This window comes from Sulfitobacter guttiformis (assembly GCF_003610455.1).
GTDB lineage: Bacteria > Pseudomonadota > Alphaproteobacteria > Rhodobacterales > Rhodobacteraceae > Sulfitobacter > Sulfitobacter guttiformis.
Window position 1 is genome coordinate 1,083,657 of sequence record NZ_RAQK01000001.1, and the last position, 55,259, is coordinate 1,138,915.

General features: G+C 55.8%; 64 protein-coding genes, 1 tRNA gene and 1 riboswitch (1 of these 66 only partly in view). Of the genes, 30 read left to right on the forward strand and 35 right to left on the reverse strand.

The genetic code is table 11. The features are described 5' to 3' along the window. Positions 1–236 precede the first annotated feature (236 nt). The 5 genes from rplA to C8N30_RS05320 all read right to left on the reverse strand — a co-directional run bounded on the left by rplA (position 237) and on the right by C8N30_RS05320 (position 3,521). Positions 237–932 carry a 50S ribosomal protein L1 gene (gene rplA / locus C8N30_RS05300; protein WP_025063463.1) on the reverse strand — a complete coding sequence of 232 codons (696 nt, stop codon included), beginning with the start codon at positions 930–932 and terminating at the stop codon, positions 237–239. Between the two features lies 1 nt (position 933). Further along, the gene (rplK, locus tag C8N30_RS05305) at positions 934–1,359 is read right to left on the reverse strand and encodes a 50S ribosomal protein L11 (RefSeq protein WP_025063464.1); all 426 of its coding nucleotides are present in this window, start codon (positions 1,357–1,359) and stop codon (positions 934–936) included. A gap of 347 nt (positions 1,360–1,706) precedes the next feature. Beyond that, on the reverse strand, positions 1,707–2,240 hold the full coding sequence (gene nusG, locus C8N30_RS05310; protein WP_025063465.1) for a transcription termination/antitermination protein NusG: 534 nt from the start codon (positions 2,238–2,240) through the stop codon (positions 1,707–1,709). A 224-nt stretch (positions 2,241–2,464) separates the two neighbouring features. Further along, positions 2,465–2,662, reverse strand: a complete 198-nt coding sequence (gene secE, locus C8N30_RS05315) for a preprotein translocase subunit SecE (RefSeq protein ID WP_025063466.1) — start codon at positions 2,660–2,662, stop codon at positions 2,465–2,467. Between the two features lie 79 nt (positions 2,663–2,741). Then, positions 2,742–3,521, reverse strand: coding sequence for a hypothetical protein (locus C8N30_RS05320; protein ID WP_025063467.1), 780 nt, complete (start codon positions 3,519–3,521; stop codon positions 2,742–2,744). A 271-nt stretch (positions 3,522–3,792) separates the two neighbouring features. On the opposite strand from C8N30_RS05320, the gene C8N30_RS05325 reads away from it, so the two are divergent. The 13 genes from C8N30_RS05325 (at position 3,793) to C8N30_RS05385 (ending at position 13,611) form a co-directional block, all read left to right on the forward strand. Then, positions 3,793–4,857 (forward strand): type III polyketide synthase, encoded by a 1,065-nt coding sequence (locus C8N30_RS05325; protein WP_025063468.1) that lies wholly within the window; start codon positions 3,793–3,795, stop codon positions 4,855–4,857. Next, on the forward strand, positions 4,857–5,354 hold the full coding sequence (locus C8N30_RS05330) for an isoprenylcysteine carboxyl methyltransferase family protein (RefSeq protein WP_025063469.1): 498 nt from the start codon (positions 4,857–4,859) through the stop codon (positions 5,352–5,354). The genes C8N30_RS05325 and C8N30_RS05330 overlap by 1 nt, the downstream gene beginning before the upstream one ends. Further along, positions 5,300–6,031, forward strand: a complete 732-nt coding sequence (locus tag C8N30_RS05335; protein WP_147419679.1) for a hypothetical protein — start codon at positions 5,300–5,302, stop codon at positions 6,029–6,031. The genes C8N30_RS05330 and C8N30_RS05335 overlap by 55 nt, the downstream gene beginning before the upstream one ends. Before the next feature lie 5 nt (positions 6,032–6,036). Beyond that, positions 6,037–6,135: riboswitch (TPP riboswitch) on the forward strand. Positions 6,136–6,198: 63 nt separating this feature from the next. After that, entirely contained in the window at positions 6,199–7,014 is an 816-nt protein-coding gene (gene thiD / locus C8N30_RS05340) for a bifunctional hydroxymethylpyrimidine kinase/phosphomethylpyrimidine kinase (protein ID WP_025063471.1), read from the forward strand. Continuing rightward, positions 7,011–7,991, forward strand: a complete 981-nt coding sequence (locus C8N30_RS05345; RefSeq protein ID WP_025063472.1) for an FAD-dependent oxidoreductase — start codon at positions 7,011–7,013, stop codon at positions 7,989–7,991. Before thiD ends, C8N30_RS05345 begins: the two co-directional genes overlap by 4 nt. Next, positions 7,981–8,178 (forward strand): sulfur carrier protein ThiS, encoded by a 198-nt coding sequence (gene thiS / locus C8N30_RS05350; protein ID WP_025063473.1) that lies wholly within the window; start codon positions 7,981–7,983, stop codon positions 8,176–8,178. The genes C8N30_RS05345 and thiS overlap by 11 nt, the downstream gene beginning before the upstream one ends. A gap of 3 nt (positions 8,179–8,181) precedes the next feature. After that, a complete protein-coding gene (locus tag C8N30_RS05355) occupies positions 8,182–8,943 on the forward strand; it encodes a thiazole synthase (protein ID WP_025063474.1) in 762 nt (253 codons plus the stop codon). After that, positions 8,940–9,536, forward strand: a complete 597-nt coding sequence (locus C8N30_RS05360; protein ID WP_025063475.1) for a thiamine phosphate synthase — start codon at positions 8,940–8,942, stop codon at positions 9,534–9,536. Before C8N30_RS05355 ends, C8N30_RS05360 begins: the two co-directional genes overlap by 4 nt. Further along, positions 9,533–10,495, forward strand: coding sequence for a HesA/MoeB/ThiF family protein (locus C8N30_RS05365; protein WP_025063476.1), 963 nt, complete (start codon positions 9,533–9,535; stop codon positions 10,493–10,495). The genes C8N30_RS05360 and C8N30_RS05365 overlap by 4 nt, the downstream gene beginning before the upstream one ends. A gap of 17 nt (positions 10,496–10,512) precedes the next feature. Further along, on the forward strand, positions 10,513–11,460 hold the full coding sequence (locus C8N30_RS05370; RefSeq protein WP_025063477.1) for an ABC transporter substrate-binding protein: 948 nt from the start codon (positions 10,513–10,515) through the stop codon (positions 11,458–11,460). Next, on the forward strand, positions 11,457–12,140 hold the full coding sequence (locus tag C8N30_RS05375; RefSeq protein WP_025063478.1) for a TenA family protein: 684 nt from the start codon (positions 11,457–11,459) through the stop codon (positions 12,138–12,140). The genes C8N30_RS05370 and C8N30_RS05375 overlap by 4 nt, the downstream gene beginning before the upstream one ends. Continuing rightward, positions 12,137–12,889 (forward strand): ABC transporter ATP-binding protein, encoded by a 753-nt coding sequence (locus C8N30_RS05380; RefSeq protein WP_025063479.1) that lies wholly within the window; start codon positions 12,137–12,139, stop codon positions 12,887–12,889. Before C8N30_RS05375 ends, C8N30_RS05380 begins: the two co-directional genes overlap by 4 nt. Beyond that, a complete protein-coding gene (locus C8N30_RS05385) occupies positions 12,877–13,611 on the forward strand; it encodes an ABC transporter permease (protein WP_025063480.1) in 735 nt (244 codons plus the stop codon). The genes C8N30_RS05380 and C8N30_RS05385 overlap by 13 nt, the downstream gene beginning before the upstream one ends. Before the next feature lie 854 nt (positions 13,612–14,465). Here C8N30_RS05385 and C8N30_RS05390 read toward each other — a convergent pair. The 5 genes from C8N30_RS05390 to C8N30_RS05410 form a co-directional block, all read right to left on the reverse strand. Beyond that, positions 14,466–14,541 (reverse strand) — tRNA-Trp (locus tag C8N30_RS05390). A 633-nt stretch (positions 14,542–15,174) separates the two neighbouring features. After that, on the reverse strand, positions 15,175–15,450 hold the full coding sequence (locus C8N30_RS05395) for a hypothetical protein (RefSeq protein WP_025063481.1): 276 nt from the start codon (positions 15,448–15,450) through the stop codon (positions 15,175–15,177). Positions 15,451–15,453: 3 nt separating this feature from the next. Further along, on the reverse strand, positions 15,454–15,633 hold the full coding sequence (locus C8N30_RS05400) for a hypothetical protein (protein ID WP_037967998.1): 180 nt from the start codon (positions 15,631–15,633) through the stop codon (positions 15,454–15,456). Positions 15,634–16,034: 401 nt separating this feature from the next. Further along, complete coding sequence (gene tuf, locus C8N30_RS05405; RefSeq protein ID WP_025063453.1) at positions 16,035–17,210, reverse strand: elongation factor Tu; 1,176 nt, start codon at positions 17,208–17,210, stop codon at positions 16,035–16,037. Positions 17,211–17,357: 147 nt separating this feature from the next. Continuing rightward, positions 17,358–17,999, reverse strand: coding sequence for a hypothetical protein (locus tag C8N30_RS05410; RefSeq protein WP_232222837.1), 642 nt, complete (start codon positions 17,997–17,999; stop codon positions 17,358–17,360). A 129-nt stretch (positions 18,000–18,128) separates the two neighbouring features. On the opposite strand from C8N30_RS05410, the gene C8N30_RS05415 reads away from it, so the two are divergent. Next, on the forward strand, positions 18,129–19,481 hold the full coding sequence (locus tag C8N30_RS05415; protein ID WP_037968000.1) for a cytochrome P450: 1,353 nt from the start codon (positions 18,129–18,131) through the stop codon (positions 19,479–19,481). 6 nt (positions 19,482–19,487) lie between these two features. Here C8N30_RS05415 and C8N30_RS05420 read toward each other — a convergent pair whose 3' ends face one another. From C8N30_RS05420 to C8N30_RS05430, 3 genes are read right to left on the reverse strand one after another with little or no spacing between them, the layout of a single operon-like run. Then, positions 19,488–20,660: a M48 family metallopeptidase gene (locus C8N30_RS05420; RefSeq protein ID WP_025063485.1), complete on the reverse strand. Its 1,173-nt coding sequence runs from the start codon at positions 20,658–20,660 to the stop codon at positions 19,488–19,490. After that, positions 20,657–21,928: a DUF898 family protein gene (locus C8N30_RS05425; RefSeq protein ID WP_025063486.1), complete on the reverse strand. Its 1,272-nt coding sequence runs from the start codon at positions 21,926–21,928 to the stop codon at positions 20,657–20,659. Before C8N30_RS05425 ends, C8N30_RS05420 begins: the two co-directional genes overlap by 4 nt. A gap of 31 nt (positions 21,929–21,959) precedes the next feature. Then, a complete protein-coding gene (locus tag C8N30_RS05430) occupies positions 21,960–24,263 on the reverse strand; it encodes a DNA topoisomerase IV subunit A (RefSeq protein ID WP_025063487.1) in 2,304 nt (767 codons plus the stop codon). Between the two features lie 197 nt (positions 24,264–24,460). Between C8N30_RS05430 and C8N30_RS05435 the strand changes: the two genes are divergently transcribed. From C8N30_RS05435 to C8N30_RS05460, 6 genes are all read left to right on the forward strand, one after another. Next, positions 24,461–25,048 carry an SH3 domain-containing protein gene (locus C8N30_RS05435; protein ID WP_025063488.1) on the forward strand — a complete coding sequence of 196 codons (588 nt, stop codon included), beginning with the start codon at positions 24,461–24,463 and terminating at the stop codon, positions 25,046–25,048. Positions 25,049–25,121: 73 nt separating this feature from the next. Then, on the forward strand, positions 25,122–25,949 hold the full coding sequence (locus tag C8N30_RS05440) for an SDR family NAD(P)-dependent oxidoreductase (RefSeq protein WP_025063489.1): 828 nt from the start codon (positions 25,122–25,124) through the stop codon (positions 25,947–25,949). Between the two features lie 64 nt (positions 25,950–26,013). After that, positions 26,014–26,211 carry a twin transmembrane helix small protein gene (locus C8N30_RS05445; RefSeq protein WP_025063490.1) on the forward strand — a complete coding sequence of 66 codons (198 nt, stop codon included), beginning with the start codon at positions 26,014–26,016 and terminating at the stop codon, positions 26,209–26,211. A gap of 4 nt (positions 26,212–26,215) precedes the next feature. Next, entirely contained in the window at positions 26,216–26,788 is a 573-nt protein-coding gene (locus C8N30_RS05450; RefSeq protein WP_025063491.1) for a cob(I)yrinic acid a,c-diamide adenosyltransferase, read from the forward strand. A gap of 181 nt (positions 26,789–26,969) precedes the next feature. Beyond that, positions 26,970–27,728 carry an electron transfer flavoprotein subunit beta/FixA family protein gene (locus C8N30_RS05455; protein WP_025063492.1) on the forward strand — a complete coding sequence of 253 codons (759 nt, stop codon included), beginning with the start codon at positions 26,970–26,972 and terminating at the stop codon, positions 27,726–27,728. Beyond that, positions 27,728–28,654, forward strand: coding sequence for an electron transfer flavoprotein subunit alpha/FixB family protein (locus C8N30_RS05460; protein WP_025063493.1), 927 nt, complete (start codon positions 27,728–27,730; stop codon positions 28,652–28,654). The genes C8N30_RS05455 and C8N30_RS05460 overlap by 1 nt, the downstream gene beginning before the upstream one ends. A gap of 62 nt (positions 28,655–28,716) precedes the next feature. Here the strand turns inward: C8N30_RS05460 and C8N30_RS05465 are convergent, their stop codons facing one another. Continuing rightward, the gene (locus tag C8N30_RS05465) at positions 28,717–29,526 is read right to left on the reverse strand and encodes a DUF6473 family protein (RefSeq protein WP_025063494.1); all 810 of its coding nucleotides are present in this window, start codon (positions 29,524–29,526) and stop codon (positions 28,717–28,719) included. 160 nt (positions 29,527–29,686) lie between these two features. Between C8N30_RS05465 and C8N30_RS05470 the strand changes: the two genes are divergently transcribed. Next, positions 29,687–30,562: a 3-hydroxybutyryl-CoA dehydrogenase gene (locus C8N30_RS05470; protein ID WP_025063495.1), complete on the forward strand. Its 876-nt coding sequence runs from the start codon at positions 29,687–29,689 to the stop codon at positions 30,560–30,562. Between the two features lie 71 nt (positions 30,563–30,633). Here C8N30_RS05470 and C8N30_RS05475 read toward each other — a convergent pair whose 3' ends face one another. Genes C8N30_RS05475 through C8N30_RS05505 form a run of 7 tightly spaced genes read right to left on the reverse strand, consistent with a single transcriptional unit; the run spans position 30,634 to position 35,990 of the window. Continuing rightward, positions 30,634–31,503, reverse strand: a complete 870-nt coding sequence (locus C8N30_RS05475; RefSeq protein ID WP_025063496.1) for a lysophospholipid acyltransferase family protein — start codon at positions 31,501–31,503, stop codon at positions 30,634–30,636. A gap of 58 nt (positions 31,504–31,561) precedes the next feature. Beyond that, positions 31,562–31,831, reverse strand: coding sequence for an HPr family phosphocarrier protein (locus C8N30_RS05480; RefSeq protein ID WP_025063497.1), 270 nt, complete (start codon positions 31,829–31,831; stop codon positions 31,562–31,564). Positions 31,832–31,843: 12 nt separating this feature from the next. Then, positions 31,844–32,236 (reverse strand): PTS sugar transporter subunit IIA, encoded by a 393-nt coding sequence (locus tag C8N30_RS05485; protein ID WP_025063498.1) that lies wholly within the window; start codon positions 32,234–32,236, stop codon positions 31,844–31,846. Continuing rightward, positions 32,233–33,129, reverse strand: coding sequence for an RNase adapter RapZ (gene rapZ / locus C8N30_RS05490; protein WP_025063499.1), 897 nt, complete (start codon positions 33,127–33,129; stop codon positions 32,233–32,235). The genes C8N30_RS05485 and rapZ overlap by 4 nt, the downstream gene beginning before the upstream one ends. Continuing rightward, positions 33,126–33,557: an HPr kinase/phosphorylase gene (locus C8N30_RS05495; RefSeq protein ID WP_025063500.1), complete on the reverse strand. Its 432-nt coding sequence runs from the start codon at positions 33,555–33,557 to the stop codon at positions 33,126–33,128. The genes rapZ and C8N30_RS05495 overlap by 4 nt, the downstream gene beginning before the upstream one ends. A gap of 3 nt (positions 33,558–33,560) precedes the next feature. Then, a complete protein-coding gene (locus C8N30_RS05500) occupies positions 33,561–35,279 on the reverse strand; it encodes a sensor histidine kinase (RefSeq protein ID WP_198021484.1) in 1,719 nt (572 codons plus the stop codon). Positions 35,280–35,288: 9 nt separating this feature from the next. Next, positions 35,289–35,990 (reverse strand): response regulator transcription factor, encoded by a 702-nt coding sequence (locus C8N30_RS05505; RefSeq protein ID WP_025063502.1) that lies wholly within the window; start codon positions 35,988–35,990, stop codon positions 35,289–35,291. 416 nt (positions 35,991–36,406) lie between these two features. Between C8N30_RS05505 and C8N30_RS05510 the strand changes: the two genes are divergently transcribed. Then, the gene (locus C8N30_RS05510) at positions 36,407–38,005 is read left to right on the forward strand and encodes a phosphoenolpyruvate carboxykinase (protein WP_025063503.1); all 1,599 of its coding nucleotides are present in this window, start codon (positions 36,407–36,409) and stop codon (positions 38,003–38,005) included. Between the two features lie 86 nt (positions 38,006–38,091). Here the strand turns inward: C8N30_RS05510 and C8N30_RS05515 are convergent, their stop codons facing one another. Both C8N30_RS05515 and C8N30_RS05520 read right to left on the reverse strand, forming a co-directional pair. Further along, the gene (locus C8N30_RS05515; protein ID WP_025063504.1) at positions 38,092–38,808 is read right to left on the reverse strand and encodes a hypothetical protein; all 717 of its coding nucleotides are present in this window, start codon (positions 38,806–38,808) and stop codon (positions 38,092–38,094) included. Positions 38,809–38,878: 70 nt separating this feature from the next. Then, positions 38,879–39,781 (reverse strand): LysR family transcriptional regulator, encoded by a 903-nt coding sequence (locus tag C8N30_RS05520; RefSeq protein ID WP_025063505.1) that lies wholly within the window; start codon positions 39,779–39,781, stop codon positions 38,879–38,881. A 172-nt stretch (positions 39,782–39,953) separates the two neighbouring features. Here C8N30_RS05520 and C8N30_RS05525 point away from each other — a divergent pair, with 172 nt between their 5' ends. Next, positions 39,954–40,316 (forward strand): helix-turn-helix domain-containing protein, encoded by a 363-nt coding sequence (locus C8N30_RS05525; RefSeq protein ID WP_025063506.1) that lies wholly within the window; start codon positions 39,954–39,956, stop codon positions 40,314–40,316. On the opposite strand, the gene C8N30_RS05530 is transcribed toward C8N30_RS05525, so the two are convergent. Continuing rightward, positions 40,317–41,084 carry a sulfite exporter TauE/SafE family protein gene (locus C8N30_RS05530; RefSeq protein WP_025063507.1) on the reverse strand — a complete coding sequence of 256 codons (768 nt, stop codon included), beginning with the start codon at positions 41,082–41,084 and terminating at the stop codon, positions 40,317–40,319. It abuts the gene before it with no gap. A 145-nt stretch (positions 41,085–41,229) separates the two neighbouring features. Between C8N30_RS05530 and C8N30_RS05535 the strand changes: the two genes are divergently transcribed. From C8N30_RS05535 to C8N30_RS05545, 3 genes are all read left to right on the forward strand, one after another. Next, positions 41,230–42,912, forward strand: a complete 1,683-nt coding sequence (locus C8N30_RS05535) for an acyl-CoA dehydrogenase family protein (RefSeq protein WP_025063508.1) — start codon at positions 41,230–41,232, stop codon at positions 42,910–42,912. A 79-nt stretch (positions 42,913–42,991) separates the two neighbouring features. Beyond that, a complete protein-coding gene (locus C8N30_RS05540; RefSeq protein WP_025063509.1) occupies positions 42,992–43,516 on the forward strand; it encodes a TetR/AcrR family transcriptional regulator in 525 nt (174 codons plus the stop codon). Next, positions 43,513–43,908, forward strand: a complete 396-nt coding sequence (locus tag C8N30_RS05545; RefSeq protein ID WP_025063510.1) for an META domain-containing protein — start codon at positions 43,513–43,515, stop codon at positions 43,906–43,908. The genes C8N30_RS05540 and C8N30_RS05545 overlap by 4 nt, the downstream gene beginning before the upstream one ends. On the opposite strand, the gene recO is transcribed toward C8N30_RS05545, so the two are convergent. From recO to folK, 11 genes are all read right to left on the reverse strand, one after another. Next, complete coding sequence (gene recO, locus C8N30_RS05550) at positions 43,892–44,617, reverse strand: DNA repair protein RecO (protein WP_025063511.1); 726 nt, start codon at positions 44,615–44,617, stop codon at positions 43,892–43,894. The genes C8N30_RS05545 and recO overlap by 17 nt on opposite strands. Next, on the reverse strand, positions 44,617–44,946 hold the full coding sequence (locus C8N30_RS05555) for a DUF1491 family protein (protein WP_025063512.1): 330 nt from the start codon (positions 44,944–44,946) through the stop codon (positions 44,617–44,619). Before C8N30_RS05555 ends, recO begins: the two co-directional genes overlap by 1 nt. 67 nt (positions 44,947–45,013) lie before the next feature. Further along, on the reverse strand, positions 45,014–45,985 hold the full coding sequence (gene era, locus C8N30_RS05560; RefSeq protein WP_025063513.1) for a GTPase Era: 972 nt from the start codon (positions 45,983–45,985) through the stop codon (positions 45,014–45,016). Beyond that, a complete protein-coding gene (gene rnc, locus C8N30_RS05565; protein WP_025063514.1) occupies positions 45,982–46,668 on the reverse strand; it encodes a ribonuclease III in 687 nt (228 codons plus the stop codon). The genes era and rnc overlap by 4 nt, the downstream gene beginning before the upstream one ends. Continuing rightward, positions 46,665–47,501 carry a signal peptidase I gene (lepB, locus tag C8N30_RS05570; RefSeq protein ID WP_025063515.1) on the reverse strand — a complete coding sequence of 279 codons (837 nt, stop codon included), beginning with the start codon at positions 47,499–47,501 and terminating at the stop codon, positions 46,665–46,667. The genes rnc and lepB overlap by 4 nt, the downstream gene beginning before the upstream one ends. A 72-nt stretch (positions 47,502–47,573) precedes the next feature. Continuing rightward, positions 47,574–47,975: a holo-ACP synthase gene (acpS, locus tag C8N30_RS05575; protein WP_025063516.1), complete on the reverse strand. Its 402-nt coding sequence runs from the start codon at positions 47,973–47,975 to the stop codon at positions 47,574–47,576. A gap of 4 nt (positions 47,976–47,979) precedes the next feature. After that, complete coding sequence (locus tag C8N30_RS05580) at positions 47,980–48,729, reverse strand: pyridoxine 5'-phosphate synthase (protein ID WP_025063517.1); 750 nt, start codon at positions 48,727–48,729, stop codon at positions 47,980–47,982. Continuing rightward, entirely contained in the window at positions 48,722–49,405 is a 684-nt protein-coding gene (locus C8N30_RS05585) for a DUF2062 domain-containing protein (RefSeq protein WP_025063518.1), read from the reverse strand. The genes C8N30_RS05580 and C8N30_RS05585 overlap by 8 nt, the downstream gene beginning before the upstream one ends. After that, positions 49,402–51,555, reverse strand: coding sequence for a RelA/SpoT family protein (locus C8N30_RS05590; RefSeq protein ID WP_025063519.1), 2,154 nt, complete (start codon positions 51,553–51,555; stop codon positions 49,402–49,404). The genes C8N30_RS05585 and C8N30_RS05590 overlap by 4 nt, the downstream gene beginning before the upstream one ends. A 42-nt stretch (positions 51,556–51,597) precedes the next feature. Then, positions 51,598–51,951, reverse strand: coding sequence for a DNA-directed RNA polymerase subunit omega (rpoZ, locus tag C8N30_RS05595; protein ID WP_025063520.1), 354 nt, complete (start codon positions 51,949–51,951; stop codon positions 51,598–51,600). Positions 51,952–52,021: 70 nt separating this feature from the next. Then, positions 52,022–52,630 carry a 2-amino-4-hydroxy-6-hydroxymethyldihydropteridine diphosphokinase gene (gene folK, locus C8N30_RS05600; protein ID WP_025063521.1) on the reverse strand — a complete coding sequence of 203 codons (609 nt, stop codon included), beginning with the start codon at positions 52,628–52,630 and terminating at the stop codon, positions 52,022–52,024. 103 nt (positions 52,631–52,733) lie between these two features. Here folK and C8N30_RS05605 point away from each other — a divergent pair, with 103 nt between their 5' ends. From C8N30_RS05605 to rnhA, 4 genes are all read left to right on the forward strand, one after another. Beyond that, the gene (locus tag C8N30_RS05605) at positions 52,734–53,291 is read left to right on the forward strand and encodes a LabA-like NYN domain-containing protein (protein WP_025063522.1); all 558 of its coding nucleotides are present in this window, start codon (positions 52,734–52,736) and stop codon (positions 53,289–53,291) included. Positions 53,292–53,420: 129 nt separating this feature from the next. Continuing rightward, positions 53,421–54,371 carry a 4-hydroxy-3-methylbut-2-enyl diphosphate reductase gene (ispH, locus tag C8N30_RS05610; RefSeq protein WP_025063523.1) on the forward strand — a complete coding sequence of 317 codons (951 nt, stop codon included), beginning with the start codon at positions 53,421–53,423 and terminating at the stop codon, positions 54,369–54,371. A gap of 95 nt (positions 54,372–54,466) precedes the next feature. Continuing rightward, the gene (locus C8N30_RS05615; protein ID WP_322787438.1) at positions 54,467–54,937 is read left to right on the forward strand and encodes a DUF3429 domain-containing protein; all 471 of its coding nucleotides are present in this window, start codon (positions 54,467–54,469) and stop codon (positions 54,935–54,937) included. A 74-nt stretch (positions 54,938–55,011) separates the two neighbouring features. Beyond that, a protein-coding gene (gene rnhA / locus C8N30_RS05620) for a ribonuclease HI (RefSeq protein ID WP_025063525.1) crosses the window boundary here: on the forward strand, positions 55,012–55,259 show its 5' portion. 208 nt of this gene lie beyond the right edge of the window; 248 of the gene's 456 nt are visible here — the first part of the coding sequence; the start codon lies at positions 55,012–55,014; its stop codon lies beyond the right edge, outside the window.

Consider the following 55,259-nt stretch of genomic DNA (forward strand, 5'->3'; position numbering starts at 1 on the left):
CGTGCGCTATGATGCAAGGCTTGATCTAGTCGGGTTAGACAGGAATGTGAAGCGTCAAATCTTCAAGAATGCTATTCTTGATCAAGCCGGGCCCTGACACGCCAATCAACATCTGACACAAAGACTATCTTGATAAACAGTTGTTGCGATCAAACCGGATCTTAGGCTCCCGCCACAGCTCAAAAAAAAGGGCGCCCCTACCGGAGCGCCCTCTTGGATTTAACGTCCCTGAAATATCAGGAGATGGCTTTTTCAACTGCAACAGTAACGCCAGGGCCCATTGAGGAGCTGAGCGAGATCTGCTGAAGATAGGAGCCTTTGGCGCCGGCTGGGCGCGCTTTTGCGACCGCGCTTACGAACGCACGGATGTTCTCAACCAGCTTTGCTTCGTCAAAGGATACTTTGCCGACGCCTGCATGAACGACACCGCCCTTTTCAGCTTTGAACTGAACTTCGCCGCCCTTCGCCGCTTTCACAGCTGCAGCAACATCCATTGTCACAGTACCGACTTTAGGGTTCGGCATCAGGTTACGAGGCCCCAACACTTTACCCAGACGACCAACAACGGGCATCATGTCAGGTGTTGCGATGCAACGGTCGAATTCGATCTTGCCGCCCATGATGATATCCATCAGGTCCTCGGCGCCAACGATATCGGCTCCCGCTGCTGTCGCTTCATCAGCTTTCGGACCGCGCGCGAATACCGCAACGCGAACATCCTTACCTGTACCATTAGGCAAGCCCACAACGCCGCGAACCATCTGGTCTGCGTGACGCGGGTCGATCCCGAGGTTCATGGCAATCTCGATCGTCTCGTCGAACTTGGTGTTCGAGTTTGCCTTGATCAGAGATACCGCTTCTTCAACTGTGAGGTTCTCTTTGCCGACGAATGCTTCGCGTGCGGCGCGGATACGTTTTCCAAGCTTTGCCATATTACTTAACCTCGATGCCCATGGACTTTGCGGAGCCCAGAATGATTTTCATTGCTGCTTCCACATCGTTTGCGGACAGATCGACCATCTTGGCTTCTGCAATTTCGCGCAGCTGCTTTGGCGTGATGGAGCCCACGTTCTCACGCGATGGCGTCTTGGCGCCAGACTTCACTTTTGCCGCTTTTTTCAGGAAGTACGACGCAGGTGGCGTCTTGATGTCCATAGTGAAGGACTTGTCCTGATAGTAGCTGATCACTGTTGGGCAAGGTGCGCCCGGCTCCAGGTCTGCTGTCTTGGCGTTGAACGCTTTACAGAATTCCATGATGTTGATGCCGCGCTGACCCAACGCCGGACCTACCGGCGGGGACGGGTTTGCTTGACCCGCTTTAACTTGCAACTTCATCGTACCGACGAGTTTCTTGGCCATTGGCCTTCTCCTTTGTCATCGGCAAGGTCTCCCCTGCCCTACAAGGTCACAACGCGCTGTGACCGCCATTTAGCGTGGTGCGGCCCAAGGCATCGCGATGCCCCTACCTCCCACGAACGATTCGCCGCTCAGCAATGCTGATCGGCGCAAGAGCCTGCTCACTAGAACACTTGGGCGCTCTAATCAAACGGTATCTTGTAGTTATAATCTCATTGCCGCACCCCTACGCACCCAAAACCCGAAACAGGGGAACGACCGATAGAACTCATAGCTGCCCCAGAGGGCAAAGGCGCTGCAGACGAATGGCGACAAAGCGCTGAACCACCCGTTCGCACAGCGCGCGCCAATCAGATTTGTTTGTTTACCTGAGTAAAGTCCAGCTCGACGGGTGTCTCGCGGCCAAAAATAGAAACCATAACCTTGATCTTCTGGTTCTCTTCATCGACCTCTTCAACCATACCGTCGAAGTCTTCAAACGGGCCATCGCCAACTTTGACGCGCTCCCCGATCTCGAAGTGGATGAGGGTCCGCGGTGTCTCTTCACCCTCTTGGACACGGCCAAGGATCGCTGTTACCTCAGCATCACGCATCGGCATGGGGCGCCCTTGAGGGCCCAGAAAGCCGGTCACGCGATTGATGGAATTGATCAGGTGATAACCGCGGTCGGACATTTCCATGTGTACAAGAACATATCCTGGCATGAAGCGACGCTCGGTCGTCACCTTCTTGCCGCGGCGAACCTCGATCACTTCCTCGGTTGGTACCAGTACTTCGTCAATCTGGTCCTCAAGCTGCTGCTCAGCAACTGTGGTGCGGATCTGCTCGGCAATCTTTTTCTCGAAGTTCGACAGGACGCTGACCGAATACCATCTTTTTGCCATTTGATCTTTCCGTCCTTGTCCTAAGTGCTGAGCACTTGCGAATTCCTAAAAACACTAAGGGGCAAAAGCCCCAGCCGCCTGCAACGAATATCAATGCGTAACTCGAATCAAATCATACGCGCCACAGAACAGATCTGCGGACTAGCCCACGCGCCCTTGGGATTCAAGTGTTGGAAAAGATATTTGAGGTCAAACAACCTTCAACCGCATAGCTGTAGCCGGCATTAGCCAAACATAGTCAGCACGTACTGGAGCCCGCCGCGGATCACAATATCAACCAACGCAAAGAACACAGCCGTCAACGCAGCGAGAATAAAGACCATCACTGTGGTCAACATCACCTCGCGGCGCGTTGGCCAGACAACCTTTGCGACTTCTGCGCGGGTTTGCTGAATGAACTGAAGCGGATTGGTCATGGCCATGGAATACATCCTGAATTATCGCTGGAACAGCACTTAGCCGCAGAAGAGCCGTGTTTCAAGACTTCAAATGCCACCAAGGCTAGGCGCTTTTTTCATTCAAACTCGCCAAACGTCGCTTTAGCGCTTCGTCGTGACGCGCGTCGGCTGTGGCCAAGTCACCAAAGTCCGGCAGATAAAAGCCATCAACCGTCCCTTCGGGGAAGCGGTCGAGCACGGCATCCCAGCGCATGGCAAATCTGTCAAGACGCGCGTGCAACACGGCAGCACGCGCGGGCCTGCGGCTGGCATACCAGCGATTTGCCTTAACCACACCGTGCCAGAATCCATCATATCCGGCGATCAAAAAGACGCCTACCGTTATAAATACAAGAACCAGCATGAGACCAAGAATCAGCCAGGGCCGCAAAAGCACCAACAAGGCAAAGCCCGCCAGCGCGATATGCGCCGCTGTGGGCCGATAGCCGCGGATACGGTCGACAAGAGGGCTGGTTCGGGACGGCTTTACCATTGATTCCCTCTGTTTTGATTTTAATGGCGCGCTGCGCACAATCGCCGCGCCCTTGCGCCGAAAGGAAAACCAGCGTTTCTTCCGGATGGGGTCGATACGAACTGAATCATCTGGCCGCTCGAGTTCGGGCAGGGTGTCGGCCTTTCGACGGACGCGTGTCGGAGTTCTCGCCTCCAACGGTGCCTCGTCGACGTGAACCTCACCTGCCTTGGCAGCGGCATGCACAGGTGTACGGCTTTGGACAGGCGTCTCCTCGGTTAAAATCGACCGGATCGCACTTAATGATTGCTCATCAAGCCCTGTTTCAGCTGCTTCGCTATGCTGGGGTGATGTTTTAGGTGCTGCTGTCATCTACTCATACCAATTGCCCGAAGATCATTACCGGCTGGTATGCGGGCCTTTTACGGCACTTCAATGAAGAGGATGTGACGCTAAAATGGCATTGTTTTCAGGCAGCCTCCAATGCGATTCTTTCGGGCGCATTGTGCCGGAAACACCAGGAGGTACGGATTGCCATTTCATGCGTTAAATAAGCCTAGGCCGTGCTGCACTAGCTAAATCTCGTATCTTCAACTGGATCATCAAAGCGACACGTCGGGTTTTTAGATTAAAAGGTTTTTTGATGTCAGTTTATTTACACGGTCTTTCGACCGCCCTCCCGCCCCATTGCCTCACCCAGTCGGAGGTAAAGGAGCGCGCCGCAGTCATATTCAGTCAAAAGTACCCACAATTTGACCGACTCTCAAAAACCTTTGAAACCGCGGGTATCGACAGACGATACTCGGTTGTGCCGATTGACTGGTTTTCCGCCGAACACGGATGGTCAGACCGCAACACCGCCTTCATAAGCGGCGCAAAGAGCATGTTTATAGCGGCCGCACAGCGCGCGCTCGAAGACGCGGGCTGGTCGGGTGCCGAGGTCGATTGCGTTGTTACAGTGACCTCCACAGGGATCGCGACACCTTCGTTAGAGGCACAGGTTTTCGGCGAAATGGGATTTCGCGAGGACATCATGCGGGTTCCAGTCTTCGGCCTTGGCTGTGCAGGGGGCGTATCGGGGTTATCGACAGCACAGATACTTGCTGCGGGGCGTCCGGGGTCCAAGGTTTTGCTGGTTGTGGTAGAGGCATGCTCCCTTTCCTTCCGCGCAGACCGCCTGCAAAATGCGGATATCATCGCAACCGTTCTATTTGGTGATGGATCTGCTGCCGCGTGTATTTGTACCGATTTGCCTGCGGCGGGGAATGTTGTAACGCTGGGGCGGGGTCACCAAAAAATCTGGCCGGATACACTCGATATCATGGGCTGGGATGTAGACGAGGCAGGATTCGGTGTGGTATTTGACCGCTCTATTCCCGCGTTTGTTTCGGCAGAATTCGCGGTAGCCACAAAGGGCGCCCTCGAAGCAGCAGATCTCGATCATGTTCAAATTGACCGCTACGTCTGTCACCCGGGCGGTGCAAAAGTAGTAGACGCTATAGAAGACGCACTTCACCTTGAGCATGGATCCCTCGATGCCGAGCGGGACACACTGCGCACTACGGGAAACATGTCGGCCCCCACCGTCATGTTTGTGATAAAGGCCGTTTTGCAAGCAGGCCACACGGGCCAGATGATGTCATGTGCTCTGGGTCCAGGATTCACTGCATCCTTCCTTCCCTTTCAGGTCAGCGCGCAGGCCGCATGATGCAAACAGCAACCTTTCTGTTTCTCGCCTTCATCATTATCCAGCGCCTTAGCGAACTGGTTATTGCAAAACGAAACACCGCAAAGCTCCTGCCCAAAGGGGCTTATGAGGTTGGGGCCGCACATTATCCGGTAATGGTTGCGATGCACACTGCATGGATCACCTGTTTGGTAGTTTTCGGATATGACGAGGCGGTAGACTTGACTTGGCTCGGTGCTTTTGCAGTTCTGCAAGTATTGCGCCTTTGGATATTGGGCAGTCTGGGCAGACGCTGGACCACTCGGATCATTGTCCTCGAAGGACCGCTCGTTGTCCGGGGTCCTTTCAAGTATTTTGCTCATCCCAACTACATGCTTGTCGTGGCCGAGATCATCGTGGCACCAATGGTAATTGGGCTTGGCTGGGTTGCGGTGATATTCACAATACTCAATGCAGCTATGTTGTGGGTCCGGATCCGGATCGAGCACAACGCTTTGGCCCCATTCAGAGCGACGTAGAAGTGTTTTCGGGAATCGGTTTTGGTGCGCAAAAGATTGGATTGGCGGCACTGACATTTCCCAAGATCGTAGCCACATTCATTTTGGTCCTGACCATTTTGATTGGCGCAAGCGTTCCCCGCGTCACATTCGACGATGACATCCACCGTGTGTTCTTGTCTGACAGCCCCCTTTCAGATGCCCAGCGCGCGTATGAAAAGGACCAGTCTCCGCCGCTCGGCACCGTCTTAATACTGGTAAAAGCCGAACACGCTTTCACTGCGCCCCAGATGTCGGATCTGCGCGATCTTACGCTCGATCTGGAATTTCTGGAGGGTGTAGCAGCAGTTGCTTCTCCTTTTATCCTACGTTCGCCACCGGAAGCGGATGCCCCTTCGGGCAAGCCTCTTTTCACGTACGAAATTCCGGATGATTTCGGTACTGACCTGACCGCCTTCAAGGAAATAAACACCGGCCTTCCGACATTTCTCGACAATTCGCTGACAGACTGTAATATCGGCATCCCCAATTCAGCAGCTACACTATATCCACAAACTTCGGAAAATTCGCCGACTTTTGGCCTGCGATCTAAACATAATCACAGGGCAAAAGTGCTCCTGTTCGAAACCTTACAGCCGGTGCAACTCCGGAAGAAATGCAATTCCAAAATATTTGACACGGATTTTTCTTACCGCTAGACGTGGTGCATCCGTTGGGGTGCCTGACAAGGCTGAGAGGCGAAAGCTGACCCATCGAACCTGATCCGGGTCATTCCGGCGTAGGGAACGGAGTAAAGCTTTGGCATTAATGCCATATTTCCCTCCTGTTTTCTATGCTGCTGGCCCTTTTGCAAAATGGGGCTGCTATGTTTTCTCAGGCACTAACGATTGCGGGCTCCGACAGTGGTGGCGGCGCGGGCATTCAGGCCGATCTCAAGACTTTCAGCGCTTTAGGCGTTTATGGCGCCAGTGTGATCACGGCAGTGACTGCGCAAAATACCCGTGCGGTCACAGCCGTCGAAACGCTGTCCCCTGTCATGATTTGCGCCCAGATAGATGCAGTCCTTGGCGATCTAGCGATAGCAGCGGTAAAAATCGGCATGCTGGGCGATGCGGACGCGATTGATGCTGTGGCAGGCAGGCTTGCCAATAGCGCGGTGCCGATTGTCCTTGATCCTGTGATGGTCGCTAAGTCGGGTGATGTCCTTTTGGCAGTAGAGGCTGTCGATAGCTTGCGCGCGCGCATGGTGCCTTTGGCCACACTATTGACCCCGAACTTGCCGGAGGCCGCATGCCTGCTGGGAACAGACGAAGCGGTGGACGAGTATCAAATGCTGGAACAAGGACGTACGCTTCTAGCCCTTGGACCCCGTGCGGTTTTGATGAAGGGGGGGCATACCAGCGGCAAAAATTGCGTTGATTTGTTGATTACGAAAGATGATGTGATCAGGCTGTCAGCTCCACGGCACGCCACACGCAATACACATGGCACGGGCTGCACGCTGTCAGCGGCGGTTGCCGCAGGGCTCGCGCGCGGGATGCCCCTGCCAGACGCCGTCAGGAAGGCCCATGCCTATCTGCAGGCAGCCATTGCGGCTGCGGATCTGCTGGACGTTGGCAATGGCCATGGCCCTGTCCATCACTTCCATGCGCTTTGGACCTGTGAAGGTTTCCCGCAATGACAGATGTAACCATCCTTGGCGCTGGCGTAGCAGGTTTGTGGGCCGCACGGTCATGCCTTTTGCGCGGTATTCGCCCAAGATTGCTGGACCGGACCGGCGCGGCAGGGCGGCATAGCTGTTCGTGGTGGGCGGGCGGAATGCTTGCTCCGGAATGCGAAGGAGCCACGGCAGAGCCGCCCGTAATGCGCCACGGACGGTTAGCAGCATCACTGTGGCAGGGCGTCACAAATGTTTATAAACGTGGTACACTGGTCCTTGCACCCGACAGGGACCGTGCCGAATTGGGCCGTTTCGCCGCGCGCACCAGCGGCCATACGGTCTGCGACGCAGCCGCAATTGCATCTCTCGAACCTGATCTGGAAGGCTGCCATAAACGTGGGCTTTTCTTTGAGGGCGAGGCACATCTGGACCCGCGACAGGCCCTCACTGATTTAGCCGACAGCCTCGAAGCATCGGGCGTTCGCGTCGAGATTGCCGATCTGCACCCGCGGGACATTACCGGACTGATAATTGATTGTCGCGGGCTGGCGGCCGCTGAGAGTCTGGATGGCTTGCGTGGCGTGCGCGGAGAGATGATCATTCTGCAAACGGACGAAGTTACGCTGAACCGCCCTGTACGCCTGCTGCATCCGCGCCATCCCCTTTATGTGGTTCCGCGTGCCGGTGGATTGTTCATGCTGGGCGCCACCCAAATCGAGAGCGAGGCACGCGGCCCCATAACAACACGATCGGCGCTGGAGTTATTATCAGCAGCCTATGCCCTAGATCCACGATTTGCCGAAGCCGCGATCGTCGAAACAGGGGCGGATCTGCGACCGGCCTTCTCCGACAACGTGCCACGTGTCGTGCGACGCGGCCAAGTTTTGCACCTCAACGGGTTGTTTCGACACGGCTACTTAATGGCACCTGCATTGGCTGAACAGGCGGCAGAATTTCTTTTAACTGGTGTAAGGGGAGACCTATTCCATGAAGATTGAAGTGAACGGTGAAGTCCGCGAGATCGCGTCAAATAATCTGGATACTGCACTTGCCGAGCTGGGTTGGGGCGAAGCGCGGGTGGCGACAGCCTTGAACGGCAGCTTTGTGCCCGCCGCCATGCGCGCGACGGCCGCGCTGTCGAACGGTGACCGTCTCGAAGTTTTAACTGCAATGCAGGGGGGCTGAGACATGCGCGACTTTTACGGCGTCACCCTACAAACCCCGATGATGTTGGGCACCGCACGCTATCCCTCGCCCAGCGTGATGGAGGCCGCCTTTATAAGCAGCGGCGCATCCGTCGCCACGGTATCGTTGCGCCGCGAGCGCGGTGCAGGGCAGGCTTTTTGGGACATGGTACGAGGGCTGGGTGTGCATCTGCTGCCCAATACTGCAGGTTGCCATTCTGCGCGCGAAGCAATCACCACAGCGCAGATGGCAAGGGAATATTTCCAAACCGACTGGATCAAACTGGAAGTTATCGGCCACGCCGATACCTTACAACCTGATCCTTTCGGGCTGGTGGAGGCGGCAGAAGCGCTCTGCGCTGACGGCTTCAACGTATTCCCCTACACCACCGAGGATCAGGTACTGGCGTCGCGTCTGGTGGAGGCAGGTTGCCGCGTACTCATGCCATGGGGCGCACCAATCGGATCGGGAATGGGGCTGAACAATATCCATGGGTTACGCACGCTGCGCGCTGCGTTTCCCGATGTCGCGATGGTGATTGATGCGGGTCTTGGCCTTCCCAGCCATGCGGCACAGGCCATGGAGCTGGGATTTGACGCAGTACTGCTCAATACAGCAGTGGCCGAAGCGGACGATCCTGTCGCGATGGCCCGCGCCTTTGGACTGGCAGCACAGGCGGGCGCGTTGGCTGCCACCGCCGGTCCCATGGGCCAACGCGATATGGCCGCACCCTCGACCCCTCTGATCGGAAAGGCATGGCTATGACGCTACCGCGCTTCTATCCCGTTTTTGACAGTGCTGACTGGATTGCTCGCGCCGTACCCCTCGGAGTGCGGCTGGTGCAATTGCGCATGAAAGACCAGCCCGATGATACTTTGCGCGCACAGATCATTGAGGCGCTGAGCCTGTGCCGGCGCCACGGGGCCGCGCTGGTTGTCAACGACCACTGGCAACAGGCGATTGATCTGGGCGCTGACTGGCTGCATCTAGGGCAGGAAGATCTGGACACTGCAGATATGGCCGCGATCCGCCGCGCAGGTCTTAAAGTGGGGGTATCTACCCATGACCATGCGGAGCTGGATCGTGCGCTCTCGCTGGCGCCCGACTATATCGCTCTTGGCCCCGTATATCCCACAATCCTCAAAAAGATGAAATGGACCGAGCAAGGACTTGACCGGCTGACAGAATGGAAAGGCTTGATAGGGGATATACCGCTTTGTGCAATTGGCGGGATGTCAGTGGCGCGTGCTGCTGGTGCATTTGCCGCCGGTGCAGATACTGTTGCGGCGGTTACCGACATCACGCTCAATGCTGATCCCGATGCCCGTATAGCGGCATGGCTGGATGTGGCGGGATGAATCGCTACGCACGCCAAATTGCGCTGTCGCAAGTTGGGCCCTCTGGTCAGGCGCGGCTGCGGGATGCCCATGTTTTGGTGGCGGGAGCAGGCGGCCTGGGTATGCCGGTGCTGCAATATCTGGTGGGCGCCGGCGTCGGCACGATCACACTAATCGACGGCGATTGTGTGGCGATTACAAACCTGCACCGCCAGCCGCTATACCGAATGAGCGACGTCGGCCGCCCCAAAGTGGATGCCGCAGCACAAGCGATGAAGGCCCTGAACCCCGAGGTGACACTACACGCAATATGTGAATGGCTCACACCGCAGAATGCGCCGCTTCTGGTCGCTCAAGCGGATCTGATCATTGATTGTGCCGATACTTTCGCGGCGAGCTTTACGCTCTCGGATGCAGCCCATCCGTTAGGCAAGCCGTTGATCAGCGCCTCGGCTCTCGGGCTGTCAGGCTATGTGGGGGGATTTTGCGGACCGGCCCCCTCATTGCGGGCAGTCTTTCCTGATTTGCCCAGCAGTGCTGCCACGTGTGAGACAGCAGGAGTCCTTGGACCTGTCGTGGCCATAATCGGCGCGACACAGGCGCAGATGGCACTGGCGGTTTTGCTCGAATTCTCACCTTCTCCGCTGGGTCAGATGATGATCGTTGACACTGCAAACTGGCGGATGTCCGGTTTTCGATTTGATGGCGCACCCGAGCCTGCCTCGCCTGCACCTTTCATCGCGCAAAGTCAGATCAGGCCTGAGGATTTCGTGATCGATCTGCGCACTGAAGCAGCCCTGCCCTTCAGTGCTGCGGCGTTGCACCTGTCCAGTCGGTCCCTGCACGATCTGGAACTACCCACGCCAGATACTCGCATTGTGCTGGCCTGCCGCACAGGCCTGCGCGCGCATCACGCCGCTGCCGATCTTCGTAAACGTTGGGCGGGTGATATTGCCCTTCTTGCCGTGACTGAAATTTAATATCCCTGGAGTACCCAATGAAACATTTTCTAGCAGCCCTCACCCTAACCCTTACGACGACGCCTGCATTTGCGCAAGACAAGATGACCATTATGCTCGACTGGTTCGTAAACCCAAATCACGGGCCGATCATCATCGCGCAGGAAAAGGGCTACTTTGCGGAAGCAAACCTCGAGATAGAAGTAATCACGCCCGCTGATCCCAACGATCCACCGCGTATGGCCGCAGCAGGGCGCGTTGATCTTGCGGTAAGCTATCAACCCGAATTACACCTGAATGCTCGTGACGGTCTGGGGCTGGTTCGGGTCGGGACACTGATCGAGACACCGATGACATGCCTGGTCGTGCGTGGAGATGGCCCCGTGGAATCCGTGGCTGATCTGGCGGGTCGCAAGGTAGGGTTTGCCGTGGCGGGCCTCCAAGAGATGCTGTTGGACGCAATGCTGCTCCATAATGGCGTAGACCCTTCGGAGGTCGAGCAGATAAACATCGGTTGGTCTATTTCGCCCGCATTGATGTCGGGTCAGGTTGATGGAGTTATCGGCGCATTCCGCAATTTCGAATTGAACCAGATGGACCTTGAAGGCATTGAGGGACGTTGTTTTTACCCCGAGGCCGAAGGTGTACCGTCTTATGACGAGTTGATCTATGTTGCGCGCGCCGACACGCTTGAACCTGAAAAGATCGCTCGCTTCTTGCAGGCGACCGAACGCGCCGTCGCCGATATTCTGAATGATCCCCAAGGCATGGCAGAGGTGTTCTTTTCCACCAGTGCCGAGTTGCGCAATGAATTGAATGTGCGCGCATGGGCAGATACGTGGCCGCGTTTTGCCAGCCGGCCCGCTGCCGTTGATCATGGCCGGTATAACCGTTTCGAGGCCTTCTTGCTCGATCAGGGGAGTATCGATGCTTTGATACCGGCAAGCGATCTGGTTGTGGATGTGACCGCTGCGGTGCCAGAGTGAGCGCGCCGGATTATGGGGACACCTTCGCTGTTTGGCGAGCAGGTGCAGGTAACCTTTGGACCGATTACACCTGTCACGCCTTTGTCAAAGCTCTGGGGGAAGGCGTCCTGCCGCAAGCAAACTACCTCCATTATCTTCGGCAAGATTATGTATTCCTGATACACTTTGCCCGCGCATGGGCGCTGGCTGCAGCAAAAGCGGACACGTATGCCGAGATGGCTGCTGCCAGTGCAACAGTCTATGCGCTAATCCACATAGAGATGCCCCTCCATGTTCAAACCTGTGAGGCCCACGGCATTGACCGCGCGACCCTTGAGGCGACACCGGAGGCTGCGGGAAACCTGGCCTATACCCGCTACGTCCTCGAAGCCGGATACTCCGGTGATTTCCTCGACCTTTTAGCGGCACTCGCACCCTGTGTACTCGGATATGGCGAAATCGGTCTGCGACTTAAGGGAACCACTGGCCCATATGCGCCATGGTGCGCTTCCTATGGCAGCGACGAATACCAAGCGTTGTGCCGCGACGTGGGCGCGCTATTGGACGGCGCAATGCATCGGCGTCTGGGTGGCGAATGGCGCGATCTGCCGCGTGCCAAGTCCCTTCAGTCGCGATTTACCACAGCGACGCAGCTCGAGATCGGGTTCTGGGACATGGCACAGCATCCGGATAGAACATGAGCGCACCCGCAATCCGGATCAGCGGCAGGCTGCATACAGGCCCCAAGCAGCATATCGCGGACTTTGACATAACGTTGCCATCGCGATGTTGGAGCGTCCTGTTAGGCCCTTCGGGTGTTGGCAAAACATCGCTACTGCGATTGATCGCTGGCTTGCCCTGTGCGGCGAACTTGGTCGGTAAGATCACGGCAGCTGACGGCGCGCCGATCGCCTCCCACCGTGTCGCGATGATGGCGCAAGATGACCAATTGCTGCCTTGGGCCAGCGCACTGGACAACACGACGATTTGTACACGCCTGCGCGGAGAGAATGCGCAGAAAGAACGCGCGACAACCTTATTGGCACAAGTTGGCCTTTCAGGGTTGGAGCATCGGAAACCCGCGCAATTATCTGCCGGACAACGACAGCGCGTGGCCTTGGCACGAACTCTTTATGAGGACCGCGATATCATTCTTCTAGATGAACCTTTTTCGGCTCTCGACGTAACGACCCGTCAAAGCGTGCAGGATCTTGCCGTGCGCCTTTTGGCTCGTCGCACTGTAGTTCTCATCTCGCATGATCCAGCAGAAGCCATTCGTCTGGCTGATGCTGCATGGCTGATCACACCTGCAGGTATTACATCCTGTGCCCTGCCTTCCACCACTATCCCGCGCAACGCCGCCGCCAAAGAAACGCTCGGTGCGCATGCAGCGCTTTTGAATCACATGCGCGTTTTATTCGCTGGAGAGACCCCCCGATGCGGCGCTTGAGCCGTGCTGCAAGCGCGCTTATTTTCGCGGTGATATTGTGGCAAGCCGTCATCCTAGTTACCGATGTGCCGCGATTTATCTTGCCGGGCCCTGCGCTGGTGGGGCAAGCCCTCTGGGAAAATGGCGCGTTGATCCGCGAAAATGCACTTTGGTCTGCGGGGAACCTCGCACTCGGCCTTGGTATCGGGATCATTCTCGGGATCGAGACGGCGCTTTTGCTCGCGCTGTCTCGACGTGCGCGGTGGCTGGTGCACCCTTTGCTCGTCGCCGCTCAGGCCGTACCAATCTTTGCACTCGCGCCTGTGATTACGCTCTGGTTGGGGTACGGGATGCCCTCCAAGATCGTGACTATTGCGCTTGTTACATATTTTCCGATTGCATCGGCGATGTTCGACCGGCTGATGGCCCTACCTTCGGGTCTGGTAGATCTGTCCCGGCTTTCTGGCGCGGATAGGTGGCGCGAAACGCTGTTGCTGCGCCTGCCTTATGCGGTTCCCGGGCTGCTGTCAGGGCTTCGCCTTGCGATAGTCTATGCGCCATTGGCCGTGCTGATAGGAGAATGGGTCGGATCGTCACAAGGGCTTGGGCATCTGATCCTAATGTCGAACGGTCGTGGTCAAACGGCGCTAATGTTTGCCGCTCTGATTGTGCTCTCGTGCCTGTCCCTTTGTCTTTGGCTTGCTGTTGAGGCACTCTCAAGACTGGCAACCAAATGGCTTTAAAGTAATAGAACCAGTGTACGAAACACTTAAATAGATCAAAAATTGGGTGGGGGTGCCTCCGCTGGAATGTAATGGGTCAACCTTTTCCAAACGTTCTGCAACGCTTTTGAGAACATATTAGATACTGCGGGCGCTGCAGACAGCCTTTTGGACGCCTGCAAATGAACGCGGTCCCGGCTTTTCTTTTTCCTCGACAGGTAAGACCAGCCAACACAATGCGGATCCCCTCTTCAGCTGAGTAAGTCTGGCGTAAACTGCAAAGGATGTTGTTCACCACCTGTTCGGAGCCATCTTTCGCTGTTCATGGCTGCTCCGTCATTTCGATCAGATAGACGATAAGAAAACCAGAAATTCTCCGTTATTCAAATCTTCAAATTTGCCCCATGAGTGCTGATATCAGGCATTGAAGGGAGCTAAACCTCAGGGCATCTGGTCTGCGGACAACTGCATTGCGTTTTAGTGCGTAACGACACCAAGATTATCAGGCGCGTTCTTGCACCCCCTCAAAAATTGCATACCTACTTCTGGACAGCAGTGCAGCCTACCCGTTCACGCGGTGCAAATATTATCTCGACGGAATTTCGCTATCCGTTTAGGCCCAATTGCCGCACTCTATTTCTTCAGTATATGCTGTTAGGGGAATTGTACGAAAGCGTCGCTTGCCCAAGCCGAATTGATCCAAGCATCAATAGCTTGCTACAAAAACGGTGCGCCCGATAGTTTCGGTTTACACTAATTCTAATTTACGGATGTATACAGAAATGGTTTTGATAAGAAACCGATCCAAAAAACCTAAAATCGCTCAACCTGCGATCACGTCCTCAAAACACTTCTGATAAGAACGTTGGTAAAATTGGCAGGGGCTGAGGGACTCGAACCCACGACCCTCGGTTTTGGAGACCGATGCTCTACCAACTGAGCTAAACCCCTATGCCGATGATCTGGGTAGTCCGGATTGCGCGCAGGATCAAGAGGGATAGCGACCACAAAGCTTGAATTTGATGCATAAGTTTGTCGATAGACTTGCTGGTGACCATCTTTATTAGGCTACGCTGTGACTTCGAGAGAATTTGGGGCTTTGCACGATTCCTGCACCAAAGCGCTTTGGGATCTCTACATGTGTCATCCCAACTACATCGCCCCGAATTTGCTCTGTATGTAGCCCAAACACGGGCGCTGACTTTGCCAGTTAGCGTAAACCCCTCGAAAATTTTCTGTTAAGTTCGGAAACGATAAATACCCCCAAAAGTGCTGATCGAGCATTTTCTACGCCGGATTACTATCGCTCAATTCTTGTTCTAGGCACGTCCTCTTTGATAGTGCAAAATATCGACCTTGTGAGCTTCATCTTGTCACACTGCGGGCTGATCTCACCCCCCCGCCATCGCTAATTCAATACTTACTAGCGTTAGCAATTCGTGCCGCATTTTCCTTAGACCGCCTTTACAAGGCGTGCCCATTGCCAGCCTCTTATAAGGATCAACATCACAAGCCCTCCATCGCGCAAATGAAATTCTGGCAATAGATTCCAAAGGATCGCCGATCAACTCAGGATGGCACATATCAGCAGCAACTACGTCTTTTGAGACCTATTTGGACCTCCTGCCGCGCACCACGCAGAACGCGGAGGCGCGCTGCCATCAGATGCGCACTCACCACAGTGCTTAGCGACCATTCCGGTTTCGTTGAATTCATCGCCGAAAACGCAACCGCGCCTGAGGTGAATAGCGGATGCCCCGCCCCCTCGACATGAGAACGTCGCAGTCGCGCGGCCGCGATGTCGCGCAGGGCGAGCACTCCCTCGCCGCTTACACCGTGCTTAAGTGTGAAGAATACCATTCGTCAGTCAGACATATTTTCTTCAATCACATTCGCGATGCGTTTCTTGCGGATCAGATGCTCGCTTACGAGCAGCGGGATCAAAAACTCGAACGCGCCGCCAGCCCACATGCGCCGGTCAGGGCGCACCGGCGGCATAACCCCAAAAAGGCTGGGATGCCCGTCAGGACCCAGAATTGCCATGAGGACGGCCGGTGGAAAGAAAAACCAATGTGATGGCGCCGGCAGCATGTCGCGCATTTGCAGCTTTGCAAAATGGGCACGCCTTGCCTGTTTGATCAAATTGGTGACGGATTACACCCGTATAAAAGGGGCATTCTAAAACCATATTCACGCCTAATATAGTCACAGGCTTTTGGTTCACATCCGCCCGCCTGACAAGAAAAGCTTCAGTAACGCCCTGATCAGGAGCGCGAAAAAATATCGGCCAAATGTTCGAGAATTACCCTCGGTAAAAGAAAAATCTGCTATCTATCCGTAAGGGCCAGAATCTCTACTGACTATAAGCTTAAAAACAAAGGCCCCCCCATTCGGGGAGGCCTCTGCATTTACGAGATCGCGGAATGGCCTTGCGACCGCCTCGCTTACTCGGTGATTTTTGACACAACACCCGCGCCAACAGTGCGGCCGCCTTCGCGGATCGCAAAGCGCAGACCATCTTCCATCGCGATCGGTGCGATCAGCTCTACGTTGAACTGAAGGTTGTCGCCCGGCATAACCATTTCAGTGCCTTCTGGCAGCTGTACAGTACCGGTCACATCCGTCGTACGGAAGTAGAACTGTGGGCGGTAGTTCGCAAAGAATGGCGTGTGACGGCCACCTTCCTCTTTGGTGAGGATATACGCCTCTGCAGTGAACTTGGTGTGTGGCATAACCGACTTTGGCTTACACAGAACCTGACCACGCTCAACGCCTTCACGGTCGATACCGCGCAGCAGAACACCAACGTTATCACCAGCTTCACCACGATCCAGCAACTTGCGGAACATTTCAACGCCTGTGCAGGTCGTTGTTTTGGTGTCGCGGATACCAACGATCTCGATGCTGTCGCCAACGTTGATCACGCCACGCTCGATACGGCCTGTCACAACTGTACCACGACCGGAAATCGAGAACACGTCTTCCACCGGCAACAAGAACGGCTGGTCAACAGCACGTGCAGGTGTCGGGATGTACTCGTCAACAGCGGCCATCAGAGCAACAATCGACGACTCGCCGATTTCTGGCTGGGTGCCGTTCATTGCATGCAGCGCGGACCCGGGGATGATCGGGATGTCGTCGCCGGGGTACTCGTACTTCGAGAGCAACTCGCGGATTTCCATTTCAACCAGCTCGAGCAGTTCGGCGTCGTCGACCTGATCAACCTTGTTCATGTACACAACCATGTACGGAATACCAACCTGACGACCAAGCAGGATGTGCTCGCGCGTCTGTGGCATCGGGCCGTCTGCTGCGTTCACAACAAGGATCGCGCCGTCCATCTGCGCCGCACCGGTGATCATGTTCTTCACATAGTCCGCGTGGCCGGGGCAATCGACGTGCGCATAGTGGCGCGACTCTGTCTCATACTCGACGTGGGCTGTGGAAATCGTGATGCCGCGTGCTTTTTCTTCGGGCGCGCCGTCAATCTGGTCATAGGCTTTGAAATCACCAAAATACTTCGTGATCGCAGCTGTCAGTGTCGTCTTACCGTGGTCAACGTGGCCAATCGTGCCAATGTTGACGTGCGGTTTGTTACGTTCAAACTTTTCCTTTGCCATGGTGGGCGCCCTTCCAAAAGTTCAAGGACCCAACGCGGGCCCGTATTGCATATGGCGCGCGGCATATTTGGTCTGGCAGGTAAAATCAAGCGGGTCTTGTCATCCCGCCCGCAGTTTCGCTCAAAACTGCCGCCATCATAACCGCGCCTATTCTTCCAGACTGTCCACGGTAGCAGCATTAAGCGTCTCGGGCGCGTCATCACCCGCGTCCGTCGTAGCAGCAGCCTTCGAGGGCTTGCCGTTAAACCAGCCTTCTTCGCGGTTTTTACGCACCAGAAATGTCTCGATTTGCTTGACCGCGTTCTGACTGAGATTTTTAAACTGCTCCTCGGCCGTCTTCGTATAGCCGGATCCGACAAGCGGCCCCTGATCAAGCGATTCAAATACTGTGATCTGATGCGCGGTGGGCGTCAGCTTTTTGTTCGCGGCATCGTCCCAGACAGTAATTCGGATGATCATGGCCGATTTTGGCGCCGCAACCACGGGCACACCCGGAGGGGCCAGACAATAGCCCTCGATCGAAATCCCGAAATGGTAAAGGCGGTCACCTGTGTAGCGGTCAAACCGTTCGGCTACTGCAGATTGTAGCATTGTGGTCATCACGTCTGTTTCCAGTTCGCGACAAAGCGGCACTTTTTGCACCTTAGGTGCGACCACGACATTGTGCTTCAAGCTGAAATCACCCAGCGGCACAGCAGCCTGTCCCAGATCGGAGGCCCCGTTACATGCAGCAAGAATACCTGCCACAATCAATGCACCTACTACCCGCATCGTTCTGATCCGACCCATCCGATCCTCCGTCAAAGTTCAATACCAGCGATACCGCAACCCTCAAGAGGGCGCAATGCACAGCACCTCCGCATTGGAAGAGGACGCCCGCCGCCCTACCTTCGCAACATTCCTTGCAAGGATCCTGCGATGCCGATGACCCAGTTGCCTGTCCGCGTGCCCTTGATCGACTTCGATCCGGGTTTTTTCAAAGCCATCGCCAACATGCGCGAAAACATCCTGTTGGCCATTCCCGCACAGGCGTTGGAACAACCGATCTTTTCGGGCCGCACAATGGTGCGCTGGCACATGATCATGGAGCCCGTAGCGATCAAACGGGTATTACTGGATGCCGTGGATGACTACCCCAAGTCCAATGTCACCAAAACGTTGCTAGGGCCTGCTATCGGGGACTCTCTGTTTATTGCTGAAGGCGCGCACTGGCGTTGGCAGCGGCGCGCAACAGCACCCGCCTTTGCACACCGCAGCGTTGCCGCCCTCGGCCCCGTAATGAGCATGGCCGCCGAACAGGCCTGCACCCGTATCGCAGCCGCGGGCCCAAGGGCTGTTGATCTGGCGCAGGAGATGGTCACGACGACCTTTGACGTGATCGCTGATGTTACATTCTCCGGCGATGACATGATGGACCGCGCTGCCGTACATGATGCGATCGAGGGCTACATCACACAGGCGGGGCGGATCAGCATCCTTGATCTGCTGGGCGCGCCTGCGTGGGTGCCTCGACCAGGGCGGGCCGACGCCACACACCTTCTCGAACAGACAAAAGTGACTGCCGATGCAGCAATCGAGCGGCGCCGGGACAAAGGCCCGCGAAATGTGCCCGACCTGCTGGACCTTCTGCTTGCAGCTGAAGATCCCAAATCAGGCCGCACCATGACCACGTCGGAACTGCGCGACAACCTGTTGACCTTTATCGTAGCGGGCCACGAAACCACGGCGCAAACGCTGGCGTGGGCGCTGTATCTGATGGGTCACGACACGGGCGCACAGAACCACGCACGCGAAGAGGCACAGCAGGTGCTGCAAGGGCGTATTGCGGGGGCCGGTGATCTGGCTGCCTTGCCCTACATCCGCAGTATCATCGACGAAACGCTGCGCCTTTATCCGGCGGGCGGTCTGCTGTCACGTACAGCGCAGGCTGACGATACCCTATGTGGCACCGTAATCAAAAAAGGCGAGACGGTGATGATCCCCGTGTATGCCCTTGGGCGGCATCGGGATTTATGGGAGGATCCCGACGCATTCCGACCTAAGCGTTTTTTGGATCGCAAGGCGATCGACCGTTACGCGTATCTACCGTTCGGCGATGGTCCGCGTGTTTGTATCGGCGCGTCCTTTGCCATCCAAGAGGCTGTGATTATCCTTTCCACCCTACTGTCGAGGTTCCGCTTTGAGGCAGTAAAAGGGCGCACACCAGATCCAAAAATGCTGATCACTTTGCGTCCTGAAGGCGGCGTCTGGATGACCTGTACGCCAGTATGACCGCCCTCAATCCAATGGCGGCGGCAGCAGATTTGGGGCGCAAACTGATTTGAGCGCCCGCCACGCTTTCGGGCCTATAATTTCTCCGTATTTGGTATCGTCACGGGCTGCTTCACGTGCGAGGGCGATGCGACTGCCCAACGTTGGGTGGCTCACGAAGTGGGAGATGACACCCTCCGCATCTCCGTATTCTTCGCGCAGCCGCTGAAACATATCACCGAGGGCGGCGGGCGAAACACCAGCATTTTCCAGCATGCCATAGGCAAATGCATCTGCTCCACTTTCGGCACCCTGACTGTAACTTGCGCTGATCAGCTGCTCTGTCAGGAACAAAACCGCAGCGCCACCTGCAAAATCACCGAACAGAAGACCCAGTATCCCTATAGATCCTGCCGAACGCAGGGCATGCCGCGTAGGGTCGCGGTTTTCCACATGCCCCACTTCATGGGCCAACACCGCAGCAATTTCATTAGGGCTTTGCGCAGCGTCGATCATCCCCCGGAAAAACACAACATACCCGCCGGGCAGGGCGAACGCGTTTACCATCTCGTGATCGAGGACGAAGACCTTGATCGCATCCTTCGTATCCCTCTCGACGCCCAGCGCCACCAACATCTGCTCAAGCGCGGCGAGCCCGTCGTCGCTTTCACAAGTCGGCAAAGGGGGCAATCCACTGCCCGCCAGCGCACGCCGGATCTGCCCGAATGTTGCCTCTCCCAGAGCCCGCTCACCCGCCGGAGGCACAAACGTGGCAAGACGGTCCGCCAGCAATGGCACAAGAACTCCGATCTGGAGCGCCACCGCAGCCACCGCAGCGAGTGCCCATGCGGCAAGGCGACTGCGCCCCTTTGGCGGCGCCTTGCGTGTCAAATATTGCATCGCTCCTAACATCGAAGTTTCTCGGAGATGTAGCCGCGCCAGCGGATCGCCGGTCCAGCGCAGGATCACGCCCTCCTGCCCCGCCGTATCTTCAAGCCGGCGGATTTCATCCAGCGGCCATCGCACGCCATCCCCGTTATAGAGCGGCAGTCCGATTTCCAGCACCCGCGATGCCGGATCAACCATCAGCGTAACAGGGCGCGCAACCGGCGCATCACCGTCGAAATATGAGCTGCCATGTCCGTTGAAATACTGGACGCCATCGGTGGCTGAATGCGGCAAGTCTGGCGGCATACTCATATGGCAGCTCCCAGATCGAGCGCTTCGGCAAAGCCTTCGGCCTCGGCAAATTCATCGCGCGCACGCTGGCTTACCTGTGCCAGCCCGGCAATATTCACGAGGCTGAGCGAGACAGCCATGTGCCGCATCAGTGGGTAGGTAACAAATGCGTGGTGGAGAACGCTCCAAAACAAGAAAACAGACAGATATAGAACCGCGACAATCGCAAGCGACATCCAGCGCGGCAAATCCGCCATCGGGTCGGCAATGCCCATCTGGTCTTCGAAGAACGCTTCGGGTCCCATCAGGCCGATCGCCACCCCGACAATTGCCAAAAGTCCGAAGAGTAGGATGGTGTAGGCAATGGTGGTACCGAGCACGTAGATTAAGGAAATACGCATGCCGTTCAGCTTTGACGCCATTTGCACGCCCTCCGCATGCTTGTGGTTTGCAAGAATGCGTTTTGAGACAAAGCGATAGTGCACGAGCCCGTAGATCATCAACAGCATGATGGGTATCAACGCATAAAGGCGCCACCCCATGTGGAATTGTGCGGGGACAAAATCCTCTGGCGCGTCCAGAGAATTACGGAGGCCTTCAATCAACTCACCCATCGACTGCGTATCGTGATGTATCAGCGGAGTGATGTATACCAACCAGACCCCCAACACGCCCAGCGCAAGCACGCTTGCCGCAAAGGGCATCGCGGCAGGAAACAACATCTGCCAACGCCCCCCCTGCACCAACTTGGTCGAGCCAAAATAAGTCCGGTCGGTTTTATACTTTTCCAGCCAGAATGTCATTCGCGGCCACAAAATCCCTGCCGTACAGATCGTGATGAGCCAATGCGCGAGCGCGCGCCAAGCATAGCCCCATGCTCCCTTTTCCAAGCCAAAACGCACCCCGCGCCAGCGCGTACGTGCCAAAACATACCGCCGCGCGCGATATTGCGCATAGAACCAGATCGGAATCACACCAATCACACTTGCAAGGTAACCAACGAAGGAGCTCTGAAAGAATGAAAAGCTCACAAACATTAGCAGCAGATTCACAATGCCGATGTAGAAGGTGAGGATCACTACTGCGATGAAGAAGCCTAACAGTTTCTCCAACGGATCACCTACATACTCCAACGGGTGCCCACCGGGGCGGATTGACGACCAATACCAACGTCGCAACCGCGTCTTCATCCAGAAGCGGTAAAACCCAAGCGTCAGAACAGTCCAGAACCCCGACTTCAGGGCGAGCCAGAAGAGAGCGGACCGGGAGCCCACAAACCAAACATCCATGCCCTGCTCCGGAACCGGCGGAGGTGCTACATCAGTTAAATTTGTTGTCACGCGGGAAGCCACGCGGCGCCATCCGGCCCGCACTTGCACGTTTTCCGGCCCATTCGTCCAGCGCAGTTTCAGTCCGTGTACGCCCAGCAGGATCAAGCCAGCTCAGGCCTTCGGATCTGACGAACGTCGTCGCATCCGACAAACCACCATCCTTATACTTTTGCAGCCGCACACCCTTGCCGCGGGCCATCTCTGGCAATTCCTCAATTCCGAATACCAGCACTTTGCGGTTTTCGCCCACTGTCGCGATGCAATCCCCTTTCACCGGCTTACAGACCAGCGCACGCACGTCGCCGCGCACGTTCAGCACCTGTCTGCCGGACCGCGTCTGGGCGACCACCTCGGCTTCGGGAACGATAAAGCCATCCCCCGCCGAAGAGGCGAGCAGCAGCTTCCCATCAGGACGGTGAATAAACAGATCAACGATTTGCACGTCATTGGGCAGATCAACGATCAATCGCAATGGCTCGCCCATTCCGCGTCCGCCAGGCAGGTTCGCACCCGAAATCGTATAGAAGCGCCCGTTACTGCCAAAGGCCAGCAGGCGATCCGTCGTTTCGGCATGGAATACAAACCGTGAGGTATCACCATCCTTGAATTTCAACTCGCGAGTCAAATCAATGTGGCCGGTCATCGCGCGGATCCAGCCCATCTCGGAGCAAACAACCGTGATCGGCTCACGGTCGATCATCGCTTCGAGCGGCACATCCTCTATCTCGCCCGCCTCCGCAAAGGTGGAGCGGCGCGCGCCCCCTGCATAGGCTTTACCGAACTGCTTTTTCGTCTCGCGCAGTTGATCGGCGATGCTGTCCCACTGCAGATGTTCGTTCTCTAGCAGATCCTCAAGACCTGCCCGCTCTTCCATCAACTCCGACTGCTCGCGCAGAAGCTCCAGCTCTTCGAGACGGCGCAAAGAACGCAGCCGCATGTTCAGGATCGCCTCAGCCTGGACTTCGGATAACTCACCCTCGCCCGCAAGCGGTGAGATATAATCCTTTTCGTCCATCGCACGGACGTGATCCTTGCTCCAATCCTCGCGCATCAGCGCGGCCTTGGGCTCATCATCATAGCGGATGATGTCGATGACGCGGTCGAGATTGAGAAACGCAACAATAAAGCCCTCAAGAACCTCTAACCGGTGGTCGATCTTCTCCATCCTGTGGCGCGAGCGGCGCTCGAGCACATCGCGGCGGTGATCCAGAAATGCGCGCAGCACTTCCTTCATCGAGCAGACCTTCGGTGTCACTCCGTCGATCAGCACATTCATATTGAGCGAGAAGCGGACCTCCAGATCGGAGTTACGGTACATCATCCCCATCAGCACTTCAGGGTCGACGTTTTTGCTGCGTGGTTCTAGCACCATGCGCAGATCTTCGGCACTTTCGTCGCGGACATCAGCAAGAATTGGTATTTTCTTGGTCTGGATGGCTTCAGCGATCTTCTCGATCAGCTTGGACTTTTGCACCTGATAGGGGATTTCGGTCACGACAATCTGCCATTGCCCGCGCCCTAGATCCTCGACCTCCCAGCGACACCGCAGGCGAAAGCCGCCCTTACCGGTCCTATAGGCCTGCGCGATATTCTCTTTGGGCTCGACAATAATACCACCCGTCGGAAAATCAGGGCCGGGAACAAAATTGAGCAAGGTGTCATCACGCGCATCAGGCGTTTTTATGAGGTGAATACAAGCGTCGCATAGCTCGGATATGTTATGAGGCGGAATATTTGTTGCCATGCCAACAGCAATACCGGTGGAGCCATTGGCGAGCAGGTTAGGAAACTGTGCAGGCAGCACCGATGGCTCGGTGAGGCGGCCATCATAGTTGTCGCGGAAGTCTACAACATTTTCGGACAACCCCTCAAGCATGGCCTCCGCAACTGCTGTCATGCGCGCTTCGGTATAGCGGCTCGCGGCTGGGTTATCACCGTCGATGTTGCCAAAGTTCCCCTGCCCGTCCACCAGCGGATAGCGGACGTTGAAGTCCTGCGCCAAACGCGCCATCGCATCGTAGATCGCGGCATCACCGTGAGGGTGGAAGTCACCCATCGTATCACCGCTGATCTTGGCAGACTTCAGGAATCCGCCTGTCGAATTCAACTTGAGTCTGCTCATCGCGTAGAGAATACGGCGGTGCACAGGCTTCAAACCGTCTCGCGCATCAGGCAGCGCACGATGCATGATCGTACTGAGCGCATAGGTCAAATAGCGATCCCCCAACGCGACACGAAGGGGTTCGGATGTTTCCTCAAAGCGAGGCGGCACGGGATTTTTTGTTTCTGACATGGCCGCTGTGTAACTGCGCAGGCGAGAGCCGACAAGCGTCTGGTTTGCGTTTTGCAAAAGCGCCACAGCATCCAACCAGTGACAATATCTGCGGCGTATCGGTAAATTTTTCCCCTAAAATAGAATCGCATTTACTGCTACACATCCATGTGTGAAGTCGTATATGGGCTTCGTTGTAATCCGGTGGAGCTGCCAAAATGAAAACCTTCATTCTTCTTACCTTTGGCTTTCTAGGCTTTGCTTTCTATCAAATGAGTGGCGGATCAGACTTTCAGCCAGCCAGCGCGCGTCTACAGGCGGCCCCTGATGAAGTATTGCTAACCGCGCAATCCGCCCCAGTCACGCGACCCTCCACAACGGTCGCCGGATCAACTGATACGATCACAAAAATCGACAGTACCCCCGACGTTACGCGCGTGGCTCTGAACCTCACAAACGTAGCCGAAGCCAATGAGACCGCGGCGCCTGAGCCCGCCAATACAGCCCGCATCATCGACAGTTCAGAAACTCCACAGATTATTTTGCCAAGCCTTATAGCAACAACAAACGACAGCAATCGGCCAGGCGTGGGTAATCTTGTAATAGACGGTGATGTGCGCACCGTTTCGGGAAACCGCGTCAACGTCCGCGGCGGCCCATCCACAAACTTTGGCGTTGTAAATAAACTGACCCGCGGTGACGAAGTGCGCATTCTTGAAGACAATGGCGATGGCTGGGTTCGGATGCAGCCTCTTGATGGCGGCGAAGCGGGCTGGATGGCCGATTTCTTGCTCACTTCGGGCTGATATCGCCGAGGGCAATTGCCAATTAGAAGAAAACAGCGCATTTGAGACCCCATACACCACTGGGGCCCATCGCATGAACAAACGTACAATCCTGATTACCGGCTGCTCTTCCGGCATCGGCTATGCGGCTGCATATGGTCTGCGTGAACGAGGCTGGCACGTATATGCCGCCTGCAGACAAGAGTTGGACTGTGCGCGTTTGAGAGACGAAGGCTTTGACAGCCCCCGTATCGACTACACTGATCCCGACAGCATCATCACGGCACTCGCCGATGTGCTCGAGGATACAGGTGGCACCCTTGATGCAGTATTCAACAACGGTGCCCATGCCACCCCCGGCGCGGTGGAGGACATTCCGACCCAAGCCCTGCGCGAAATATTCGAGGCCAATTTCTTTGGCTGGCACACACTCACCACGGCGATCATCCCTGTGATGCGCGCGCAGGGGCACGGGCGTATCATCCAATGCTCGTCGATCCTCGGCCACGTGGCAATGCCATGGCGCGGAGCTTACACAGCGACCAAATTTGCACTTGAGGGACTAACCGATACACTTCGCCTCGAAATGAAAGGGACCGGCGTTATCCCAATCCTGATAGAGCCCGGTCCGATTACGTCCAAAATCCGCGCCAATTCAATTCCCCATTTCGAGCGCTGGATCGACTGGGAAAGCTCGCCCCGCGCAGAGCAATACGAGACAGAGTTGGCGCAGCGGCTTTACGGTGACAACGCCCCTGACAAATATGAATTGCCCGCCGGTGCCGTGGTTAAAAAGCTGATCCACGCCCTTGAATCGCCACGCCCGCGCCCGCGCTATTACGTCACTAAACCTGCGCATTTGGGCGGCTTCATGCGCCGCATCCTGTCGACCCGTATGCTCGACCGTATGTTGAGCCGTTGAAAAAAAGTTGCAGAGGCGCACATGCCCGCTACATCGTCCAGCAGCACTAAAAGGGAGCTAATTTGTGGCCGATCCGTTTTTCATTTTGGTTGTAATCGCCGTATTGGCGGTCGTTGGAGTACTGGTGCTTGGCCTAGGCGGCTTTGCTGGCGGTGGTGCCTTTAACAAAGCAAACTCGAACAAACTCATGCGCTGGCGCATTATATTACAATTTATTGCCGTGATCCTGATTGTGATCTACGTCGCATTCTTCAAAGGATAAGCGCATGGTCGTCCTCAACAAAATCTACACACGCACCGGCGACAAAGGCGACACCGCGTTGGGCAACGGTGCCCGCGTGGCCAAACATGACGTTCGCGTCGAGGCTTACGGCACTTCCGACGAGCTAAACTGCTTTGTCGGGGTCGCCCGCCTTCACGCGACGGATGAGACAGACGAGGCATTGTCACGTATTCAGAATGACCTGTTCGATCTGGGTGCCGACCTGTGCCGCCCCGACATGGAGAAAGACGCGGAATCCGAATACCCGCCCCTGCGTATGATCGGAACACAGGTTGACCGCCTCGAAGCAGAAATCGATGTGATGAATGGCGTTCTGGAGCCGCTGCGCAGCTTCATCCTGCCCGGCGGCACCGAGCTTGCCGCACATCTGCACGTCTGTCGCACAGTCGCCCGCCGCGCTGAGCGCTTGGCGACTGAACTGGCTACTCAAGAAACAGTTAATGATGCGGCTGTACGATACCTCAACCGTCTGAGCGACTGGTTCTTTGTCGCGGCACGTGTTGCCAACAACGGTGGCAAGGATGACGTACTTTGGGTTCCGGGTGCAAACCGGTAATGTCTAGATCGACCGCGCAATAATGGTGCTTTGACGATTGAAAAAAGGATGTAACGTGACGTGCCCTCGTAAACATGCGGCGATTTTGCCCTGTTTTAGACTGGCTCGCTTCGCTAGACATAACACATATTTATTGACTGGCCCACTCAGGGTCTGAGTCGCAACTAGGGAGAAATCGCTCATGAAGGTGCTCGTACCTGTCAAACGCGTGATCGACTATAACGTAAAAGTGCGTGTAAAAGCGGACGGTTCCGGTGTCGATCTTGCCAACGTCAAAATGTCCATGAACCCGTTTGATGAAATTTCCGTCGAACAGGCGATCCGTCTGAAAGAAGCGGGTCAAGCGGATGAAATCGTCGTCGTCTCCATTGGCGTAAAGCAAGCGCAAGAGACCCTGCGCACAGCCCTCGCTATGGGTGCTGACCGCGCAATTCTTGTTGTCGCTTCCGAAGATGTGCACCACGACATTGAGCCGTTGACGGTTGCCAAAATTCTCAAGGGAATTGTTGACGAAGAACAGCCAGGTCTGGTGCTGTGTGGCAAGCAGGCGATTGACAATGATATGAACGCTACAGGACAGATGCTTTCGGCGCTACTGGGCTGGTCCCAAGCAACGTTTGCATCCGAACTCGCGGTAGAAGGCGACAAGGCAGTTGTAACACGCGAAGTGGACGGCGGCCTGCAAACCATAAAAGTCAACATGCCGACTGTTGTAACCGTTGATCTGCGCCTAAACGAGCCGCGCTATGCGAGCCTGCCGAACATTATGAAGGCTAAAAAGAAACCTTTGGACGAGAAAACCCCGGCCGATTATGGCGTAGAGGTCAAAAACCGTCTGGAAATCGTGAAAACTGTTGAGCCTGCCGCTCGTGCTGCAGGGATCAAGGTAGGCTCGGTCGACGAGCTTGTAGCGAAACTTAAAGAAGCGGGGGCCGTGTAATGGCTGTTCTACTCCTTGCAGAAGTTAACAATGGCGAATTGGCAATGGACGCCACGGCAAAAGCCGTGACTGCCGCCAAGCAGTTGGGTGATGTGGTCGTACTGGCTTGTGGTAGCTCCGCTGCCGCAGCAGGTGAAGCCGCCGCCAAGATTGATGGTGTATCGAAGGTTCTTGTGGCCGAAGATGCAACTCTTGGTCACCGGATGGCGGAAGCGACAGCAGCCTTGATCGTATCACTCGCTGGTGATTACGATCATATCGTTGCACCCTCCACTACGGATGCGAAAAACGTAATGGCGCGTGTTGCCGGCCTGCTCGATGTCATGATCATCTCCGATGCCACCGCCGTTATTGATGCCGACACTTTCGAGCGTCCGATTTACGCGGGCAACGCAATGCAGACCGTAAAATCTTCGGATGCCAAAAAAGTAATTACTTTTCGCACATCTACATTCGATGCTGCTGGCGAAGGTGGCTCGGCCACAATCGAGACTGTGTCCGCTGCAGCAAATCCAGGCCTGTCGGAGTGGGTCGAAGACAAAGTCGCCGCAAGCGATCGCCCTGAGCTGACCTCGGCTGGGATAGTCGTATCCGGCGGTCGCGGTGTAGGATCTGAAGAGCAGTTCAAGATGATCGAAAACCTTGCGGACAAGTTGGGTGCTGCTGTTGGCGCTTCCCGCGCTGCGGTAGATTCCGGTTACGCACCAAACGACTGGCAGGTCGGCCAGACCGGTAAAGTTGTAGCACCTGATCTGTATATTGCTGTCGGCATTTCTGGCGCGATCCAGCACCTCGCCGGTATGAAAGACAGCAAAATCATCGTTGCGATAAATAAAGACGAAGAAGCGCCGATTTTTCAGGTGGCTGATTACGGTCTCGTTGCCGACCTCTTTGAGGCCGTGCCAGATTTGATCGAAAAGCTCTGAATACAGGGCCTTTTGGCACCAACAACAAAAGGCCTGCCAGCGCGGCAGGCCTTTTGCGTTTTCTACAGCAGACGATCCAGCACAGGGCGCAGTGCCTGTGCTGCATCTGCATGCACATGCGGCTGAGGCACCCCTCTCGCAGCGTCTTCCTCGTGGAGGCCGAATACCATGCCCTGACTTCGGAAAGGGTCCCTCTGCGGGCCCGATGGTACATCGACAAAGGCACTGACCGATGGCAACAGCCGATCAATCATATCGTCGGTGATTAACAAGGGTCCATGCCCCTGCGCTGAAGGGCTCTCGCCCCCTATGCGTAGCAAGATTACCTCGCTGGACAATTGAACCAGCAACCGCCGCATGCGACGAACCCATGTTTTTTGCAAAATCTGCCGCACGTTGCCAAAACGCGCCGAATCTGTTCGGCACAAATGGCGGAGCATATGGTGCGTAAACGTAAAGTCAGAGAAATCTACATCAGGGTACAATGCCATCAGCGGCGCGCTTGCACGCAAAAACCGGTCATTGCGTCGCGGATGCACACTGTACAAGGGGTTTGTCATGTTGGCGGCCCCCAGCACCTCCACCACGATGACATGGGCCTGCTTTGCGGCCTCAATCACGACTAAGTCCTTGGCGAAAACGTCCAGCCCTGCGTTAACCTGCCCAAAGTTTACAGACGTCACCCCCGTCATATGCTCAACACGCAAGGGATAGGGCTGCTCGATAAACTTTCCGAAAGTCGCTGTGCCTCCCAAAAATGCGACGTACGGCGGCGTAAGCGTCCTCAACGGTCCACGAAATGTAAGTTTTGACGTACCGTACCGGCACGGCAAATAGTCCAGGGCCCCTGGCCCCAGTATATCATAGGTCATAATGCCCACCCTTTTATCTCACCCGAAGCGACTATGGATGGCGCGTTCTTACGATTCGCTTAAAGAGTGGATTTAGGAAAGTTTTTCAACGGTCGCAGGCCTTGCGGCAGGGCAACACTCCGCCGTAAGCTGCGCCAAAGCAATCGGGGGGAGAACATCCATGGCTATCCAGACAATCGGTATCGTTGGCGCGGGCCAGATGGGCAACGGGATCGCCCATGTGATTTCTTTGGCAGGCTATGATGTCATGCTCAACGACATCAGCGAAGACGCACTGGCCGCTGCGATGGAGATCATGCGGGGCAACATGTCCCGTCAGGTTGGGCGTGGCAAGATCGCCGAAGCCGATATGGAATCCGCCCTCGGCAGAATTAAAACAACGACCGCACTCAAGGATCTGGGGCCATCTGATCTGATTATCGAAGCTGCGACAGAACGGGAAACCGTAAAACAAGCCATTTTCGAGGATCTGCTGCCACATCTGAAACCCGAAACCATCCTTACTTCAAACACCTCGTCCATTTCGATCACCCGTTTAGCCAGCCGCACGGATCGACCCGAAAAGTTCATGGGCTTTCATTTTATGAACCCGGTTCCGGTAATGCAGCTTGTCGAACTAATCCGCGGGATTGCCACAGACGAGCCTACGTTTGCGGCCTGTAAGGAAGTGGTAGACCGCCTGAATAAAACTGCTGCCTCCGCCGAGGACTTTCCGGCATTTATCGTCAACCGTATCCTGATGCCGATGATCAACGAGGCGGTATATACGCTCTATGAAGGGGTCGGAAATGTCCAATCTATCGACAGCTCGCTCAAGCTGGGCGCAAACCACCCGATGGGACCATTAGAGCTGGCCGATTTTATCGGGCTGGATACTTGCCTCGCGATTATGAATGTTCTGCATGACGGGTTGGCTGACACAAAATATCGGCCTTGCCCCCTGCTCACCAAATACGTCGAGGCGGGCTGGTTGGGGCGCAAAACACAACGCGGGTTTTATGATTATCGCGGTGAGGTACCTGTGCCAACCCGCTAAAGACAGGTGGGCAGCAGCAGGAGATCTAGTCAGCTAATTGCGGGATAGACACCCCAGATTGGAATAACGGATCAGATATCAAGGGCAAGTGTGTGTAAACGCAGCCATTCCATAAATCCGCGTGGGTCATCAACGCGGGCATCAATTTCCGATTGGGCAATGGGTGCGCCGACGATTGGCGCTTGCGGCTTGTTGCAGCTATGGACAACTTCATGCAGCAAAAGACCCTGCCGCAACATCGGCGACAGTTGATTGGCAATCTGATATGCACGGCTGTTCTGGCCCGGAAATTTGATAGGCACAACCTGCGCGCCAGAGCGGCGGATCATCTTGGCTGTAAACACATTCCATTCTGCCTCAATCGCAGGGCCCCACCACGTCTCGGAGGCCGCTACCACGCCTGACGGAAACAGCGCCACGACGCCACCCTCCTTGAGATGTTTCATTGCCTTGGCGCGCATCTCGACACCTTTGCGTTGCGCATCTGGGTCATGCGGGAATGGCACAGGGATCATGTAGCTCCCTGCCACCTCGTCAATTGAAGTCAGCAGCGAACGGGTCAGAATTCTATAATCGGGGCGTACTCGGCCGATCAGATCGGCAAAAATCATCCCGTCCACCATTCCGTGCGGATGGTTGGCGACCACAATTACAGGTCCAGTTTTGGGGATAAGGTCCAGCTGCTCCTGAGGAGTCGTCAGATCAATGCCCATCGTATCCAACGCAGCACGCCAGAACTCCTGACCACCGGGCGCACCGCGCTTCTCGAACTTGCGGATCATATGCAAAATCCGGAGCTTCCCCGTGAACAACTCCATCACTGAAATCATCCGTGATTTCCATGGATTCTGAAACGTCGATGCATAGGAGAGGCTACGGCGATCGTACTTGGCAAAGTTTATCGGCTCTGCCTGTGCATCAGGTTGATCGTGAGACCCAATAGATTGGATTTTCTCTGTCACCTGTACACCCTTACACACCCTCGAATGCGCGAGGTAACTACATACCCTCGCCGAATTTGTCAGCCACCAAAGATGTCAGCGCACTGGCAAGTGCATCTGCATCAGCGCCGGACGTTTCAATTTCAATAAAGCTTCCCTTGGCTGCTGCCAACATTAAAAGCCCCATGATGCTGTCGCCTGACGCGTTCATACCATCTTTCGTGACTTCGGCGCTCGCATCGAATCCTTCGACGACTTCGACCAGTTTCGCCGAAGCCCGCGCATGCAGACCCTTTTCGTTTACAATTTCGAGCTTAATAATGGTCATCGGGCCGCCTTGTTATTCTGTACTGATGTTCTGGGCATCAATATATTTCTTGCCCGCCTCAAGGGCAGCACGCACCGCTTCGGGAACGGTCTTGTGGCGACTTTTGGCCAGTTTAATCAGCATGGGCAAATTTGCGCCGTATACGATCCGGCGCCCAGCAGGCTGGCAAGCGCGCAAGCTCAGGTTCGAGGGCGAGCCGCCGAATAGGTCAGTCACAACAACAACGCCCTGCCCCGTGTCCACAGCGTCCGCCGCTTCGCATATCTCGGCTTGTTTGGCAGAGCGGTCGTGATCGGCACGTATCTCTATCGCACGCACACCGTTTTGCGAGCCCACGACATGCTCGATCGCTGCGAGATATTCGCTGGCCAGCCCGCCATGTGCTACAATCACAATTCCAATCACGTGTCGTGCGCCCCTGTTCGCTGCCGCGCGCTAAGTTCTCTGTGCCTTATTGACACTTGCCAACCGGCTTCCGCAAGGCGCAAAGCGTGACTCTCCGCGAGGGTAACGGAGCGGTGTTGCCCACCTGTACAGCCAAACGCGATGGAAAAATGGCTTTTCCCCTCTTCACGGCAGGCCGGCAGGATAAGCAAGCTCAGGTCAAATATCTTTTGCGCGAAGTCGGCATATCGGGGATCGCTCGCAACATGCTCAGCAACGCGGGCATCCGTTCCATTGAGGGCGCGCAACTCCGGCTCCCAGTAGGGGTTTTTAAGAAAGCGGCAATCATAGACCATATCGACAGATCGCGGCAAACCGCGCTTATACGAAAATGATTGTACCGTTACCGATAGGTGGCGTTTGCCTCCTGGCGCAAACCAATGCTCCACCTCCGCACGTAATTCATGTACATTCAGATCCGTTGTATCAATCAAAACGTCGGCGCGGGCGCGCAACGGCGCCAACAGGTCCTGCTCTGCCTGAATACCCTCAGCGGGCCGGTCGGCAGGAGCCATAGGATGGCGACGCCTTGTCTCAGAGAACCGGCGCAATAAAACATCTGTCCCACAATCCAAAAAGAGCATTTCTGCGATCACACCAGGGCGCATTGCGAGTCGCCCCAACAGATCAATCACTGTATTGGTCGAAAAGTCGCGGTTCCGCGCATCAATGCCGAGGGCGAGCGGGCGGGCCTGCTCCGCCTCGTCAAACAGCACTGGCAACAGCCGCATCGGCAGATTGTCGATCACCTCAAAGCCTGCATCCTCCAGCACATTCAATGCCGAAGAACGCCCAGCGCCCGAAGGGCCGGTGACAAATACAATTCTGCGGCGTCTGGGGTCGGTGTCGTTCATAGTGCCTCAATCCTGATAGCGCTAAGATAGGCATAAATCGCGGCGGGAAAATAGGGTGCGTCAACCTTGTGCAGGCACGGCAGCTCTATGGCCAGAAAAGTTGCCGTGTGAGGCTGCGGCAGGCGCGCTGTCTCAATGCTCCCCATCTCGACTACAAGAGCGAGTTCAACCGCCTCGACGTATTGCAATGACAAAAGACCCACCCCCCTTGCCTCGATCAGTCCGGCAATGGCGTTGGGGACAGACGCTTGCAATCGGCCATTGTGTACGACAACGACCGTGCGGTCATCTGCAACCAGATTTGCGCCATTCGCGATCAGTTGAAGTGCCAAGGCCGATTTTCCGCTGTTCGACGGACCAGTAATCAAAACGCCTTTTCCAGCCACGCTGACACAGGTCGCATGCACAGTAGTTATTTTTTCAACCATCAATCAGATCGGAAGCCCCACCACAAAGCGCGCGCCAAGTGGGTCAGAGGTAATATCGGCTTCGGTCGGGCGGATATTTTCAGCCCAGATAACGCCGGCATGTGCTTCGACGATCTGCTTTGAAATCGCCAGGCCAAGGCCTGAGTTATTACCAAAATGCTCTTCCGGGCGCTGGGAATAAAAGCGTTTGAAGATTTTAGATAGTGCTTGATCAGGAATTCCGGGGCCCGTGTCCTCAATCACGATCAGCACGCGGTTTTCACGTTTACGCGCCCATACACGGATCGCGTCACCGTCCTCGCAGAACGAGATCGCGTTCGTAATCAGATTTACAAACACCTGCGCTAGCCGCGCCTCTAGTCCCTGAACGATGATCGGCGTGTCGGGCAAATCTACAATAAAATCGATACCTTTGCTTTTGGCATCTTCGCCAAGGTACTGGCCGAGATTGCCGAGCATGGTCATCAGATTGAACGGCTCTTCTTCTTCTTTGACCAGCTCGCTGTCCAGCCTCGAAGCATTGGAGATATCACTTACCAGCCGGTCCAGACGGCGCACATCGTGGTCAATAACATCCAGCAATTTATTCCGCTGATCCTCGCGCTTTATCATCCGCAGCGTGCCAACGGCAGAGCGTAGCGAAGCAAGGGGGTTCTTGATCTCGTGGGCGACATCGGCCGCAAATTGTTCGTTTCCCTCGATCCGGTTATAGAGCGCGGACACCATGCCGCGTAACGCGCCAGAAAGACGGCCGATCTCGTCCGGGCGGGCCGTTAGATCGGGGATACGAATACGGCCAGGGTTCATCTTGCGCGCATCCTTGTCGCGGCCCAACTCGGCTGCAGCTGCGAGATCGGCCAGAGGGTTGGCGATGGTGGAGGCCAACACAAGGCTCAGGCCGATAGACACAAGCGTAGCTATAATAAACATCTGCAGTACCCGCTCGCGCTCTCCGCGCACAAGCCGGTCGATTTCGCCGCTGGCACTGGCGATCGCGACAACCCCCACGGCCAATCCGCTTTGCTCGATAGGGGTGGCGACGGCCAGCCGTGTCGCACCAGCGCCATCGCGATCTTCCTTGATTTGCGCACCGGTGGTCAGCGCATCAGCCACAACTGGCTTCAGCCTTTCCTCGATAGCAACGGGCTCCGGAACAGTTCGCAATGGTGACGACACGACCCCCCATAACCAGCTCAAACTGTCCGTCAGAACAGTATTTTGCCCCCGCCCTTCACCACGTCCGGACGCGACTCCATCACTTGCGGCCTCGAATTCAGAAATCAGCGCGCCACCGGCATCGAAAACAAACACCTGAATACCGCTGCGCAGGTCAAGACCGGCGAGCGTTTTACCGATATCTACACCCTCGCCTACAGACAGATCGACAGCTTGCCCTTCGGGCAGTTGCGCCTCGATCACGTCGGCGATCAGTTCCGCCTCGGACACAAGCGAGGCCGCGCGCTGTACAGCAAGACTTTCTCGTGACGAATTGAGATAGAGAATTCCCGCAACCAACACGTTCAATGCAATCAGATTGAACGTGATGATCTTCCGAGTGAGCGGTGACGCACGCAATGAAAAAAGGCCCCGCCGCTCGCGGCGCGCCCTGATTTCGTTGGGTGCAGCACTGTCTGGCGTGACCCAATCATCACCCAGAACAACATCACCATCGCCTTTTGCGGGGATCAGGTCGCGCACAAAGTTCCTCTCAACAATCGCCATCGCTCGGTATTAATCTTCGTTATATCTGTAACCGATACCGTAGAGCGTCTCAATCGCCGAGAACTCATCGTCCGCTGTCCGCATTTTCTTGCGCAGACGCTTGATGTGACTGTCGATCGTGCGGTCATCGACATAGACCTGATCATCGTAAGCGACATCCATCAACTGGTCGCGCGACTTCACAAAACCGGGTCGCTGCGCGAGTGCTTGCAACAGCAAAAACTCGGTGACGGTCAGGGATACATCCTTGCCCTTCCAGCTTACGGCGTGACGCAACGGGTCCATCCGCAGATCGCCGCGTTCGATTACTTTGGTCTCTTCGGTATCGCCAACCTCATCAGTGGCCACAGCATCCTGACGGCGCAACAGCGCGCGAATACGTTCCACAAGCAGCCGCTGAGAAAACGGCTTTTTCACATAGTCGTCAGCACCCATCCGCAGGCCGAGGACCTCATCGATCTCATCATCCTTGGACGTAAGAAAAATGACCGGCATGGCTGATTTCTGACGCAACCGCTGTAGCAGGTCCATCCCGTCCATGCGCGGCATTTTGATATCAAGAACCGCCATATCCGGCATCCGCTTATTGAAAGCGTCCAACGCGGCCTGACCGTCATTATATGTTTCGACCTCGAAACCCTCGGCTTCAAGAGTCATAGAGACGGACGTCAGGATATTCCTGTCGTCATCCACCAATGCAATTTTAGACACTGCCTGTTTCCTTATGCTGCTCAATGTATTTTTATTTTTTCCAACAGTGATCACTCCTTTTGCTGTCGAATCAATACCTAAGTACGAATCAGTCGGTCATTGAGCCCTATTTCAGCCATAATTTGTTTCGGAATGGCTAAATTGCCTCACATTGCTGCCTCAACTCCAAAAATGCCCTCATGCCTACTCAAGATATCTCCGACGGCCCCACCGCAGGAGTACCATTCAGGCGACGGTTGGCCCATTTGGCAACGTGGTGGCGCTAACTATACAAACGCGACTGTTCAATGCGCAAATCATCGTGCTATGAGGCCGTCATTCCACTTATGCCTGTGTGCTTTTTGGCCCGGCATTTCAAATTATCGGGCATTCCCCATTATACTGCGACATCGCGCGCAGGTCCAAAGGAGAGATATATGCAAACTGGACGGGTAAACCCGAACTTCAGCCTAGACGATCAAGGGATCACCGGGCTTGGCAATGTGTATTACAACTTGATGGAGCCTGCCTTGATCGAGACTGCGCTCAAACGCAACGAAGGCGCGTTGGGCAAAGGGGGCGCTTTCCTTGTCACCACTGGCAAGTTTACGGGCCGCTCGCCCAAGGACAAGCACGTGGTGATGAGCCCGAGCGTGAAAGACACCATCTGGTGGGAAAACAATGCCGAAATGTCGGAAGCGGGCTTTGATGCGCTTTACACTGACATGCTCAAGCATATGGAAGGCGGCGACTATTTCGTTCAGGATCTCGTCGGCGGTGCCGATCCAAAGCATGCGATTAACGTGCGCTTTGTCACCGAGCTGGCATGGCACGGTCTGTTTATCCGCCACATGATGCGTCGCCCCGACCGTGATCAGCTGGACGATTATCTGGCGGATTTCACCGTCATCAACTGCCCCAGCTTCAAAGCGGATCCCGAAAAGCACAACTGCCGGACAGACACCGTCATCGCGATGAATTTCGACCGCAAGCTGATCCTGATCGGCGGCACGGAGTATGCAGGCGAAAACAAAAAATCCGTATTTTCCTTGCTCAACTACCTGCTGCCGGAAAAGGGGGTTATGCCGATGCATTGCTCGGCCAACCACGCCATTGGCAACCCTGTCGATACCGCCATCTTCTTTGGCCTTTCGGGCACCGGCAAAACCACCCTCTCTGCTGATCCCTCCCGCACACTAATCGGCGACGACGAGCATGGCTGGTCAGACACGGGTACCTTTAACTTCGAAGGCGGATGTTACGCCAAAACCATCAATCTCAGCGCCGATGCAGAGCCTGAAATTTACGCCACGACTGAGAAGTTCGGCACTGTGATCGAAAATATGGTCTACGACGAAGAGACAAAAGACCTCGATTTCGACGATGACAGCCTGACCGCAAATATGCGCTGCGCATATCCGCTTCACTACATCTCGAATGCCAGCAAAAAAGCTGTCGGCGGGCACCCAAAGAACATCATCATGCTAACATGTGATGCGTTTGGCACCCTGCCGCCGATAGCGCGCCTGACACCGGCGCAGGCGATGTATCACTTCCTGTCGGGCTTCACTTCCAAAGTGGCAGGCACAGAACGCGGCGTGACCGAGCCGGAGCCCACATTCTCTACCTGTTTTGGTGCGCCGTTCATGCCACGCCGTCCCGAAGTCTATGGCAATCTGCTGCGCGAGAAAATTGCACAGCACGGTGCGACCTGCTGGTTGGTGAACACTGGCTGGACGGGCGGTGCTTATGGCACAGGATCGCGCATGCCGATCCGCGCCACACGCGCACTGCTGACCGCCGCCCTCGATGGATCGCTCACGGAGGGTAAATTCCGCACCGACGAAAACTTCGGCTTCGATGTTCCGGTTTCCGTTGAAGGCGTCGCTGATATTTTGCTTGATCCGCGCCGGACATGGGACAACCCAGAGGCATACGACCGTCAGGTTGCCAAACTGGTTGCAATGTTTGCCGCCAATTTCGAGCAGTATATGCCCCATATCGACGACGACGTAAAAGCAGCGGTTATCCGCTAAGCTTTTTACAGTTGATAAAGAATAAGGGCCGCCGCATCCAGTTACGGCGGCCCTTTCCGTTAAAAACCCCTTAAAAATTTAGTGATCTAGGCGGCCAAAGCGACAAAATCCTGCACAGGCAAATTGAGCACATAATGAAGATCATCGCGGTCCATATGGAGCATGAAGCCTTCCACCGGCACATCGTCACCGCGCAGATACCAGCGCAATGCGCCGGGCTGGGTATGCATATAGCCCCCCTGCTCTGCCAGTCCGCGCATCGCTGTTGCCTTTACCATAAACGCCATGATGTGATCGGGATCCCAGTGCTGGATTGCCTGGACAAAAGCATACCTACCAAGAACACTTGAGAGGCTACGTCCGCGCAAACCGTTGTTTCCCGGCGCAATCCAGTACTCCCCTTGATAGGCACAGGTACCACGCATCCGTTTAGCCGATGGACCGGCCCGAAAGCGTGACCGTTCCAGATCGAGGTCGACGCCAGAAGGGGGAAACTCGCGGAAGCGCTGGGTGAAATATTCGCCAACGCTCAGCCCATCGAGATCCAGCATGCGCAGCGCCTGTGTGTGCATAATCTGGCCCTGCTCTGTCCGCCCAACAATCCAGAATGCATTTTCAGCTGTCATTTCATGCAAATCAGGATCAAAGGGTGCGCCTAGAGTATGATTTGGCCGCGCCTGCGCCAAAAGCGTACGGTAGACTTCAAAATCATAACCGACTTCCAGATTTACGCCGTGTGTCTGGAAAATATCCGTACTATTTGCAACAAATCTGTCGCTCGCATTCATGGTAAGTAATGTCATCGAGAATCCCCTTTCGCTTCCGATACCCATAAGGGTACCTGAAAAAGCGGAAAAAAAATCCCAATTCCGACTATAGGTTGAAATCGACCTTCGCTCTAGGGGGAAGTTGCGTAAGAACATCATCACTTACGCCTAAAATTTTCACATCGTACGCACGATCGACCACCGAAATGACCGCCGGTGAATTATCCGGCATCCGCACTCCCATCATCAACCGGTCGAAAATGATGGCGGTTGGTGCACCTTCGCCTTCAGCTGCTGTCTGGACCATTACTTGGTCGACGCGGACGCCACCGGTTGTCGCGGCATCGCGAAAAGGTCGATCAGAAAGCGATGCAAATGCTTGACCACCCTGAAAGCTCCCCAAGTTGCGACCGACACTGCTACGCGCCTGTGCCCAGCCGTACCAGTTGGAGTAAAACGATTCCTCGCCAACCTCGGTGCAAATCCATCCTTCGGAGTTTTCACGGTATGCCAGAAGATATGGCCTGACGTCGGACATATGATGGCTCTCGAGCATGCCCTCACTCAAACTCCACGCCTTAATCGCCGCCCGTAGGAGATCGGACTCGCCCTGCCAAACACAGCTGATGGGCAATTGTTGTTGATAATAGAGAGAGCCGGTATCACTCTCGAATGCAAACCTGAGCATCCCGCCGACATGCTGGAACGCGCCGTCATACCAGATCTTGGCCTGATCGAGCACCGTCTGGGCAGACTCGAGCGAGCGCTCCCCCAAAGCGCTCAACACATAGCGCCGCTGCTCTACTTCGAAGAGCTTACCGCCCATCGCCTCTTCCAGCTGCGCGATATGTCTTTTGACCGTCTGGCGTGTACTGCCTAACTCTTCAACAGCTTGACTGAGGTTAAGTGTACGCGCCAGCGCTGTGAACGAGCGCATCATTTCGAATAACAATGCAGGCGTTTCGCGTGCAACAGGCGCATGTGCCAGAATTTGTAAATTTTCACCCATGAACCTGATAAGTATGCAAATCACCCGTCAATGCAACATAAATCACCCATCAACGGGTGAAATATACACACCCTTTGATCTAAAAATATTCCAAATTTAATTAAATCTATCCAGTTGATCCAAAGGGCATATTTTCAGAGAGTTCCAAGCACACAACCAGAGGTATCGAATAGTGGCCCATCCCGTTGACGTACATGTAGGGCGCAAGCTCAAAGAAATCCGCACTCTGCGACGCTACTCGCAGACTGACGTAGCAAACAAACTGAAGCTTTCTTTCCAGCAGATTCAGAAATATGAGATCGGCTCTAACCGTATCGCAGCCAGTCGACTGTTCGAGCTTACGCAGATCTTTGAGGTCTCTCCTGCTTATTTCTTTGAGGGCCTAAATGGTGGATCGTACGATGACGTCAGCCCCTGTATTCCGCAAAGTGCGATCGTTACCGCGCTTGATGCGATCAAGGACGAAACCGTCAAATCCCGGATCGTCACCTTTATTGAAGATGCCTCCGGCGTGCGTGTAGCGCAGCAGGGCTGATCAACCGAAAGCAGCACGCCGCACAAGGTTTAGCCCTGCCACCAACAGCACACATAGCGTCGCGCGCCGGAACATAACCTGATCGATCCGGTCCATCACCCGCATCCCCAACCGCACGCCAATAAAGGCGGGGAGCACCATCGCAACCGAAAATGCAATCGTGTCAGCGCGCAAAACGCCCGATGCTACATGCGCCACCAGCAGGGCAACAGCCCCCAGACCATAGATCACGCCCTGAACACGCATCTGGTCCTGCTTTGGTGTATTAAGGGCAGTGAGGTATGCGACTGTGGGCGGCCCCCAAATACCCGATATACCACCAAGACCCCCAGCAACTGCACCTGCGGCGACTTCAACCACCGTGCTTCGGCGTGGCAAAATGATTTGGTAACCAGCCAACTGAAGTGCCGCAAAGAAGGTAACTGGCACGCCGATCACTGCCATCATAAGTTGGTCGGGAAATATACGCACCAGTTGCGCGGTGGTCAGCAATGCCACACACCCGACACCCAAAAAGATCTTGAATGCCACCGTTGATTGCACCGCTGCATGCACGCCCTGCCTAAGGGCCTGCTGCACATTTGTGATCAATGTTGGAAGAATCAGTCCTGCAAGTGCAAGTTCGGCAGACATAAAGGTCGTTAAACCTGATACAAAGACGAGAGGCATGGCGAATCCCACCACGCCCTTCACGAATCCGGCAATCACAGCGATCATTGCTGCAATAACAAGTTCGGAGGGTGATAAAAGTGGGAAAAGCGTGTCCATGGCCCTACATACCAAACCGGTTAGCGGGCGTAAGGAAATTCGGCGGCGAAATTTTCGACCATATTGCCGCAGCGAAACGTATGTTTGTTGCGCTGCACCTGCAAAGAGCTTAAGCGGGGCGCTAAGAGAAAAAGGATGATGATAGATGGCACATGACGGACAACTGAATATGGAGGCCCCAGTCCTCCTTGATGATCTCCTTGCGCTGACAGCAGCAGCAGTAGGCCCCGTTGAGGCAATTTTGACCCGCGCAACCGAGAGTGTGCGCACAATGGTGACTGACGCTGGGCGCGTATCCAACGCTCTCGTCGAGCAGAACCAGACTGCCGCGCACGGCCTTGCGTGGCTCGCCACTTACGCCCAGTCCTTGCGCCAGATGCAGTCATGGGCCGAGCGGATGAAATCCGAAGGCAAGTTCGGCGAGACCGAAGCCCTGATCCATCAGATCGCCTTTGGCGAGTACCTATGGCAGATCTATGGCGGCATCCAGATGAACCAGGGAGAGATCGTGCGCCTCCAAGACCTCGGTCTTGGTCAGGAAGACCAGCGCGGCATGATGGCCCCTGCGATCCAGTCCCTGACACAGCATGGCAATACGCAAGCGGCCCGAACAAGGCTCGTCGAGCTTATGCAGGAACAGTCTGCAAACGTCACTGTCGGTGCATCCGGCCTTGATGACGAGCTCGAGATGATCCGTGAACAATTCCGCCGCTATGCCGTCGAAAAGGTTGAGCCATTTGCCCATGAATGGCACCTCAAGGATGAGCTTATTCCGATGGAGATCATCGGGGAACTTGCCGAAATGGGCGTGTTCGGCCTCACTATTCCCGAAGAATATGGCGGCCTCGGCCTTTCAAAGGCTTCTATGTGTGTGGTCTCCGAAGAGCTGTCGCGCGGCTACATCGGCGTAGGCTCGCTCGCCACTCGCTCAGAAATTGCTGCAGAGCTTATTATCGCTGGCGGCACAGAGGAGCAGAAACAAAAATGGCTGCCCCGCCTCGCGTCGGCAGAAACCCTGCCCACGGCAGTCTTTACCGAACCCAACACTGGATCAGACCTTGGCAGCCTGCGCACACGCGCTGTCAAAGAGGGTGACGTTTACAAGGTGACGGGCAATAAAACGTGGATCACCCACGCGACACGCACGCAAATCATGACCCTGCTGGCACGCACAGATCCCAACACGACAGACTACAAAGGTTTGTCGATGTTCCTCGCAGAGAAGACCCCCGGCACGGAGGAAAACCCTTTCCCAACGGATGGTATGACCGGTGGCGAAATCGAAGTGCTAGGCTACCGCGGCATGAAGGAATACGAGCTGGCCTTTGACGGCTTTGAAGTCAAGGAAGAGAACCTTCTGGGCGGCGAAGAGGGAAAGGGCTTTAAACAGCTGATGGAGACGTTTGAAAGCGCGCGCATCCAGACCGCAGCCCGCGCCATCGGTGTCGCACAATCCGCCCTCGACATATCGATGCAATACGCGATTGATCGTAAGCAGTTCGGGAAGTCCCTGATTAACTTCCCCCGTGTATCCAGCAAGCTGGCGATGATGGCCGTCGAAATCATGGTGGCTCGCCAACTGACCTACTTCTCGGCCTTTGAGAAGGACGAGGGTCGCCGCTGCGACGTCGAAGCGGGCATGGCAAAGCTTCTTGGCGCCCGCGTGGCGTGGGCCGCTGCTGACAACGGCCTGCAAATCCATGGCGGCAACGGCTTCGCGCTCGAATACAAGATAAGCCGCGTGCTGTGTGATGCCCGAATCCTCAACATCTTCGAGGGAGCTGCCGAAATTCAGGCACAAGTCATCGCGCGCCGTATCTTGGGCTAAGCCTGTTGCGCTAAACTTCGCCTAAACACCACGGGGCGCACTCTTGCAGCGCGCCCCGCCTCCCGCTACCTGATCAGATATGACCAGCACCCGCCTCTCTCCCGAGATATGGATCACCGCAGGCTATGATGCGCTTTGTGATGGTGGCCCCACTGCCCTCGCAGCAGAGGCTATGGCGCGTCGACTTACCACAACTAAGGGGTCGTTCTACTGGCATTTCAAAGATGTTCCCGCATATCACGCCGCCCTTGTGCATCACTGGCAAGCCGCAGCGCTGGCTGACGTTTTAGCCTGCCTTGAAGAAACCGGAGCGCCTGACAAACGCTTGCGCAACTTCGGCAAAAGCATTCTAGCCTCCAAGACCGAGACGGCCCTGCGCGCTTGGGCCAATTCCGATCCCTCCGTTGCCAAAAGCATGGCCTATGTGGATGAAAAGCGGCTGGCCTACATACAACACTTGCTCGACACCTTTGGCCTTCGCAATCCCGCGTTTTCACAGGCAATTCTCGCCGCTCTTATCGGCCTGCCGCAAATAAAGATCCACCCGGCAGATTCACACGCAGGGTTTGAAGCGCTTGTTGACACCATATTGGCCCTGACATGAAAAAACTGCTGTTGCTTTCGACCCTGCTCACCGTTCTTGTTGCATGCCGCAGTGACGAAACCGTGCGCGCTTACGGTGCGGGCGATCGCATCTGGACGCTCAAGCTACTCAATGATGTCCCATTCCCTGCAACCGCAACGCTCACTTTTCCCAAAACCGGCGAGATCGCAGGTCAGGGGCCATGCAATCGCTATTTCGGCGCTATGAAAGTCCCCTATCCTTGGTTTGACGCTGGCCCAATCGGCAGCACGCGCATGGCCTGTCCTGATTTCGAGGCAGAAACCGCGTTCCTGCAAGCATTGGAAGCAGCAACTCTCTCCGATGTGCTGGGAGATACACTGATCCTGTCCAATACCGAAGGGCTGGAAATGGTTTTTAAAGCGACCGACTGAACGCCTCTACGAACCGCGCACGGGCTTGCGGCAGCGGCTTGCCTCCCAGATCGGCGGCTAAATGTTCGGACAAAAAATACCCCGTGGTCCGGAATGCCTGTACAATTTCTGCATCATCCGCCCCACCCAAGCCGCGCAGGACATCGGGAAGCGGCAGCAACCTATCGACCCACTCACCCGCACCTATTCGGGATACAGCACGCCCTGACTTGGGCGAAACATAAGCCAAGTCATCGGTCGCACCTGTCACCGCACAGGAGCTCAGATCAAGGCCGTATCCCAACTCTTCCAGCAGGCTTATCTCCCACTGCAAATAGGCAAGCGGCCAAACGTCGGATTGTCCCAACAAATCCAACAGGGCTTCCGTCCGGTGATAAAGCGGCAGATGTACCTCCCGCTCCGGCACGCAAAACCCGATCAATCCCGTAACGGCGTTCAGCCCCGCAAGCGCCAACCGGTCGCCCATCGCCACCGCTGCGCGACTACGCACAGGCTCAACGGTAAAGGAACCGATGTGATCCTCGAGCCGCGCCCGCCATACCAGATCCAATTGCGCCCCGGGCTGTAGCACCGGCGCAATCTTGCGGCTGGTCCCACCGCGTACCACACCTGCATGCCGTCCCTGAGTAGGTGTAAAAACCTCGATGATCGCCGAGGTTTCTCCATGGCGGCGCGAACTGAGGAGTATTCCCTGATCACGCCATTCCACTATGTCAGACCTTCCTGATCAAGCAGATGCCGACCCGCACGGTCTTCGACCTCGATCACCCAAATATCTGGATCAAAACCACGTTGACGGGCGACTGCTGCATCGACATCCCGCTCTGGCCCGGCCGACAACTCCATCCAAACTCGCTCCCCGCTCATCAAGTCGAACGACCGCTGGAACAAAGTCGCATTCCCATCCAACGTGGACATCTTCACCAGCACGGCTCCGCTGGTGTCATCCCCATGCGCGACAACGAATGCCATAATATCGAACATCCGAAGCCGCGCGAGGTACGCGTCAACCCAGAACCTCGCCGTCAGCCGCGCCAACGCACTACCAGCTTTTCTAATTTTCGAAGAGGCTCAATTGAAATGCAGCATTGCGAACCGACCGCTCTCACTGGTTCCCGTCCTTGAACTCCAGCCCCATTTCTGAATAGCGCTCGGACTCTTCAAGCCAGTTAGGACGCACTTTTACCTGCAAGAACAAATGGATCTTGCGTCCCATAAATTCTTCCATTTCTTCACGCGCAGCTTTGCCGACTGCCTTGATTGTCTCGCCCTTGTTGCCCAAAACGATGCCCTTATGCCCGTCCCTCACAACATAGATCAGCTGGTCAATGCGGGCCGACCCATCTTTGCGCTCTTCCCATTTCTCAGTCTCTACCGTCATCTGATAGGGTAGCTCCTGATGCAAGCGCAGCGTCAGCTTCTCCCGCGTCATCTCGGCCGCAATCATCCGAAGTGGCAGATCCGCGATCTGGTCTTCAGGGTACAACCACGGGCTTTCCGGAACTTCACCAGCGAGCCATGTCTTGAGCATTTCGACGCCATGCCCCTTCTCGGCTGAAATCATAAATGTCTCTATGAAGGGGTAGGCGTCATTGAGCTTCTGGCTCAGCCCCAGCAAAACAGGCGCTTCAACACGGTCAATTTTGTTAATTGCCAGTGCTACCCGCGCGACATCACCAATCTCGTTCAGGCGGTCAAGAATGCGTTTCACGCCTTCGCTCAGACCGCGGTTTGCCTCGACCAGCAGGACGACGACATCCGCATCCGCAGCACCACCCCAGGCTGCCGCGACCATAGCACGGTCCAGCCTGCGCTTTGGCTCGAACAAGCCGGGCGTGTCCACAAATACAATCTGGCTCTGCCCGGCCATCGCCACACCGCGGATGCGCGCCCGTGTGGTTTGCACCTTATGCGTCACGATCGAGACCTTCGCCCCCACCATCCGGTTCAAGAGTGTCGATTTGCCGGCGTTAGGCTCGCCGATGAGGGCCACAAATCCTGCGCGCGTCGGTAGCGTGACTGCATCGCCTTGCGTCTCACCGGCGGTATGCTCCGGGGAAGTCGGTATATCGCTCATTTATCTTGCTCCAGTTGCGCCATCAGCGATGCTGCGGCGTCTTGTTCTGCGGTGCGCTTGGCACCCGCTGTGGCGCTTGCTGTCTCTCCGGTCGACAACTTGGCCGCGATTGTGAAAATCGGTGCATGGTCCGGACCGCTCCGCTTGGTCAATATATAGGCTGGCGGCTCGAGGCCCCGCGCTTGTGCCCATTCCTGCAGGGCGGTCTTGGCATCGCGGGCATCGTCCTTTACGGATGTCGTCCGCGTGCCCCACAGCCGCAGGATCATCGCCCGCGCGGCATCAAACCCGCCGTCGATGTACACAGCAGCAATCACCGCTTCCATTGCATCACCGAGCAGCGCCTGCTTGCGCCGCCCGCCTGACAGCATCTCCGACCGACCCAACCGTAGCACCTCGCCAATGTCGATTTCGCGGGCAACATCCGCACAGGCTTCCTTGCGGACCAGCGCATTGAACCGCGGTGCCAGCTGCCCTTCTGAAGCGCGCGTATCGAGGTTCAGGAGCGCCTCTGCCATCACAAGCCCCAACACACGGTCGCCCAGAAATTCCAGCCGCTGGTTATCATCGCGGTTGGGCGTAGACATCGAAGCATGTGTCACCGCCTCGTTCAGCAGATGTGGCTTTTGAAAGCTATAGCCGAGGCGCCCTTGAAACGCTTTGAGTTCTGCCGAAAGCTTCACTTGATTCCTTTGAAAAAACGGTCACTGCGCCACGTCCAGAAAAACAGCATTGAGCGCCCGCCCGAGCTAAACACAATCCGGTCAGCGCGGCCGATCAAATTCTCGTAGGGGACAAACCCCACACCACCTGCAGTCTGTGCCAGACGGCTATCGGCAGAGTTATCACGGTTGTCACCCATGAAAAAATAATGACCCTCAGGCACGGTATATATGCCCGTCCGGTCAGAAGCTTGGGGCCCGATGTTAAGCACCGCATAACTCGCGCCGTTCGGCAGAGTCTCAATGGCGCGCTCCTTGATGCAGATGCCACCCTCGCCTACAGCACCGTTAGCACAGCGCGGACGCAAGCCTTGCGGGCCTTGCAGCTCCATGACTTCTTCAAAATCGCCATCTGCCACCTGCGGTACAGCCTCGCCGTTGATCTGCACAACGCCGTCTGAAACCTGAATTTTATCACCTGGCAAACCGATCAGGCGTTTGATGTAATCGCGTCCCGTTGTAGGATGGCGGAACACAACAACATCACCGCGCTCGGGGTCACCGCCCCAAAAGCGCGTATTGTCTCCGTCAAACATCCCGCACAGTTTTTGCGCATCTATGTTCAAGCCTACGCTGGGAATAATGACACTTGGACATGAGGCGTAGGAATAGCCGTAGGCCATTTTATTGACGAAGAGAAAATCACCAATCAGGAGTGTCTGCTTCATCGAGCCTGACGGAATCCAGAAGGGCTGGAAAAACAGGGTGCGGAACACACCGGCTATCAGGAGGGCATATACAACGGTCTTGATCGTCTCGACAATCGCGTTGCCTGTAGTTTCCGTCTTGGCCATGCGGCGCTCCTAAATCAGTATCATGGCTTCATGCGCAGGGGCGCGGCCCGTGTCAAGGTGCGCAGGCCCGTGTCAGATTTTCAGCCGCGCCTCGATGACCACAAACGCCTGTGCCCACGGGTGATCATCGGTCAGCGTCACATGTATAATCGCCTCGTGACCTGCGGGTGTCATCTGCGCCAAACGCTCTGCTGCCCATCCCGTCACCTCCATCACCGGCTGCCCTGTCCCCAGATTGCTTACTGCCATATCGCGCCAGCTGATGCCCATCCGAAGACCTGTGCCGAGTGCCTTTGAACAGGCCTCTTTAGCGGCCCAGCGTTTGGCATAGGTGCCCGCAACATCACGTCGACGCGCGGCTTTTGCCTGCTCGACCTCGGTAAAGACACGGTTCCGAAACCGGTCTCCGAAACGGTCGAGTGTCCCCTGAATCCGTTCTATGTTTGCGAGGTCAGTGCCAATCCCTAGGATCATGGCGCTACGTCCGCGCCTCATCCATCAGACGGCGCATTTCGTCAATCGCAGGAGCAAGGCCGAGAAATATCGCCTCCCCGATCAGGAAATGCCCGATATTCAGCTCTACCACTTCGGGAAATGCCGCCACTGGCGAGACTGTGTCGTAGGTCAGTCCGTGACCCACATGCATCTCGAGGCCCAACGAATGCCCGAATGTTGTCATCTCGCGCAGCTTGGCGAGTTCGGCATCGGCAGCATCATACCGACCTTCATGGTAGGCATCACAGTACGCACCTGAATGAAGCTCGACAACCTGCGCGCCAATCCGATGCGCAGCCTCGACCTGCCGCATATCAGCGGCAATGAAGATAGAAACGCGGCATCCCGCCTCGCGTAGCGGTGCTATGAAATGTGCAAGGCGGTTTTCCTCGCGTGCCACTTCCAGACCGCCCTCGGTCGTCCGCTCTTCACGCTTTTCTGGAACGATGCATACCGCGTGGGGTTTGTGACGCAAGGCAATTGCCTGCATCTCGTCCGTCGCTGCCATCTCGAAATTGAGCGGCACATTGAGAATCTCCATCAGGCCTTCTATATCTGCGTCCGAGATGTGGCGGCGGTCCTCGCGCAAATGCGCAGTGATGCCGTCCGCGCCAGCCTCTTGTGCAATCCGTGCCGCACGCAATGGATCAGGCGTATCGCCGCCCCGCGCATTGCGCACCGTTGCCACGTGGTCGATGTTTACCCCCAACCGCAACTTGCCCAGTTTAGCCATTTGCTTCTTCCTTTTTTTTCTGCGCTGCCAGCTTTTTCTCTTCCGCTTTCGCTGCGGTCTTGGCTTTCAATGCTTCAAATTTTTGCTTGATCAAACCCCTGCGCCGCTTTTGATAAGCATGCAGAAGCGGCACAGAGACATAATAGGCCACCGTGCCAAAGAAGATACCGGACACAATGCCGCCCATTAAATACGGATAGAAAACATCGCGAGAAAAAATCGCGAGCCCTGACCAGTCCATCTGGGCAGGAGTGAATATAGAGATCGCATTGTGCCACAAGTCGCTACCAGCATCAGCAAACTTCCTGCTCAAAGCGCGCAGCTCACCTTCCTGAAGCTCGGTGCCTAACAACCAATGACCGGTCTTAAGTGAGGCAAGCGTAATAAAAACAAAAGTTAGTGGATTGCCGACAAAAGTCGCCATCAGCGAGGCAAGGATGTTCCCCTTCATCAGCTTGGCAATCAGTACCGCCCCCAAAAAGTGGAAGCCGAACAAAGGCGTGAAGGTGATAAACACACCCGCCCAAATGCCCCGCGCAATCCTCTCGGGGCTATCGGGGAGGCGCCGGACCCGGTGTTTGACGTAATGAAATGCACGCGTCCAGCCACCGCGCGGCCAAAGAAGCTCCGCCGAGGCTCGCAAAAATGACTTTGGATCGCGGCGCTTGAAAATCACAGAGGGCTCCCCGCTGCCATCACCTCGTCGGGCTGCGCGCCCGTCGCGCGGTAACGGCTCAGCGCAGCAACGTTGCTCTCGGCCTCAAGTGTCAGCATCAGCGAATGCAACTGCTCCACATCACGAAGTTCCGCATGCACCAATAGCCTGAAAAAGTCCGGCTTACGGTCCACAAAGTTCAGATCGGCAATATTTGCGCCGGCCTCACCAATCAACGTGCAGATCCGCCCCAAAACACCACGATCATTTGCAACCGTCATTTCGATCGTTGCACCATAAGCCGCTGGATGGCTTCCGTCATGCCAACGTAGATCAAGCCAGCGCTCGGGCTGATTTTCATAAGCACTCAGGCGGTCACAATCTATCGCATGCAGTGTAACACCCCTGCCTCGAAAGGTTATTCCGACAATCCGCTCCCCGGGCAGCGGCTCACAGCAGGGCGCACGATCAAATGACTGGCCCGGCTCAAGGCCGATTATGGCACGCTTGCGGTCAACAAGATCGCCACTGACCTGCGCCAACTCGGGATAGACAGCACTCACGACCTCACGGCCCAGAACCTCCGAGCTGCCCAAACGCTCCAGCAGCTGGTCCACGCTCTTGATCCGAAGCGTACGGGCCGCTGTGGCCAATACCTTTTCTGTCGCACGCTTTCCCACATGCTCAAAGGCAGAGCGGGCAAGTTCACGCCCCAATTTCACAAACCGCGCACGGTCCACCTCGCGCAGGCTCCGCCGGATCGCGGTCTTTGCCTTGCCCGTGGTTGCAATTTCCAGCCAGGTTACCTGCGGTGTCTGTCCTTCGGCTGTGATAATCTCGACAGACTGACCATTCTTCACGCGCGTCCACAGCGGCACGCGCAATCCGTCCACCTTTGCGCCGACACAGGCCGCGCCAATGCGCGTGTGAATGGCATAGGCAAAATCAATCGGCGTCGCCCCGCGCGGCAGCTTGATCACCTCGCCTTTGGGCGTGAAGCAAAATACCTTATCGGCATACATCTCGAGTTTGACCGCCTCGAGGAAATCTTCATGGTCATCCTCGCCGTCGAATTGCTCGGTCAGCTGGGCGATCCACTTTGCAGGGTCCACCGCAAACGGGTTGCGAGAACGCACACCATCCCGGTACGACCAATGCGCCGCCACGCCTGTTTCGGCCACATCGTGCATTTGACGTGTGCGGATTTGGACCTCGACACGCTTACCGTCACGCCCCGAAACCGTGGTATGGATTGAGCGATAGCCGTTGGTCTTCGGCTGGCTGATGTAATCCTTGAATCGTCCCGGCACCGCACGCCACCGACGGTGGATCGCACCAAGCGCAAGGTAGCAATCTTCTTCGCTGTCTGTGATGATACGGAATCCGTAAATATCCGACAGACGAGAGAAGGACTGCTCTTTTTCTTCCATCTTGCGCCAGATCGAATAGGGTTTTTTCGCGCGCCCAAACACTTCCGCTTCGACGCCTGCGGTTGCAAGCTCCTTGCGCATGTCAGTCGTGATCCGCGAGATCACATCGCCGGTCTCGTTTTGTAGTGTGATGAAACGGCGGATGATGGACAAGCGCGCTTCGGGGTTGAGCACGCGAAACGCAAGGTCCTCAAGCTCTTCACGCATCCACTGCATGCCCATACGACCCGCCAGCGGCGCAAAAATGTCCATGGTTTCGCGGGCTTTTTGCGACTGCTTTTCGGGGCGCATCGCCTTGATGGTGCGCATATTGTGCAGCCGGTCAGACAGTTTGACCAGAATTACCCGCAGATCCTTGGACATCGCCATAAACAGCTTGCGGAAGTTCTCGGCCTGTTTGGTTTGTGAGGAATTCAGCTGGAGATTAGTCAGCTTGGTAACACCGTCTACCAGCTCTGCCACATCCTTGCCGAAAAGATCGAGCACCTCCGCGTAGGAAGCCGGTGTATCTTCAATGGTGTCGTGCAACAGGGCAGTGATTATTGTAGCATCGTCCAGCTGCTGCTCCGCCAGAATGGCGGCTACAGCAACAGGATGGGTAAAATAGGGCTCGCCAGAGTGACGCAGCTGGCCGTGGTGCATGCGCTCGCCGTAGGCATAGGCCGCGCGAAGCTGCACTTCGTTTGTTTTGGGGTTAAACCCGCGAACCAATGTGACAAGGTCATCGGCAGTCGTCGTCATTATCTGCCTGCGCCCTCATGTGTATCGGATCTGTCCGACACCTTAGCCTTGACCTTGCGCCGCCATCAGCTGACGCAGCAACATCTCTTCGGACATGCTGTCTTCTTCTGGTTTGTCCTGCTCGGCACCCATAAGAATCGCCATCGCGTCTTCTTCAGGCTCATCAACTTCAATCTGGGTCTGATTGCTTTCGATCAAACGCTCACGTAGGTCGTCTGCACTCTGGGTCTCGTCCGCGATCTCGCGCAGGGACACAACAGGGTTTTTATCGTTGTCACGGTCTACAGTTACGGCAGAACCGGCTGCAATCTCACGCGCACGGTGTGCCGCAAGCATGACCAGTTCAAACCGGTTCGGGACTTTATCAACACAATCTTCGACGGTGACGCGGGCCATTGGACGCTCCAGTAAACTATCTGCTAGAGATCGCTACCTAGGCCTCTTCACCCTGATTTACAAGCAGGTATTATATCAGCACAACCTCCGACCGTGAGGCCAGTGATAATGCATCATGCATCTCGCGCACCGTTTTTCCACTGACCGGATGGCACCACTGTGGGGCAACGTCCAGCAATGGAACCAACACGAATGCGCGCTCGGCTAAACGCGGGTGCGGCAGGATCAACTCCGTCGGTATGGCCGTTTTTTGCAACTCTAGCGGCAGATCGCACCAGTATTGATGGGTTTTGGCGTCAGGGAGCACCAGATCACCCGCTGCGACCAAATCCAGATCGAGTGTCCGCGCACCCCAACGTACCGCACGACTACGCCCCATTTGTGCCTCGACAGCATGCAGATGCGCCAGCACCGCAAGCGGATCATCGCTGCTTTCGACCAGCGCAGCGGCGTTCACAAAATTAGGACCAGCCCCAACAGGAAAAGCAGGTGTATTATAATACTCGCTACAACCGCGAATCACAAAGCCCCGCGCTTCCAGCAAGGCCAGCGCTTCGTTGAGAACAGCAGATGGGCCAAGTTTTCCGACGCTCTGGTTGGATCCGAGCGCGATAATATATTTCGAAAGTGTCCGAGGCGAAAAAACGCTTCTTTTTCCCGTCTCCGTTAATTGTGACATGCTGCAACTTCCCTCTGGCGGTGCAGTAGCTATATAGAGCCACAGAGGCAGATTTGAACGATCTTTTTTGGCGATGTTCAGCGCGAAGTGATGAGGAAACACCATGTTTTACAAAGACGAACGACTTGCGCTTTTTATCGACGGCTCCAATCTCTACGCAGCCGGTAAGAACCTTGGCTTTGACATCGACTACAAGCTGCTCCGCTCTGAATTCATGCGCCGCGGCAAGCTTTTGCGCGCCTTCTATTACACCGCGCTGCTTGAAAATGATGAATATTCCCCCATTCGTCCGCTTGTTGACTGGCTGAACTACAACGGCTTCACCATGGTGACAAAGCCCGCCAAGGAATACACCGACAGCATGGGTCGCCGGAAGGTGAAGGGCAACATGGACATCGAGCTTGCCGTTGATGCGATGGAGCTGGCGCCACGGGTTGACCACATTGTGATTTTCTCGGGAGACGGTGATTTCACACCACTCGTCGCCAGCCTGCAAAGGCAAGGCGTGCGTGTCTCTGTAGTCTCGACCATCCGCAGCCAGCCCACGATGATTTCGGATGATCTGCGCCGTCAGGCTGACAACTTCATCGAGCTAGACGATCTGCGTGATGTGATCGGGCGCCCTTCGCGTGACACCACAAACGATGCACCCGTAAAGTAGCATCGCGTCAGTCAAGCCGTGGGTGGTGCAGCCAAATCTGCGCCGCCTTGCCGCACAAAACATGGCAAAAGGGCTGGACCTCGCCCCGCGCCGCCCTTACCTTTTTTTTGCAAGAGCGGAGAGACACCCATGAGCAAGCCCCCCCTTACCCTGTACCTTGCAGCACCGCGCGGATTTTGCGCAGGCGTGGACCGGGCCATTAAAATTGTTGAAATGGCGATCGCCAAATGGGGCGCGCCAGTCTACGTCCGCCACGAGATCGTGCACAATAAATTCGTTGTCGACGGACTGCGTGAAAAAGGCGCGGTATTTGTCGAAGATCTGTCGGACTGCCCTGATGACCGTCCCGTGATTTTCTCCGCCCACGGCGTACCCAAGTCCGTGCCAAATGCGGCGCAAGCCCGCAATATGGTTTATGTCGATGCCACTTGCCCGCTGGTCAGCAAAGTCCACATCGAGGCACAGCGCCATGCCGATGCGGGCCTACAAATGATCATGATCGGACATGAAGGCCATCCCGAAACTATTGGCACGATGGGCCAACTCCCGGAGGGCGAAGTTCTGCTCGTCGAAGTACCCGAAGATGTGGCCAGGGTCGTGGTACGGGACGAGAGCAAACTCGCCTACGTCACCCAAACCACCCTCAGCATCGACGACACCGCCGATATTGTAGCCGCGTTGCAGGCGCGCTTTCCCGCGATTGCAGGGCCTCACAAGGAAGACATCTGTTATGCCACCACCAACCGTCAGGAGGCGGTAAAAGCGATGGCGCCAAAATGTGACGCCATGCTTGTCGTAGGCGCACCCAACTCCTCCAACTCCAAGCGTTTGGTCGAAGTGGGCAGCCGCGCAGGCTGCACCTACGCACAACTGGTCCAACGTGCGGATGATATCGACTGGCGCGCATTGGACGGGATAGCCAGCATCGGCATCACCGCAGGGGCATCCGCGCCCGAGGTGCTGATAAACGAGGTGATCGACGCCTTCAAATCCCGCTATGATGTTACCGAAGAGTTAATCCAGACCGCCGTCGAGAACGTTGAATTTAAAGTCCCGCGCGTTTTGCGTGAACCAGTCTGACGCGGAGACCGTGTTTTCCAACAATAACTGCCTGTTCCAACAATAACTGCCTGTCGTATTAGATTCCACACGATCCTCCCGCACCAAAGGCCCGCATGATACTCCAGATTCCCCGCGCTCCGCTGCTCCTTGGCCTTGCAGGCCTGATCCCCTTCGTCGCGGGTGCCTGCATCGCTACGGGCGCAATGAATGGCTTGCTCACCGCCGCGCCGGACGAAGGTTTTCTTTTTGTACCCCAGTCTGATGGCGTATCGCTTCTCGTACTCTATGGAACTATAATTCTGTCGTTCATGTCCGGGGTCCTTTGGGGGTTTGCGACAAAGACACAGGGACCTCGCGCCATCCTCGGCTATGTCCTGTCGGTTCTGCCGGCGATCTGGGCGCTTCTCACCGCCGGACAGTCTCCTGCAGACAGGCTAGTATATCTAGGTGCAGGCTTTGCCGCCTTGCTGCTGCTGGATTTCTATTTCTATCGGTTGGAACTTGCGCCACCGTGGTGGATGCGCTTGCGCTTCCTTCTGACAGGCATAGTATTGGTCTGCCTTACGATTGGTCGTTGGGTATAAACGCAGCGCAAAACGTCAATTACGCGATAAGGGGCTGGACGGCACCCCCGCCAATTAGATAGCACTCGCCAGATATGGCTACACTTTTTGCATATACTGACGGCGCCTGCTCGGGCAACCCCGGCCCCGGTGGCTGGGGCGCATTGATGCAGGCCATGGACGGTGACAAAGTGTTAAAAGAACGCGAGCTGAAAGGCGGCGAAGCAAATACCACTAACAACCGGATGGAGCTTTTGGCCGCGATCAACGCCCTTGAAGCGCTTGACCGTGACACCGAGATCACCGTCATTACCGACAGCAACTATGTCAAAAACGGAATAAC

Excerpts from the sequence above, each read along its gene's own strand:
- C8N30_RS05460 (WP_025063493.1), top strand. The coding sequence starts at position 27,728 with ATGGCTGTTCTACTCCTTGCAGAAGTTAACAATGGCGAATTGGCAATG.
- C8N30_RS05370 (WP_025063477.1), top strand. The coding sequence starts at position 10,513 with ATGAAACATTTTCTAGCAGCCCTCACCCTAACCCTTACGACGACGCCT.
- rapZ (WP_025063499.1), bottom strand. The coding sequence starts at position 33,129 with ATGAACGACACCGACCCCAGACGCCGCAGAATTGTATTTGTCACCGGC.
- C8N30_RS05320 (WP_025063467.1), bottom strand. The coding sequence starts at position 3,521 with ATGACAGCAGCACCTAAAACATCACCCCAGCATAGCGAAGCAGCTGAA.
- thiS (WP_025063473.1), top strand. The coding sequence starts at position 7,981 with ATGAAGATTGAAGTGAACGGTGAAGTCCGCGAGATCGCGTCAAATAAT.
- C8N30_RS05360 (WP_025063475.1), top strand. The coding sequence starts at position 8,940 with ATGACGCTACCGCGCTTCTATCCCGTTTTTGACAGTGCTGACTGGATT.
- rplK (WP_025063464.1), bottom strand. The coding sequence starts at position 1,359 with ATGGCCAAGAAACTCGTCGGTACGATGAAGTTGCAAGTTAAAGCGGGT.
- C8N30_RS05535 (WP_025063508.1), top strand. The coding sequence starts at position 41,230 with ATGGCACATGACGGACAACTGAATATGGAGGCCCCAGTCCTCCTTGAT.
- C8N30_RS05430 (WP_025063487.1), bottom strand. The coding sequence starts at position 24,263 with ATGTCAGAAACAAAAAATCCCGTGCCGCCTCGCTTTGAGGAAACATCC.
- C8N30_RS05380 (WP_025063479.1), top strand. The coding sequence starts at position 12,137 with ATGAGCGCACCCGCAATCCGGATCAGCGGCAGGCTGCATACAGGCCCC.
- era (WP_025063513.1), bottom strand. The coding sequence starts at position 45,985 with ATGAGCGATATACCGACTTCCCCGGAGCATACCGCCGGTGAGACGCAA.
- C8N30_RS05435 (WP_025063488.1), top strand. The coding sequence starts at position 24,461 with ATGAAAACCTTCATTCTTCTTACCTTTGGCTTTCTAGGCTTTGCTTTC.
- C8N30_RS05480 (WP_025063497.1), bottom strand. The coding sequence starts at position 31,831 with ATGACCATTATTAAGCTCGAAATTGTAAACGAAAAGGGTCTGCATGCG.
- C8N30_RS05325 (WP_025063468.1), top strand. The coding sequence starts at position 3,793 with ATGTCAGTTTATTTACACGGTCTTTCGACCGCCCTCCCGCCCCATTGC.
- C8N30_RS05515 (WP_025063504.1), bottom strand. The coding sequence starts at position 38,808 with ATGACATTACTTACCATGAATGCGAGCGACAGATTTGTTGCAAATAGT.
- C8N30_RS05500 (WP_198021484.1), bottom strand. The coding sequence starts at position 35,279 with ATGGCGATTGTTGAGAGGAACTTTGTGCGCGACCTGATCCCCGCAAAA.
- C8N30_RS05395 (WP_025063481.1), bottom strand. The coding sequence starts at position 15,450 with ATGGTATTCTTCACACTTAAGCACGGTGTAAGCGGCGAGGGAGTGCTC.
- rplA (WP_025063463.1), bottom strand. The coding sequence starts at position 932 with ATGGCAAAGCTTGGAAAACGTATCCGCGCCGCACGCGAAGCATTCGTC.
- thiD (WP_025063471.1), top strand. The coding sequence starts at position 6,199 with ATGTTTTCTCAGGCACTAACGATTGCGGGCTCCGACAGTGGTGGCGGC.
- C8N30_RS05440 (WP_025063489.1), top strand. The coding sequence starts at position 25,122 with ATGAACAAACGTACAATCCTGATTACCGGCTGCTCTTCCGGCATCGGC.
- secE (WP_025063466.1), bottom strand. The coding sequence starts at position 2,662 with ATGGCCATGACCAATCCGCTTCAGTTCATTCAGCAAACCCGCGCAGAA.
- C8N30_RS05540 (WP_025063509.1), top strand. The coding sequence starts at position 42,992 with ATGACCAGCACCCGCCTCTCTCCCGAGATATGGATCACCGCAGGCTAT.
- C8N30_RS05545 (WP_025063510.1), top strand. The coding sequence starts at position 43,513 with ATGAAAAAACTGCTGTTGCTTTCGACCCTGCTCACCGTTCTTGTTGCA.
- C8N30_RS05420 (WP_025063485.1), bottom strand. The coding sequence starts at position 20,660 with ATGAGTATGCCGCCAGACTTGCCGCATTCAGCCACCGATGGCGTCCAG.
- C8N30_RS05470 (WP_025063495.1), top strand. The coding sequence starts at position 29,687 with ATGGCTATCCAGACAATCGGTATCGTTGGCGCGGGCCAGATGGGCAAC.
- C8N30_RS05355 (WP_025063474.1), top strand. The coding sequence starts at position 8,182 with ATGCGCGACTTTTACGGCGTCACCCTACAAACCCCGATGATGTTGGGC.
- ispH (WP_025063523.1), top strand. The coding sequence starts at position 53,421 with ATGAGCAAGCCCCCCCTTACCCTGTACCTTGCAGCACCGCGCGGATTT.
- C8N30_RS05495 (WP_025063500.1), bottom strand. The coding sequence starts at position 33,557 with ATGGTTGAAAAAATAACTACTGTGCATGCGACCTGTGTCAGCGTGGCT.
- C8N30_RS05465 (WP_025063494.1), bottom strand. The coding sequence starts at position 29,526 with ATGACCTATGATATACTGGGGCCAGGGGCCCTGGACTATTTGCCGTGC.
- C8N30_RS05615 (WP_322787438.1), top strand. The coding sequence starts at position 54,467 with ATGATACTCCAGATTCCCCGCGCTCCGCTGCTCCTTGGCCTTGCAGGC.
- rpoZ (WP_025063520.1), bottom strand. The coding sequence starts at position 51,951 with ATGGCCCGCGTCACCGTCGAAGATTGTGTTGATAAAGTCCCGAACCGG.
- C8N30_RS05385 (WP_025063480.1), top strand. The coding sequence starts at position 12,877 with ATGCGGCGCTTGAGCCGTGCTGCAAGCGCGCTTATTTTCGCGGTGATA.
- acpS (WP_025063516.1), bottom strand. The coding sequence starts at position 47,975 with ATGATCCTAGGGATTGGCACTGACCTCGCAAACATAGAACGGATTCAG.
- C8N30_RS05410 (WP_232222837.1), bottom strand. The coding sequence starts at position 17,999 with ATGGGTCGGATCAGAACGATGCGGGTAGTAGGTGCATTGATTGTGGCA.
- C8N30_RS05455 (WP_025063492.1), top strand. The coding sequence starts at position 26,970 with ATGAAGGTGCTCGTACCTGTCAAACGCGTGATCGACTATAACGTAAAA.
- C8N30_RS05450 (WP_025063491.1), top strand. The coding sequence starts at position 26,216 with ATGGTCGTCCTCAACAAAATCTACACACGCACCGGCGACAAAGGCGAC.
- nusG (WP_025063465.1), bottom strand. The coding sequence starts at position 2,240 with ATGGCAAAAAGATGGTATTCGGTCAGCGTCCTGTCGAACTTCGAGAAA.
- C8N30_RS05605 (WP_025063522.1), top strand. The coding sequence starts at position 52,734 with ATGTTTTACAAAGACGAACGACTTGCGCTTTTTATCGACGGCTCCAAT.
- folK (WP_025063521.1), bottom strand. The coding sequence starts at position 52,630 with ATGTCACAATTAACGGAGACGGGAAAAAGAAGCGTTTTTTCGCCTCGG.
- C8N30_RS05590 (WP_025063519.1), bottom strand. The coding sequence starts at position 51,555 with ATGACGACGACTGCCGATGACCTTGTCACATTGGTTCGCGGGTTTAAC.
- C8N30_RS05365 (WP_025063476.1), top strand. The coding sequence starts at position 9,533 with ATGAATCGCTACGCACGCCAAATTGCGCTGTCGCAAGTTGGGCCCTCT.
- C8N30_RS05400 (WP_037967998.1), bottom strand. The coding sequence starts at position 15,633 with ATGGCAATTCTGGGTCCTGACGGGCATCCCAGCCTTTTTGGGGTTATG.
- lepB (WP_025063515.1), bottom strand. The coding sequence starts at position 47,501 with ATGGCCAAGACGGAAACTACAGGCAACGCGATTGTCGAGACGATCAAG.
- C8N30_RS05520 (WP_025063505.1), bottom strand. The coding sequence starts at position 39,781 with ATGGGTGAAAATTTACAAATTCTGGCACATGCGCCTGTTGCACGCGAA.
- C8N30_RS05345 (WP_025063472.1), top strand. The coding sequence starts at position 7,011 with ATGACAGATGTAACCATCCTTGGCGCTGGCGTAGCAGGTTTGTGGGCC.
- C8N30_RS05510 (WP_025063503.1), top strand. The coding sequence starts at position 36,407 with ATGCAAACTGGACGGGTAAACCCGAACTTCAGCCTAGACGATCAAGGG.
- tuf (WP_025063453.1), bottom strand. The coding sequence starts at position 17,210 with ATGGCAAAGGAAAAGTTTGAACGTAACAAACCGCACGTCAACATTGGC.
- C8N30_RS05530 (WP_025063507.1), bottom strand. The coding sequence starts at position 41,084 with ATGGACACGCTTTTCCCACTTTTATCACCCTCCGAACTTGTTATTGCA.
- C8N30_RS05415 (WP_037968000.1), top strand. The coding sequence starts at position 18,129 with ATGCCGATGACCCAGTTGCCTGTCCGCGTGCCCTTGATCGACTTCGAT.
- C8N30_RS05580 (WP_025063517.1), bottom strand. The coding sequence starts at position 48,729 with ATGGCTAAACTGGGCAAGTTGCGGTTGGGGGTAAACATCGACCACGTG.
- C8N30_RS05425 (WP_025063486.1), bottom strand. The coding sequence starts at position 21,928 with ATGGATGTTTGGTTTGTGGGCTCCCGGTCCGCTCTCTTCTGGCTCGCC.
- C8N30_RS05330 (WP_025063469.1), top strand. The coding sequence starts at position 4,857 with ATGCAAACAGCAACCTTTCTGTTTCTCGCCTTCATCATTATCCAGCGC.